General features: G+C 46.6%; 59 protein-coding genes (2 of these 59 only partly in view). 28 read left to right on the plus strand and 31 right to left on the minus strand.

What is annotated here, in order from left to right; all coding sequences use genetic code 11:
• Window positions 1-705, plus strand: the 3' portion of a protein-coding gene (locus J2W69_RS12620) for a hypothetical protein (protein ID WP_310279027.1). The gene continues 201 nt to the left of window position 1, outside the view; only the last 705 of its 906 coding nucleotides appear in the window; the start codon falls outside the window, past its left edge; it ends in the stop codon at window positions 703-705.
• Between the two features lie 70 nt (window positions 706-775).
• Complete coding sequence (locus J2W69_RS12625; protein ID WP_310279030.1) at window positions 776-1,288, plus strand: hypothetical protein; 513 nt, start codon at window positions 776-778, stop codon at window positions 1,286-1,288.
• Between the two features lie 715 nt (window positions 1,289-2,003).
• Here J2W69_RS12625 and J2W69_RS12630 read toward each other — a convergent pair.
• The 3 genes from J2W69_RS12630 to J2W69_RS12640 all read right to left on the minus strand — a co-directional run bounded on the left by J2W69_RS12630 (window position 2,004) and on the right by J2W69_RS12640 (window position 5,389).
• Window positions 2,004-2,387 carry a hypothetical protein gene (locus J2W69_RS12630; protein WP_310279034.1) on the minus strand — a complete coding sequence of 128 codons (384 nt, stop codon included), beginning with the start codon at window positions 2,385-2,387 and terminating at the stop codon, window positions 2,004-2,006.
• A gap of 692 nt (window positions 2,388-3,079) precedes the next feature.
• A complete protein-coding gene (locus J2W69_RS12635; RefSeq protein WP_310279037.1) occupies window positions 3,080-3,994 on the minus strand; it encodes a nucleotide-binding protein in 915 nt (304 codons plus the stop codon).
• Between the two features lie 105 nt (window positions 3,995-4,099).
• Window positions 4,100-5,389 (minus strand): SH3 domain-containing protein, encoded by a 1,290-nt coding sequence (locus J2W69_RS12640; RefSeq protein ID WP_310279040.1) that lies wholly within the window; start codon window positions 5,387-5,389, stop codon window positions 4,100-4,102.
• A gap of 395 nt (window positions 5,390-5,784) precedes the next feature.
• Here J2W69_RS12640 and folE point away from each other — a divergent pair, with 395 nt between their 5' ends.
• The gene (gene folE / locus J2W69_RS12645) at window positions 5,785-6,429 is read left to right on the plus strand and encodes a GTP cyclohydrolase I FolE (RefSeq protein ID WP_310279043.1); all 645 of its coding nucleotides are present in this window, start codon (window positions 5,785-5,787) and stop codon (window positions 6,427-6,429) included.
• Between the two features lie 18 nt (window positions 6,430-6,447).
• A complete protein-coding gene (gene gloA2, locus J2W69_RS12650) occupies window positions 6,448-6,897 on the plus strand; it encodes an SMU1112c/YaeR family gloxylase I-like metalloprotein (protein WP_405047886.1) in 450 nt (149 codons plus the stop codon).
• Here the strand turns inward: gloA2 and J2W69_RS12655 are convergent.
• Window positions 6,833-7,972, minus strand: a complete 1,140-nt coding sequence (locus J2W69_RS12655) for an alkaline phosphatase family protein (protein WP_310279046.1) — start codon at window positions 7,970-7,972, stop codon at window positions 6,833-6,835. The genes gloA2 and J2W69_RS12655 overlap by 65 nt on opposite strands.
• Window positions 7,973-8,185: 213 nt before the next feature.
• Between J2W69_RS12655 and J2W69_RS12660 the strand changes: the two genes are divergently transcribed.
• Window positions 8,186-9,577 (plus strand): alanine/glycine:cation symporter family protein, encoded by a 1,392-nt coding sequence (locus J2W69_RS12660; protein WP_310279049.1) that lies wholly within the window; start codon window positions 8,186-8,188, stop codon window positions 9,575-9,577.
• A 77-nt stretch (window positions 9,578-9,654) separates the two neighbouring features.
• Here the strand turns inward: J2W69_RS12660 and J2W69_RS12665 are convergent, their stop codons facing one another.
• The 5 genes from J2W69_RS12665 to J2W69_RS12685 form a co-directional block, all read right to left on the minus strand.
• On the minus strand, window positions 9,655-10,077 hold the full coding sequence (locus tag J2W69_RS12665; protein WP_008897995.1) for a DUF3010 family protein: 423 nt from the start codon (window positions 10,075-10,077) through the stop codon (window positions 9,655-9,657).
• A gap of 559 nt (window positions 10,078-10,636) precedes the next feature.
• Entirely contained in the window at window positions 10,637-10,768 is a 132-nt protein-coding gene (locus J2W69_RS12670) for a hypothetical protein (RefSeq protein WP_008897994.1), read from the minus strand.
• A gap of 73 nt (window positions 10,769-10,841) precedes the next feature.
• Window positions 10,842-11,372, minus strand: coding sequence for a tetratricopeptide repeat protein (locus J2W69_RS12675; RefSeq protein ID WP_310279052.1), 531 nt, complete (start codon window positions 11,370-11,372; stop codon window positions 10,842-10,844).
• 163 nt (window positions 11,373-11,535) lie between these two features.
• Window positions 11,536-12,420 carry a LysR family transcriptional regulator gene (locus J2W69_RS12680; RefSeq protein ID WP_310279055.1) on the minus strand — a complete coding sequence of 295 codons (885 nt, stop codon included), beginning with the start codon at window positions 12,418-12,420 and terminating at the stop codon, window positions 11,536-11,538.
• A 451-nt stretch (window positions 12,421-12,871) separates the two neighbouring features.
• Complete coding sequence (locus J2W69_RS12685) at window positions 12,872-13,495, minus strand: class II aldolase/adducin family protein (RefSeq protein WP_310279058.1); 624 nt, start codon at window positions 13,493-13,495, stop codon at window positions 12,872-12,874.
• A gap of 106 nt (window positions 13,496-13,601) precedes the next feature.
• On the opposite strand from J2W69_RS12685, the gene J2W69_RS12690 reads away from it, so the two are divergent.
• From J2W69_RS12690 to J2W69_RS12715, 6 genes are all read left to right on the plus strand, one after another.
• Window positions 13,602-14,759: a methionine aminotransferase gene (locus J2W69_RS12690; protein ID WP_310279061.1), complete on the plus strand. Its 1,158-nt coding sequence runs from the start codon at window positions 13,602-13,604 to the stop codon at window positions 14,757-14,759.
• Window positions 14,735-15,517 carry an amidohydrolase gene (locus tag J2W69_RS12695; protein ID WP_310279063.1) on the plus strand — a complete coding sequence of 261 codons (783 nt, stop codon included), beginning with the start codon at window positions 14,735-14,737 and terminating at the stop codon, window positions 15,515-15,517. The genes J2W69_RS12690 and J2W69_RS12695 overlap by 25 nt, the downstream gene beginning before the upstream one ends.
• Before the next feature lie 9 nt (window positions 15,518-15,526).
• Window positions 15,527-16,708, plus strand: coding sequence for an MFS transporter (locus J2W69_RS12700; protein ID WP_310279067.1), 1,182 nt, complete (start codon window positions 15,527-15,529; stop codon window positions 16,706-16,708).
• Window positions 16,709-16,808: 100 nt separating this feature from the next.
• On the plus strand, window positions 16,809-17,231 hold the full coding sequence (locus tag J2W69_RS12705) for a cytidine deaminase (protein ID WP_310279070.1): 423 nt from the start codon (window positions 16,809-16,811) through the stop codon (window positions 17,229-17,231).
• A gap of 14 nt (window positions 17,232-17,245) precedes the next feature.
• Window positions 17,246-18,562: a thymidine phosphorylase gene (gene deoA, locus J2W69_RS12710; protein WP_310279073.1), complete on the plus strand. Its 1,317-nt coding sequence runs from the start codon at window positions 17,246-17,248 to the stop codon at window positions 18,560-18,562.
• Window positions 18,563-18,688: 126 nt separating this feature from the next.
• Entirely contained in the window at window positions 18,689-19,570 is an 882-nt protein-coding gene (locus J2W69_RS12715) for a TIGR02285 family protein (RefSeq protein ID WP_310279077.1), read from the plus strand.
• On the opposite strand, the gene J2W69_RS12720 is transcribed toward J2W69_RS12715, so the two are convergent.
• The 3 genes from J2W69_RS12720 to trxA all read right to left on the minus strand — a co-directional run bounded on the left by J2W69_RS12720 (window position 19,567) and on the right by trxA (window position 22,701).
• Complete coding sequence (locus J2W69_RS12720; protein ID WP_310279080.1) at window positions 19,567-20,862, minus strand: NAD(P)/FAD-dependent oxidoreductase; 1,296 nt, start codon at window positions 20,860-20,862, stop codon at window positions 19,567-19,569. The two genes, J2W69_RS12715 and J2W69_RS12720, sit on opposite strands and share 4 nt — an antisense overlap.
• Window positions 20,863-20,912: 50 nt before the next feature.
• Window positions 20,913-22,181: a transcription termination factor Rho gene (gene rho, locus J2W69_RS12725; RefSeq protein ID WP_008897983.1), complete on the minus strand. Its 1,269-nt coding sequence runs from the start codon at window positions 22,179-22,181 to the stop codon at window positions 20,913-20,915.
• Window positions 22,182-22,374: 193 nt separating this feature from the next.
• Window positions 22,375-22,701, minus strand: a complete 327-nt coding sequence (trxA, locus tag J2W69_RS12730; protein WP_008897982.1) for a thioredoxin TrxA — start codon at window positions 22,699-22,701, stop codon at window positions 22,375-22,377.
• Between the two features lie 98 nt (window positions 22,702-22,799).
• Here trxA and rhlB point away from each other — a divergent pair, with 98 nt between their 5' ends.
• Both rhlB and gppA read left to right on the plus strand, forming a co-directional pair.
• Entirely contained in the window at window positions 22,800-24,071 is a 1,272-nt protein-coding gene (rhlB, locus tag J2W69_RS12735) for an ATP-dependent RNA helicase RhlB (RefSeq protein WP_310279086.1), read from the plus strand.
• Window positions 24,037-25,581 carry a guanosine-5'-triphosphate,3'-diphosphate diphosphatase gene (gppA, locus tag J2W69_RS12740; RefSeq protein ID WP_310279089.1) on the plus strand — a complete coding sequence of 515 codons (1,545 nt, stop codon included), beginning with the start codon at window positions 24,037-24,039 and terminating at the stop codon, window positions 25,579-25,581. The genes rhlB and gppA overlap by 35 nt, the downstream gene beginning before the upstream one ends.
• A 33-nt stretch (window positions 25,582-25,614) precedes the next feature.
• Here the strand turns inward: gppA and hemB are convergent, their stop codons facing one another.
• The 12 genes from hemB to J2W69_RS12800 all read right to left on the minus strand — a co-directional run bounded on the left by hemB (window position 25,615) and on the right by J2W69_RS12800 (window position 35,277).
• Entirely contained in the window at window positions 25,615-26,619 is a 1,005-nt protein-coding gene (gene hemB, locus J2W69_RS12745; protein WP_310279092.1) for a porphobilinogen synthase, read from the minus strand.
• A complete protein-coding gene (locus tag J2W69_RS12750; RefSeq protein ID WP_310279095.1) occupies window positions 26,606-27,376 on the minus strand; it encodes a GGDEF domain-containing protein in 771 nt (256 codons plus the stop codon). Before J2W69_RS12750 ends, hemB begins: the two co-directional genes overlap by 14 nt.
• The gene (locus tag J2W69_RS12755) at window positions 27,373-28,161 is read right to left on the minus strand and encodes a TatD family hydrolase (protein WP_310279098.1); all 789 of its coding nucleotides are present in this window, start codon (window positions 28,159-28,161) and stop codon (window positions 27,373-27,375) included. Before J2W69_RS12755 ends, J2W69_RS12750 begins: the two co-directional genes overlap by 4 nt.
• A 5-nt stretch (window positions 28,162-28,166) precedes the next feature.
• Window positions 28,167-28,658: a hypothetical protein gene (locus J2W69_RS12760; RefSeq protein ID WP_310279101.1), complete on the minus strand. Its 492-nt coding sequence runs from the start codon at window positions 28,656-28,658 to the stop codon at window positions 28,167-28,169.
• A gap of 21 nt (window positions 28,659-28,679) precedes the next feature.
• Complete coding sequence (gene tatC / locus J2W69_RS12765; RefSeq protein ID WP_310279104.1) at window positions 28,680-29,417, minus strand: twin-arginine translocase subunit TatC; 738 nt, start codon at window positions 29,415-29,417, stop codon at window positions 28,680-28,682.
• Window positions 29,395-29,787 carry a Sec-independent protein translocase protein TatB gene (gene tatB / locus J2W69_RS12770; RefSeq protein ID WP_310279106.1) on the minus strand — a complete coding sequence of 131 codons (393 nt, stop codon included), beginning with the start codon at window positions 29,785-29,787 and terminating at the stop codon, window positions 29,395-29,397. Before tatB ends, tatC begins: the two co-directional genes overlap by 23 nt.
• Window positions 29,788-30,042: a twin-arginine translocase TatA/TatE family subunit gene (gene tatA, locus J2W69_RS20645; RefSeq protein WP_405047887.1), complete on the minus strand. Its 255-nt coding sequence runs from the start codon at window positions 30,040-30,042 to the stop codon at window positions 29,788-29,790.
• Window positions 30,043-30,090: 48 nt separating this feature from the next.
• Entirely contained in the window at window positions 30,091-31,713 is a 1,623-nt protein-coding gene (ubiB, locus tag J2W69_RS12780; protein ID WP_310279108.1) for a ubiquinone biosynthesis regulatory protein kinase UbiB, read from the minus strand.
• A 2-nt stretch (window positions 31,714-31,715) separates the two neighbouring features.
• Complete coding sequence (locus J2W69_RS12785; protein WP_310279111.1) at window positions 31,716-32,321, minus strand: ubiquinone biosynthesis accessory factor UbiJ; 606 nt, start codon at window positions 32,319-32,321, stop codon at window positions 31,716-31,718.
• Window positions 32,321-33,076, minus strand: a complete 756-nt coding sequence (gene ubiE, locus J2W69_RS12790; protein ID WP_053423343.1) for a bifunctional demethylmenaquinone methyltransferase/2-methoxy-6-polyprenyl-1,4-benzoquinol methylase UbiE — start codon at window positions 33,074-33,076, stop codon at window positions 32,321-32,323. Before ubiE ends, J2W69_RS12785 begins: the two co-directional genes overlap by 1 nt.
• A gap of 103 nt (window positions 33,077-33,179) precedes the next feature.
• Window positions 33,180-34,253, minus strand: coding sequence for a DNA alkylation repair protein (locus J2W69_RS12795; protein ID WP_310279116.1), 1,074 nt, complete (start codon window positions 34,251-34,253; stop codon window positions 33,180-33,182).
• 1 nt (window position 34,254) lies between these two features.
• Window positions 34,255-35,277, minus strand: coding sequence for a GGDEF domain-containing protein (locus tag J2W69_RS12800; protein ID WP_310279118.1), 1,023 nt, complete (start codon window positions 35,275-35,277; stop codon window positions 34,255-34,257).
• 323 nt (window positions 35,278-35,600) lie between these two features.
• Between J2W69_RS12800 and J2W69_RS12805 the strand changes: the two genes are divergently transcribed.
• Window positions 35,601-37,325 carry a DUF885 domain-containing protein gene (locus tag J2W69_RS12805; RefSeq protein ID WP_310279121.1) on the plus strand — a complete coding sequence of 575 codons (1,725 nt, stop codon included), beginning with the start codon at window positions 35,601-35,603 and terminating at the stop codon, window positions 37,323-37,325.
• A gap of 119 nt (window positions 37,326-37,444) precedes the next feature.
• On the plus strand, window positions 37,445-37,945 hold the full coding sequence (locus J2W69_RS12810) for a hypothetical protein (RefSeq protein ID WP_008897966.1): 501 nt from the start codon (window positions 37,445-37,447) through the stop codon (window positions 37,943-37,945).
• Between the two features lie 26 nt (window positions 37,946-37,971).
• Here J2W69_RS12810 and J2W69_RS12815 read toward each other — a convergent pair whose 3' ends face one another.
• Both J2W69_RS12815 and J2W69_RS12820 read right to left on the minus strand, forming a co-directional pair.
• Window positions 37,972-38,202: a hypothetical protein gene (locus J2W69_RS12815; protein WP_310279125.1), complete on the minus strand. Its 231-nt coding sequence runs from the start codon at window positions 38,200-38,202 to the stop codon at window positions 37,972-37,974.
• Window positions 38,203-38,679: an EVE domain-containing protein gene (locus J2W69_RS12820; protein ID WP_310279127.1), complete on the minus strand. Its 477-nt coding sequence runs from the start codon at window positions 38,677-38,679 to the stop codon at window positions 38,203-38,205.
• A gap of 154 nt (window positions 38,680-38,833) precedes the next feature.
• On the opposite strand from J2W69_RS12820, the gene J2W69_RS12825 reads away from it, so the two are divergent.
• Both J2W69_RS12825 and tesB read left to right on the plus strand, forming a co-directional pair.
• Entirely contained in the window at window positions 38,834-39,130 is a 297-nt protein-coding gene (locus J2W69_RS12825) for a hypothetical protein (RefSeq protein ID WP_310279129.1), read from the plus strand.
• A gap of 87 nt (window positions 39,131-39,217) precedes the next feature.
• On the plus strand, window positions 39,218-40,087 hold the full coding sequence (gene tesB, locus J2W69_RS12830) for an acyl-CoA thioesterase II (RefSeq protein ID WP_310279130.1): 870 nt from the start codon (window positions 39,218-39,220) through the stop codon (window positions 40,085-40,087).
• A 66-nt stretch (window positions 40,088-40,153) separates the two neighbouring features.
• Here the strand turns inward: tesB and plsB are convergent, their stop codons facing one another.
• A complete protein-coding gene (gene plsB / locus J2W69_RS12835) occupies window positions 40,154-42,592 on the minus strand; it encodes a glycerol-3-phosphate 1-O-acyltransferase PlsB (protein WP_310279132.1) in 2,439 nt (812 codons plus the stop codon).
• A 131-nt stretch (window positions 42,593-42,723) separates the two neighbouring features.
• On the opposite strand from plsB, the gene lexA reads away from it, so the two are divergent.
• From lexA to J2W69_RS12860, 5 genes are all read left to right on the plus strand, one after another.
• Window positions 42,724-43,353, plus strand: coding sequence for a transcriptional repressor LexA (gene lexA / locus J2W69_RS12840; RefSeq protein ID WP_310279134.1), 630 nt, complete (start codon window positions 42,724-42,726; stop codon window positions 43,351-43,353).
• A 273-nt stretch (window positions 43,354-43,626) separates the two neighbouring features.
• Window positions 43,627-44,760, plus strand: coding sequence for a cytochrome c oxidase subunit II (gene coxB, locus J2W69_RS12845; protein WP_310279136.1), 1,134 nt, complete (start codon window positions 43,627-43,629; stop codon window positions 44,758-44,760).
• A gap of 9 nt (window positions 44,761-44,769) precedes the next feature.
• On the plus strand, window positions 44,770-46,362 hold the full coding sequence (gene ctaD / locus J2W69_RS12850; RefSeq protein ID WP_233079576.1) for a cytochrome c oxidase subunit I: 1,593 nt from the start codon (window positions 44,770-44,772) through the stop codon (window positions 46,360-46,362).
• A gap of 8 nt (window positions 46,363-46,370) precedes the next feature.
• Window positions 46,371-46,934 carry a cytochrome c oxidase assembly protein gene (locus J2W69_RS12855; RefSeq protein WP_310279139.1) on the plus strand — a complete coding sequence of 188 codons (564 nt, stop codon included), beginning with the start codon at window positions 46,371-46,373 and terminating at the stop codon, window positions 46,932-46,934.
• Window positions 46,927-47,808: a cytochrome c oxidase subunit 3 gene (locus tag J2W69_RS12860; RefSeq protein ID WP_310279141.1), complete on the plus strand. Its 882-nt coding sequence runs from the start codon at window positions 46,927-46,929 to the stop codon at window positions 47,806-47,808. Before J2W69_RS12855 ends, J2W69_RS12860 begins: the two co-directional genes overlap by 8 nt.
• Window positions 47,809-47,848: 40 nt before the next feature.
• Here the strand turns inward: J2W69_RS12860 and J2W69_RS12865 are convergent, their stop codons facing one another.
• Entirely contained in the window at window positions 47,849-48,058 is a 210-nt protein-coding gene (locus J2W69_RS12865) for a DUF2909 domain-containing protein (protein WP_310279143.1), read from the minus strand.
• Between the two features lie 26 nt (window positions 48,059-48,084).
• Here J2W69_RS12865 and J2W69_RS12870 point away from each other — a divergent pair, with 26 nt between their 5' ends.
• Genes J2W69_RS12870 through J2W69_RS12890 form a run of 5 tightly spaced genes read left to right on the plus strand, consistent with a single transcriptional unit; the run spans window position 48,085 to window position 51,825 of the window.
• Window positions 48,085-48,795, plus strand: coding sequence for an SURF1 family protein (locus J2W69_RS12870; RefSeq protein ID WP_310279144.1), 711 nt, complete (start codon window positions 48,085-48,087; stop codon window positions 48,793-48,795).
• On the plus strand, window positions 48,796-49,293 hold the full coding sequence (locus J2W69_RS12875) for a hypothetical protein (RefSeq protein ID WP_310279146.1): 498 nt from the start codon (window positions 48,796-48,798) through the stop codon (window positions 49,291-49,293). It abuts the gene before it with no gap.
• The gene (locus J2W69_RS12880; protein ID WP_310279148.1) at window positions 49,293-50,273 is read left to right on the plus strand and encodes a COX15/CtaA family protein; all 981 of its coding nucleotides are present in this window, start codon (window positions 49,293-49,295) and stop codon (window positions 50,271-50,273) included. Before J2W69_RS12875 ends, J2W69_RS12880 begins: the two co-directional genes overlap by 1 nt.
• Window positions 50,266-51,171 (plus strand): heme o synthase, encoded by a 906-nt coding sequence (gene cyoE / locus J2W69_RS12885; protein ID WP_310279149.1) that lies wholly within the window; start codon window positions 50,266-50,268, stop codon window positions 51,169-51,171. The genes J2W69_RS12880 and cyoE overlap by 8 nt, the downstream gene beginning before the upstream one ends.
• 15 nt (window positions 51,172-51,186) lie before the next feature.
• Entirely contained in the window at window positions 51,187-51,825 is a 639-nt protein-coding gene (locus J2W69_RS12890) for an SCO family protein (protein WP_310279151.1), read from the plus strand.
• Window positions 51,826-51,902: 77 nt separating this feature from the next.
• Here the strand turns inward: J2W69_RS12890 and J2W69_RS12895 are convergent, their stop codons facing one another.
• The gene (locus J2W69_RS12895) at window positions 51,903-52,910 is read right to left on the minus strand and encodes a polysaccharide deacetylase family protein (protein ID WP_310279153.1); all 1,008 of its coding nucleotides are present in this window, start codon (window positions 52,908-52,910) and stop codon (window positions 51,903-51,905) included.
• A 68-nt stretch (window positions 52,911-52,978) separates the two neighbouring features.
• Window positions 52,979-53,557 carry a Fe-S biogenesis protein NfuA gene (nfuA, locus tag J2W69_RS12900; protein WP_008897947.1) on the minus strand — a complete coding sequence of 193 codons (579 nt, stop codon included), beginning with the start codon at window positions 53,555-53,557 and terminating at the stop codon, window positions 52,979-52,981.
• A gap of 126 nt (window positions 53,558-53,683) precedes the next feature.
• On the opposite strand from nfuA, the gene J2W69_RS12905 reads away from it, so the two are divergent.
• A complete protein-coding gene (locus tag J2W69_RS12905; protein WP_310279155.1) occupies window positions 53,684-56,245 on the plus strand; it encodes a M14 family zinc carboxypeptidase in 2,562 nt (853 codons plus the stop codon).
• On the opposite strand, the gene J2W69_RS12910 is transcribed toward J2W69_RS12905, so the two are convergent.
• Window positions 56,242-56,278 carry the final stretch of a ComF family protein gene (locus J2W69_RS12910; RefSeq protein ID WP_310279156.1) on the minus strand. The gene runs 665 nt beyond the window's last position, so only the last 37 of its 702 coding nucleotides appear in the window; its start codon lies beyond the right edge, outside the window; the stop codon is at window positions 56,242-56,244. The genes J2W69_RS12905 and J2W69_RS12910 overlap by 4 nt on opposite strands.

Here is a 56,278-nt window from a genome sequence, read left to right on the forward strand (position 1 = left end):
TTCTGTGTCAGCGAATCTCAATCACAGCGCACTGGTACAGCCCGGGCTGAAACCAATGTGATGCAAACCACTTGTGGTGTCGAAATGGCCCAAATTGAAAGCTCGTTAGCCAAAGCTGGTTTTGGTGTGATCAGCTGGAAAGTGCTGCAAAACGAAATGACAGTCTCTACCTCCCATCTGGACGCCGCCAAAAAACTCAGAGCAGATGCTATGTTTCAGATTAACTCATTGGAGCGGGGTGTGACTCAGGCCGGCCAGGACGCACGCTGGGACAGACGTTTTTATGACACCTCCAATGGTGGCAAAACTCCAACAGCAGTAAGTAGCTACATGGCTAATTTACTCGATACGTATGCCAAACAAAATGAACAAGCCATGATGGCTGGCATTGAAGTATTAAGTGCCAGCATCAATGCCAGCGTAACACTGGTGGAGAATGGCCGCGCCATTTGGTTCTACGAGTGGAATAATGTGCAATCGCAGGAAGACGCTGATCAAATAGTCGCTAACACTTATGTCTACTGTGTTGACGGCTATTGCCAGCCTTATGTGCCGCAGGAATACGCCACTTACAATGATCAACTGGTACAAGGCACCAGTGATGCAGTGTCGATCGGCGCCAAAGCAGCAGACCGCCGCCGTGCAGTGCACGATAAGCTGATGAAGCAAGTAGTGACAGATATGGTGGGGCGTTTTACTTTGTAGTTTTGTTATTGCTTACCGCTGAATCAAACAAGGCCGCTTTTTAGCGGCTTTGTTATTAAAGGACTGAAATATGGATAGTGTAGAGCTGAGAAAAGATGTTTATGCTCATTTTGGAGCAGCTATGTATTATGCGCAGTGCCTTGAGCAGTCAATTATTATTGCGATTATGTTTATTGACCACTTCCCAAAAGCCATAAAAAAATACACTTCACAGAACTTATGGGAGAACGACTTTGATCGCTTTATGGACAACATATCTTCCAAAACAATGGGCAGGCTGATCAATAGTCTGAAAGCCGTTGATTTTCCAATTGATAAAGTCGAGGTCCAACTAAAAGACGCATTAGATAAACGAAACTTTCTGGCTCATCATTACTTTTTTGAACGAGCAATTGAAATCACCACTGATGCGGGTTGCATCAAGATGGTTGACGAATTGATTGATATACAGACATTTTTTTCGTCTCTAGAAACAGAGATTAATCAGGTTACGGATGCAATATCTCTTAAGTATGGTTTTACAAAAGAAGTTCAAGACTCGATGATGAAGGAAATGATGGGTGAGTATCGCCAAACTCGGTGAGTTCTTTTTGTAACAGCTTTGTTTTTGGCAGTGTTCAGTAATTGGACTAGGGTTTCTGTTTTCCAGCCCAAAGCGTTTCGCCGCTGGCGAGATACTTTGCTTTTGCTTCGCCAAAAGAAAGTATCCAAAGAAAAGGCGACCCCAGGTCGCAGCGAAATCCCGGCCCAAAATCGTGCGTCCAAGGCGGCTGGGTAACTCGCTCGTCGCTACCGCTCCTCACTCAGACACTCCCAGCCTTAAAACCTTGGCCACCCAATTTTGTCCGGCTCGCGCCCCAATGGGGATTTGGTGCCAGTAGTTGGTGTGGTCTTTCGTATAATTGGTCGTAAAGAGCATGGAGCTGCATTAACGCGAAACTAAACGGCGCGACTTAGATCGTCCTTGCTTGAGCTCCTTGTTAAATGCTTTATTACCACAAACAGAATTAGTGGCACCCACGCAATCGCTGCTTTGAATAAGGCTGCAACCATATAGTTAGTTTTATCAATGTATGCCCAACCTAGTTCAGTACCCCAAGGATAAGTAGCCAATTCGGATGTAGACGCGAAAAGACCAACATAGATACCATCCACGCCAATCAGGACTGCGGACACTATTGCTATGAATAGTAGCAGCCAAAAGACAGCTGTTTTCAAGGTTCAAACTCCGTAAGTCAGACACGCCGCAAGCAATGGCGCACTTTAGCGCGCCCAGCCCGCTGGACGATTTTTCTTTTTTACTTGGCATATTTATCAAGATATTGGGTTGCCGTTTCCTTTGCTTGGTTTAGCTCTGCCTCAGACATCACTTTTGCTAGCCGAGCTACCCCCTCTTTTGCGAACTCCGTATCAGTACCTGCTTGCGCAATTACTACTTTATACCAAGCGTATGAATCAACTTTGTTTTGTACTGAGTCAGTGCTGGATTCTAGTAAATATGCGTACTCAACTTGAGCAGTGTAAAAGCCTAGCTTTGCACTCTGCTCTAGATATTTTTGAGCTGATTCAAAATCACCTTTCGATGCCGCTTCCACACCTTTGTGGCGAAGTTCAACTGCCTCGCTTGCTAAAGTGCCAGCAGAGAATACAAGTGCGAGGATTGTTGCCAGAATGAGTCTCATGGTTTCTCCTGAAATTTAACGCTTACCAGAAGGCTTCGCGCCCGCAAGCCGGACATTTCTTTACCTTCCTACCTGATTTTTACTCACAACAAGCTAGCGCCAATGTACTTGTTGTTCAATGTTTTTTTCTGAAGCGCGCATTAATGACTAATGTAGAATTTTGAATTCAAAGCGTTTCGCCGCTGGCGAGATACTTTCTTTTGCTTCGCCAAAAGACAAGTATCCAAAGTTAGAAAGTGCAGGAAGCACTTTCTAACAGCCGAAGGCTGGCCCACAGGGTGAATTGCATGGATGCAATTCATAAAAGGCGACCCCAGGTCGCAGCGACAACGCTTGCGTTGAACAGCTTTAGCTGGCCCCGAAGGGGTACGAACGAAGTGAGTATAAAGCCCGGCCCAAAATCGTGCGTCCAAGGCGGCTGGGTAACTCGCTCGTCGCTACCGCTCCTCACTCAGACAGTCCCAGCCTTAAAACCTTGGCCACCCAATTTTTTCTGGGTTCATTCGGGCTTTCGGTAAGCCAACAGTTTGGCTTGCCGCCGAATGGACGTACTGAGCTCAGCGAAGTACCGGAACCGCGCCCCAATGGGGGATTGGTGCCAATAGTTGGGATATCTTTCGTATTATTGGTCGCCGCGAGCAAACTTAACACTGCAATCCGTAGCCAACTTTTAGCGTAGCACAAAGCTAGATTTATACATGGTATCCAGCACCGCGCATTTCCACTTTTAGCTGTTCCTGCCAATGCCCTTCTGAATCCATACCCACATACACAACACCACTAATATCATTTGGTGTTTCAACAGCCCCTTTAACAATTGCGGTCACTCTGGGGCGACCGATTTTTCCAATAAGGTAACCGTGTTCGAATACCACATTTTGGCGTGCTCTATACTGGCCGATTAAATCACCAGATTTTTGCCCTATATCGCAAGGGGTGTACAGAACAATACCAAAGCCAACATTCGAGTAATGCTCGATTTTTTCAATTATGGTCATCCCTGAGCTTGCTTGCATATGAAGAATGATCGGCTCTAAGCCTAGATTGGATATGAAATTAGCAACATCTAGCTTTGCAATCTCATCATGCCCATGGACTATAAAAACCTGAGAGTTATTAAAAGTTCCCCCTGTTGCTTGAGTCGGGGGTATTACAGGAGGCTCTGGAACTCGGAGTTTTTGTGAGGCTTCAATCTGTTTGCTGTTCAAATATCCATAGCGAAGCAGAATATCAAATATGGGTTCATCTTTTACGGCCCAATGTGTTCGGGACAGTTCCCAACGCCCAAGGTCAATATCTAACCGCATTGTCTCAATTGCACCAACAGGTAATGGAGGAAGAATTGGATCAAACTCAAAGTCGATAACCACAGAATCGCTACGTACTCTGATGTTTGTTATGTAGCCAATCCTTGACTCAGTTGTTTCGTTTTCGGTTACAAATAATGAAGGGAAGCTTTTTAGCTCATTGATAGCGTTTTCGTCGAAAAACTTATAGCGCTCACTAATTTCATCTGCGGTGTACTCTACAACTGCTCGGCTTCTGTCACATTCATAAGGAGATGAATTCCAAGTATCTGGGCTATAGGAAATAAATAAGTTAAACAATTTTTTTCTCCATTAACACTTGCTCACTTATAAATTTAACGGCGCGATATGTGACGATTTTGAAGCGCAGCGAAAAACTTTATCAGTAGTCTGTTGGTTAGATATTTACTTGAATTTAGCAAGGTACCTTGAAAATACCCAGCCCGTGATCCTAACTTCAGAGTCAGGGTCATTCCATTCAACTAAAGTCCAGCTCTTTTGCCGGTCAATTACGATTACTGCATAGCCGAAGTATAAATACCCAATGGTTTCTGATTTCTGAGATGATGAATATCTGACATTGAGCACATCAGCTGAGACATATCTAAAGTCTTTTAGTACAGCTCTATCACCTACGGATGACCCTAATGTCGACTCAATCTTTTTTGACAGTGCTCGTTTATCCTCATTTAGGTATGATTTAACGTGATGATCTACAAAAGGATTAATGACAGAAACGATAACTGCGACGATCAATGGGTATATAAACCACATTAATAGCTTTTGGGTTACAGGGTCTTTTTGTGATCTTATTTCTTCGATAAGGTTATTTAGAGATTCTTCTAAAGTATCTGATGGTTCTAGCGAGGATTCCTGGATGACTTGATAAGAAAGGTCTTGTAACTCCGAAACCGCCATTCGTTTCGATGCTAAGGAAACTACTCCGTCCTGCTCAAATGACAGATCATTGCCAATTTCCAACGCCATATCTTTCAGAAATTTAAGGGCGCTAATGTTCGCATAAGAGGTTGAAAACTCTTTGAATGGATTTTGGATAGCCGCAATCGACGCACGAAATTCTTTAAGCGGATCAGTCATTGACGCCATAAATGCTCGGTGTTCATTCAGCGGAGCGCCGAAGGATGCCATCAACTCGCGATACTCTTTCAATGGGGCGGTCATCGCCGCAATCATTTCACGATGTTCTTTTAGCGGGTCGCCGAAGGATGTCATCAACTCGCGATACTCTTTCAATGGGTCGGTCATCGCCGCAATCATTTCACGATGTTCCTGTAGTGGATCGCCGAAGGATGCCATCAACTCGCGATGCTCTTTCAATGGGTCGGTCATCGCCGCAATCATTTCACGATGTTCCTGTAGTGGATCGCCGAGGGATGCCATCAACTCGCGATGCTCTTTCAATGGGTCGGTCATCGCCGCAATCATTTCACGATGTTCCTGTAGCGGATCGCCGAAGGATGCCATCAACTCGCGATGCTCTTTCAATGGGTCGATCATCGCCGCAATCATTTCACGATGTTCCTGTAGCGGATCGCCGAAGGATGCCATCAACTCGCGATGCTCTTTCAATGGGTCGGTCATCGCCGGGATCATTTCACGATATTCCTTCTGGAGGTCTGATGTCGTCCTTAATGTTTCGTGAATACCTTTCAATAAATCGTTGTCTTTGCTCATTCATTTACTCTTGAGCAAGCGATGCTTGCGGAACACGAGATACATAAAAATTTAGTAGGAGATAGACTCTCGGAAATCGAACGTTTTTTTACCTACTTTCCTGATACCAAACTAGCGGTAATGTACCTGTTCTTCAATGTTTTTCTTCAAAACGGGCTAAACAGCTTCCAACTAATTTTATGCTAGCAATACGCTAGTTGTTCTTAAATTGATTCAACAACAATAACTGAAGATTGAGCCCACGATTATTCAAGGTTTCATACGACTAATGCAGTGCTTTACAGAGTTTGACGATGGTAAATCAGCCCGCCTTAACAACTTATTCACCAAACTAAACCAATACTCTGTGGTCTGCGTATACTATGGACTATTGATAACAAGCGGCGAGAGCTTTTATGTTAACTGAATCTGCTTTAGTGGTACGCAGCGCTCTGGAAGCTGCTGGGTTGGAAACTCCTATGCTGGATAATGGTCTGTCGAGTGATCAGAAAAAACAGCGTTTAACTGAATTAATGACGCAAGTGGTGTATACCCTTGGGCTGGATTTAACTGACGACAGTCTGGCGGAGACTCCTGCCCGTATTGCCAAAATGTATGTGGATGAAGTGTTTTCCGGTTTGGATTACAGCACTTTTCCGAAGATTTCGATGATCGACAATAAAATGCGTGCTGAAGAAATGGTCAAGGTGCAAAACATTAGTTTTACCAGTACCTGTGAGCACCATTTTGTCACTATAGATGGCACCGCTACTGTGGCTTACATACCTGGCCAGAAGATTATTGGTTTGTCGAAGCTGAACCGTATAGTGCGGTTTTTTGCGCAGCGGCCGCAGGTGCAGGAGCGTTTGACTCAGCAAATTCAGGTTTCGTTGCAAGCTTTGTTGGGTGTGAAGGATGTGGCGGTTAGTATTGATGCTGTGCATTATTGCGTGAAATCCCGTGGCGTTATGGATACCAGTTCCAGTACTAAAACCATGGCCTTAGGCGGTGTGTTTAAAACCGACGCCGCAACTCGCTCTGAGTTTTTATCGAAGTTTTAAACTGGTTCTGAAGCTCCTGTGCTGGCACACTGGCAGGCCGTATTGTTGTCTGAGACTAAAACCATGTTGGCCGGTATTCATCATGTGGCGCTGATTTGCAGTGATTATCAGCGCTCTAAACACTTCTACACTGAAATTCTGGGCTTAAAAGTTCTGGCTGAACATTACAGAGCTGAGCGTTTGTCTTACAAACTGGACTTGCAGTTGCCTGATGGTTGCCAGCTGGAGTTGTTTTCCTTTCCTAATCCGCCGCCTCGCCCCAGCACACCTGAAGCTCAGGGTTTACGTCATCTGGCCTTTCAGGTGCTGGACGTCGCTCAGGTGGTCACCCATTTAGAGCAGCATGACATTGCTGTAGAGCCAGTGCGGATAGACCCTTACACAGAGCGGGCTTATACCTTTTTTAAAGACCCTGACGATCTTCCACTTGAACTCTATCAGATACTGCCAGCTGAATTGCGGCGCTAAAATCAAAGGCCGGTGCAGCTTTAGGTTGCGCTGCCAGATAATCAAAGCCCAGAGCTGCCGCTATAGTTGCGGCCATCTGGCCTTGTTGCCAGTTTTGTGTTGTACGGATTAACCCTGCGGCCGGAATGCCTGGCCCTATAGCCGCCAGCCACACCTGTTCTGAACCGGCAATTTGAGGTTTTGGCCCTTTGTAACCCGGTACAGCAGCAGCTTTACCATGAGAACGCCACTGTGCTGCTTCGCCACGGCCATGATCAGTGCTGATCAATAAAGTGGTTTGGTCACGGTAATAAGGGTCGTTTTGTAGTTCCTGCCATAAGTCGGCAATAAACTGATCGCTGCGGTGAATAGCTGCCAGATACTGATCGTATTGGCCTAAATGGGCAAAATCGTCGGCTTCACCTAAGGCGATATACAGCAATTTAGGTTTGTGTAAGCGCAAATGCTCCAGTGCAAACTCCTGAGTAAAAACATCCAGCCGCACAGTTGCAAAAGGGCTTGGCGTTTTGGCCTGAAGCTGATTCAGATACTGTTGTTTTTCGCTCAATTTGCCTTGTTCTGGCATAAAACCGGCATTGACCGTCAGGCCTGAACGCTCTGTATTCAAAATATAAGGGAACAGTTCCCATGAGCCAAAAGCCGCCACTTTATGCTGTAGTTGTGGCTGTTGGTTTAGCCATTCCAGTACTGTGACATTGGGGTTGGCTATTTTGTGGTTGCTGCGAATAGCGGGGTCGGCAAAACCGGCCAGTAATTCCTGATAACCAGGGTAAGAAATTTGATACGAGTTGCTGACATTGATGCTTGAACCCTGAGTACGGTCACCTACACTAATGCCTTGTTGCTTGACTGTGTTATGCAAAAAAGGCATTAACAGCTCAGCTTTGCCGGGAGTAAAAGCACGGATCAGCTCCGGTGTTTTGACCCACTCTGGCTGCTGATAAAGTGCCGGGTCTGCTCCGGCAAAAACTTCCTGCCAGCGCATACCATCTATACTCACCAGTACTACTTTAGGTTCTGCTTTTACACTAAGAGGTAACAGGACCAACAAGCCGATAAGCCAGTTTAACTTCATCAGAATGCCCCCAACAGCTGTGGATTGGGGCAGATCCTGCCAGCGCAACATGACAATAAAGCGTTAAAGCCATGGCAATTCGGTGACAGGATGGTTGGCGAGGTTAAAAAAGCTTGCACTGGTTCTGATCTGCGCTGAAGATGGTCCTCTATAAAAATAGCCGTCTGGAAGTGTATCAGGCGGTAATAAATCCAGATCCCAAGGTGCGTGTGTATGTCCGATTTTAGTTTTCAGCAGGCTTTTGAATGGCTGAGTTCTGCCATAGCCTCTGTGGTGTTTTATGCCATTCCTGTTAATGGTGCTGCTTTGCCTGTCACAGTGTTGTGGCTGGTGCTGGGTGCTGTGGTTTTTACCTGTTATTTAGGTTTTATCAATATCCGTGGTTTTCGCCATGCTATTCGTGTGTTGCGGGGGGATTACGCCGATAAAACCGCCAAAGGTGAGATTACGCAGTTTCAGGCCTTGTCTGCGGCTTTATCCGGTACTGTAGGCACTGGCAATATTGCTGGTGTGGCTGTGGCCATAGCTTTGGGTGGGCCAGGCGCTACCTTCTGGATGATAGTGGCTGGCTTTTTGGGCATGACCACCAAATTTGTCGAATGTACGCTGGCGGTGAAGTACCGGGTCTATAACGCCGATGGCAGTACCTCGGGCGGCCCTATGTATTACATCAAAGCGGCTTTGGATAAATATGGCCTGCCAAGGCTGGGCAGTTTTTTAGCGGCCTTTTTTGCTATTGCCTGTGTCTTTGGCTCTGCCGGTTTTGTCCATGTCAATCAGGGTTTTTCTCAGGTCAAATTAGTGACAGGCTTCGACAATGCCTGGGTGTTTGGTCTGGTGTATTCGTTTTTAGTAGGGCTGGTGATAGTAGGTGGCATTAAAAGCATTGCCAAAGTAACCAGTAAATTAGTGCCTTTGATGTGCGCTATTTATTTGTCGGCCGCTTTTGTATTTTTGGCGCTGCATTTTGACGCTATTCCTGCTGCAGTCTGGACCATATTACACAGTGCTTTTGCACCCGAAGCTGCTTATGGTGGTGTGATAGGTGTGATTATTCAGGGCTTTCGCCGCGCTGCTTATTCCAATGAAGCAGGTATAGGTTCATCCCCTATAGCGCATTCGGCGGCCCGTACTAAAGATCCTGTGTCTGAAGGTTTTGTCGGCTTGCTGGAACCTTTTATCGACACTGTGGTGATTTGTACTATATCGGCGCTGGTGATAGTGGTCAGTGGTGTCTATTTGCAGCCAGGCCTGGATGGGGTGCAAATGACCTCTGCTGCCTTTGGCTCTGTGTTTGACTGGTTCCCGCTGGTGCTGATGGTGGCGCTGTTATTATTTGGCTATTCCACTGTGGTGAGTTGGTCTTTTTATGGCTTAAAGTCCTGGACTTACCTCTTTGGTCACAGCGATTTTACCCAGCGTAGTTTTAAACTGTTGTTTTGTTCAGTAGTAGCTATTGGTGCTGTGCCTAATATGCTGGCCGTGTTTGATTTTATCGACTCAATGATTTTTTTAATGGCAGTGCCCAATATTCTGGCCTTGTATTTATTACTGCCGGAAGTGAAGCAGGATTTAAAAGCCTACCTTTTAAAGCATAAGGGTTAAAACATAAGGGCTAAAGCACAAAGCTCAAAAACAAAAAAGGCAGCAAGAGATTGCTGCCTTTCGTCTTTTAAAACAGATCATTTAGCCAGATAAGCGTAAGCCGTGATAAAAGCAGTTTCCTGAAAACCTTTTAAACCCGTTTCTTTAAAGACAATAGGTACAGGGTGGCGCGCCAGTTGCTCTTTAATAAAAGAGCTGGTCAGTATTTCGGTGTTCACATCAGGTAACAACTGCAGCGCTGCTTCCATTTTAAAGCCTATAGCACCACCGGCAAACTTGCCTTTTTGTGGCCGTTCACGGATCACAAAAGTGTCGATTTTGTAGTCTTCTGCCAGCTTGGCAAAAACAAACTGAAATTTTTTCATCTGCTCGCTGTCCTGATCTTTTAACAGCGGCAAACGCACAGTGCGGCAATCCGGAATATCAAACAGACCGCTATCTACAGCCAATAAACACAAAATGGCTTCACTGCCTTTCATTTCAACACCACAAACGCGCATAGGGATTTCTCTGACTAACTCAAGTTGGGCATATTATGACAGCTTAATAAGGAAAAACTATAGCCAAATGTTTGGCGCTGAAACCATACTTTGTTTCAACAACAAATGTAGGGGCGCGGGCTTGTCCCCGCCCGTATGAATATACCCTAAGTAATTGCTGTTGCAGCCAGGCGGCAAGGGATTGAGACCCCAGGAGCATAGTTGTCCTATGTGCAATTGGATGGAAGCGAGGGTGCGCAGATCATGCCAAATGGATATTCTCAAAATTACTGGGGCGAAAGCACGCAGTCAACAAAGCTGCGGCTGCAAGTACGAGCAATACATACCCTAAGTAATTGCTGTTGCAGCTAGGCGACAAGGGATTGAGACCCTAGGAGCATAGTTGTCCTATGTGACTGGGGCGAAAGCACGCAGTCAACAACGCTGCGGCTGCAAGTACGACGGGTATAATAAAAAAGCAGACAAACCTGACAGGGGGGGCGGTTTGTCTGCTCACAGTGATTTCAGACAGCAACTGCAATTCAGGCCGGGGAGCCACGTGAATTGCAATCACAGTCTTTTACTGCTGAAAATCTTCGTTTTCGATATCCCACTGGCTTACCGAAAGCTGTCGGTAAAAAGACCAGTGCTGCAACAACCAATTTAACCAATGTTCATAAACATCGTGATCTTGCGGTATATGGAATGACATAACAGTCTCCTTCTAAACCCGGGCGCTTAAGTGAATGGCGCCCAGTCTAGTGTCTTAAGATGACAGTAGCTTTTCAGTCTGTCACTTTTAAGGTTGACGCTGTGTACACAGGGCTGACGGCTTTAATTTTTTCATTTAAAAGCGCCAGGTTGTGCTGGTTGATCTCGCTTTGCTCCAATGTGGTGGCTTGTTGAAAATCAGCTAAAGCTGCAACAGGATCCTGACCCATCAAACGGGCCACACCACGGTTAGTGTGAGCAAAAGATCGCATTTCGCGTTTGTAGCTGCTGTCTGTACCTTCGGCGCGACGGGCGGCATAAATGGCTGAACTGCATGCCTGCTCTGCCTGTTTAAACTCCGCCATATGAGTGTATGCCACACATAAGCTCATATGTTTGCTGAACGCATCAGCCTGCTTTTCTGTAGCGGCTGCTGCTTCTGCAACACCTTCCTGATACAGACCAGCTTTAATTTTGCTAACGCCCGGGGTGTCTTCAATTAACACCATTTTGAAACCGCCGGTGGTTGCTGTGGCGACAAAAGAACTTGAGGCCAACAGCATCACTGCTAATTTTTTGCCAAAGCTAAAGGATGTCGCTTTCATAATTCAATCTCCAGTAATTTCATTTTAAAGTGCAGGTTGTTCACTGCACTGTGCTTACTTTAGAAAGTTACTGGCGAACTGACAAAGGATATAAATCCACCTGACAGGTGAGCAAAATTCATCTGTCCGTCTGATGACTGGTTGAATGGAAGCTGACTGTTGATCAGCCAGTGCGCTGAAAACTTTGTAAAATCCAATCCACCAGCAACTGGATTTGCGGTTTATTTGGATCAGTTTCGTGTTGCACCAGATAATATTTATCGCGGCTTTCCAGTTCTTCACTGAACAAACGCTTTAAGCTGCCGCTGGCAAACCAGGAATGACTGATAGGCCATGGCACCAGTGCTATACCTAATCCTTGCTGAGCTGCCCTGGCTACGCTGAACATGCTGTCGAGCTGGATCACCTGTTTAGGGGTAAATACTTCCATTTCCAGTTGTTCTGCCCATTGATGCCAGGACCAGGGTCTGGCCTGGTGCACCAGACAAGGCACTTTGGTTAAAGCCTCAAAACCCAAACCACTGAGTTGCTGATACAAAGCCGGGTTACAGGCCGGGACATAGCTTATAGGAAATAACTCATAGGCTATTTTGTCGCTGGGTTTGCTGCTGGCTAATAAAATTTGCAGATCGGTATGTTTAGCCGGATCCTGCCGCGATTTAATGGTTTCAACTTTCAGGTTGATATCCGGATGTTGTTCTGACCAGCCGACTAAACGTGGTACAAACAGCTCACTGGCAAAAAACTCCGGCATCGAAATGCTGATTTCAGTCGGGTTTTTCTGCTGGCTAAAAGTACGTAAGGTTTGTTCCAGCTCCCGCATCAAAGGCAACAGCGCCTGATAAAAGGCTTTACCTTGCGCTGTCAGCTCTACAGAGCGGGTCTGGCGCAAAAACAAGTCCAGCCCAAGCTCAGATTCCAGTTGTTTAATTTGATGACTGACCGCAGAAGGGGTCAGATACAGCTGGCGGGCGGTTTCTTTAAAACTTAAACAGTCGGCGGCGACACAAAAACAGCGCAGGCCGCGCATCGAGCTATGGATGGCCATAGGGATTCACAATTGTTACCAAAGACGCAGAACTTAAGCAAAAATGGAACCACAAGTGCATGCCTTTGATTGTCATTAAGTTTTTTACCCTGAAGCACAGGGGCTGACCCTGTCGCGGTCAGTGATGCACCAAAATGAAGCAATGTGGCCAGTGCAGCTATATACCCAAGTAACTTCAAGATGCAGAATTCAGCGGGAGATAAAAGCGCTTTAGGCAAGGCAGCTGTTGAAAGCTTTAGTGGTTCTAAAGCGACAACAGTTAACGCGGCATAAAGCGCTTTTAGCCCCGCCCGAAGGGAGTCGCTGAGCGATTGCACTGCGGTGTTAGCCTGTCTCACAAGGTAGCCGACATTGCTTCGCCAGGCTGCCTTGCATTGCAAGCGCCCAGCGGCTCTGAAACTCGCTTCTTGAGGTCACTTGGGTATATATTGCTGGCAGCTTGTGGTGGTGATTAGTTCAACAAAGCGCTCGCTTTAATGCGTTCCAGTTCGCAGGCAATTAAAAATTGCCAGGTCTCCAGATGTCGCTTGGCGCTGTCAATACAGTCTCCCCAGACATAGAGGCCATGGCCCCGGATCAAAAAGGCATAAGCTAAGGTTTCGCGCTCAAAGCGTTGGTGCAATTCCTGCAAAGTCAGTTCTGTACTTTGTGGATCCAAAATGGCCAGAGGGCAACAACTGCGTTGTGCTGCAGTGGCCGCAACCAGCTGTTGCAATTCGTAGCCCACAAACAGATGTTGGTCGGCTTTGATTAAACGGGAAAACACAGTAGCCTGCAGACCATGGATTTGCAGTACCACTTTATGCTGAGGCTTTAGCTGATACAAAAACTGATGTATAGCTGTTGCGGTATCCTGTTCCTTTGGCTTTGCCCAATCGTATGCAACCAAATCAGCAGGGCTTAACTCGTTTTTATCTTTGCCTGCAGCAGTAAAAAGCGCGCTATGCTCAGAGGTACGGACAGAAAAAAGTCCGCTGCCTGCGGGCAGCCATTGGCGCTGTGCTATCCAGCGGCCTAAAGTACAAAGCTGGATCGCATAAGGGTTTAACTGTTGTGTGTGGAGAGGTTGATTCATCTTGATGTTTAGACGTCTATACATGAAACTGTCTGGATGATAGCACTCGTTCCCTAATCAGGCCAGTCAGTTTTGTACTGTTTTTGCGCTGTTGTGAGATTAACTTATGAAGTTACAAAGTAAATTACCCGCCTTAGGTACCACTATTTTCAGCCAAATGTCGCAGCTGGCAGCAGAGCATCAGGCTATTAATTTATCTCAGGGTTTTCCTGATTTTCCATCCAATCCACGGCTGATTGAATTATTGGCAGAGTCGGCGCGCCAGGGCCTGAATCAGTATGCGCCTATGCCGGGCGTGCTGGCGCTGCGACAGCAAATCGCAGCTTTGGTACAAGGCTGTTATCAACGTGAAGTCTGTGCCGATCAGCAAGTGACAGTGACCAGTGGTGCCACAGAAGCTTTGTTTGTCGCTATTCAGGCCCTGGTTAGAGCAGGAGACGAAGTCATAGTTTTTGATCCTGCTTATGACAGTTACCAGCCTGCAGTAGAGCTGGCCGGCGGTTTTACTGTGCATGTGCCTTTGTTACCGCCTTTGTATCAGGTGGACTGGGCTCAGCTGGAAAAACAAATCAGTAAAAAAACACGGCTGATCATAGTTAACAGCCCGCATAACCCAACAGGGGCGGTGTTCAGTCATCAGGACTGGTTAGCGTTGCAGGCTCTGGTATTAAAACACCGTTTGTATTGCATCAGCGACGAAGTGTATGAGCATCTGGTATTTGATGGTCAGCCGCAACACAGTGCCAATCAGTACCCTGAACTGGCTGATCGCACAGTGATCGTCTCGTCTTTTGGTAAAACCTTTCATGTCACTGGCTGGAAGCTGGGGTATGCCGTTGCACCTGTGGAGCTGACTACTGAATTTCGTAAAATTCATCAGTACGTCACTTTCTCCAGCTTTACTCCGGCTCAGCATGCGATTGCCCAATTACTGATTGAACAGCCGGAAGAAGTGAAAGGGCTGGCCGCTTTTTATCAACAAAAACGTGATCAGTTCAGTGGTGCTTTGGCTGATTCAGCCTGGAGTTTATTGCCTTGCCGTGGCAGTTATTTTCAATTGGCGGATTACAGTGCATTCAGCGATTTGGATGATGTGGCTTTTTGTCACTGGTTAACCCGCGAGCATAAAGTGGCTGCTATTCCGTTGTCGGTGTTTTACCGACAACCACCCAGTCAGCGTATCATTCGCTTTTGTTTTGCCAAAGAACCTCAGACTTTAACTTTGGCGACGGAGATTTTATGTCAGTTATCCAGATTGCGTTAATTCAGTCCGAACTGGTGTGGCAGAACAGCGCTGCAAACCAAAAGTACTTTGAGCAGCAGATCCAAAAGCATAAAGATGTGCAGCTTTTTATCCTGCCAGAGATGTTTAATTCAGGTTTTAGCATGGATTCAACTCGTATTGCTGAAACTATGGAAGGGCTTACAGTAGAATGGATGCTGCAGCAGGCTAAGTTATCAGTTGCTGCTATTTGTGGTTCTGTGGCTATTGCTGCAGAAGGTCAGATTTTTAACAGATTTTTGTTTGTTAGCCCTGATGGCGCAGTGCAGTTTTACGATAAACGCCATTTGTTTCGGATGGGGGGCGAGCAGCAACATTATCAGGCGGGGTCTGAGCGGGTCATTGTCTCTTACCTGGGATTCCGGTTTTGTTTGCAGGTTTGTTATGACTTACGTTTTCCGGTTTTTGTCCGTAATCAGCAGGATTACGATGTGCTGATTTATGTGGCGAACTGGCCGGAGCCACGACGCCAGGTCTGGCGCACTTTATTGCAAGCCCGGGCTATTGAAAATCAGGCTTATGTGCTGGGGTGTAACCGTATTGGTTCCGATGACAACGGTTTAAGTTACAGCGGTGACAGCATGGTGGTGGATTATTTAGGTCAAATTCAGGCTGAGTTGCCCATCAGCCAGAGTGGTGTAGTAGTTACCCAACTGGATTTGAACGCTTTGCAGCAATTTAAACAGAAATTTCCGGCTTATCTGGACGCAGACCCTTTTGTATTGACGCCTTCATTTTAGGGAGAACCCATGTATCAGCGGCAAGTGACGGTACTGGTGTATTTAAGTTTTATGCTATTGGGTTTACTCAGTATTTTATGGGGTATTTTGTTGCCCGATATGATGGAACAACTGCAGATGTCACCTGCTGCCAGTGGTTTATTTTTTGCCTGTTTGTCGATGGGGTCTATTACCGGCGCCTTTTTAGGCGGCAAATATGTGCAAAAATTTGAATTTGTGCCTTTGTTTGCCGTGTTGTTATTGGCGCTGGTGGTGCTGATCATGGGTGCATCCCTGGTGCAATTCTGGCCTTTGTTATTGGTTTTTGTCTTTGCTTTGGGTTTAACCTGTTCCGGCTTGTTTACTATAGGCCATACCCTGATCGCCCGGCTTTATGTGGCAAAACGCGCCCGCATGATGGGTTTTATGGATTTTATGTTCAGCCTGGGTACCTTAGCTGCACCTCTATATGTGGTGGTGTTGTATTGGGGCATTGAAGACTGGCGCTGGCCGCTGCGTTTATTAGCCCTGATGCTGGCAGGCACAGCAGCTTATGCCTGGTATCTGGGCCGAACTCATCAAAGCCCTGCTCATATGACCTATACCAAAGGTAGTTTGTCTTACCGTCAGGTGATGAAAAAACCGGTGTTTTTTGCTTTAGCTTTAATGATGTTTGGTTATGGTGCAGTGGAATGGGGTCATGGCAACTGGTTTGTCACTTACGCCAGCCAGGGTTTAGCCTTGAGCACCGAACAGTCGCGCTTAATTTTTGCCTTTTTTACCGGTGGTATGGTACTGAGCCGGTTAAGTTTTTCATTATTTTTACGTTGGTTCAGCAGCGCTCAGCTACTGATGATACTGGTGATTTGTGCTTTTTGTGGTGCTGTGTTGGTCAAAATGACGGCTGAACCTGCTTTATTGCAATTAGGTAACTTTGCTTTGGGTTTTGGTTTAGGGGCTATATTTCCGCTGATGTTAACTGCAGCTATGGATCTGGATAGTGACAATGGTCCTGTATTGTCTGGTCTTGCCAATATTGGCGGCGCCATTGGTTATCAGGCGGCAGCTTTAGGCACGGGTTTAGCGGCCCAGCAAGTGGGCATAGCCACAGCCTATTGGCTGATCCCTATACTGGCGGTCTGGCTGTTAGGCACTGTCAGTTATTTCAGCTATTTGTTGCATAAAAAACATACGCAGGCTGTGAAAGTTTAACTTTTTTGCTGCATTTGTTGTTTTTATAACCGGCTTGCTCTTGATTCTGAACGGCTTTAGGCGCATAACCTAAGGCCGTAGACCAGCAAAAATTTAAACTATGACAACAGGTATTCAATGGGCTGAATTAGCCCGCGCTGCTCAGGCAGCATCCGAACAGGCCTATGCGCCTTACAGTAAATTTCCGGTGGGTGTCGCAGTACAGGCCAGCAGTGGCAAAATCTACACAGGCTGCAATGTAGAAAATGCTTCTTATGGTGGCACTATTTGTGCCGAACGTAACGCTATAGCTGCGGCTATTGTGGCCGGTGAGCGTCAGTTTATTGGCCTGATGGTTTACACACCACAAGATCAGCTCACTCCGCCTTGTGGCATTTGTCGTCAGGTGATCGCTGAGTTTTTTACACCAGACAGCCCGGTACGCAGCTGCAATCATTTAGAACAACAGCAGGAATGGACGCTGGAGCAATTATTACCCAGCGCTTTTACCCCGTTGTTTCTGGCCAATAGCAAAAAAATCTGACTCTGGAGTGCATAGTGTTATTACCTCAGGAAATTATTAAACAAAAACGTAATGGTGGCGCTTTAACAGAAGCAGCTATAGAGCAATTTGTCCGTGGTTTAACGGATCAAAGTTTCAGTGAAGGCCAGACCGCTGCCTTGGCTATGGCGATTTATCTGAACGGCATGAGCACAGCAGAAACTGTGGCTTTAACCCTTGCTATGCAGCATTCGGGTGCTGTGATGGACTGGGCAGAGATGCTGGATGGCCCAGTTGTGGATAAACACAGTACAGGCGGAGTGGGTGACAAAGTCAGTTTAATGCTGGCGCCTATGATTGCAGCCTGTGGTGCCTATGTGCCTATGATTGCGGGTCGTGGCTTAGGTCATACCGGCGGCACTATCGACAAGCTGGAAGCTATTCCGGGTTATCAGTGCCAGCAACCGCTGGATAAAATTCAGCAGTTGGTGAAGCAACAAGGTTGCGTCATTGTGTCGCAAAGTGGTGAGTTGGCGCCGGCTGACCGCCGTTTGTATTTAATCCGAGATGTAACAGCTTCTGTTGAGTCTATACCGCTGATCACCGCTTCTATTTTGTCGAAAAAACTGGCTGCTGGCCTGCAAGCGCTGACGATGGATGTGAAAATTGGCTCTGGCGCCATTATGAAAAATGTCGCCGATGCTTCAGCTTTGGCAAAAAGCATAGTGAACACGGCCAAAGGCGCTGGTGTGCCGACTCAGGCTTTGCTCACAGATATGAACCAAACCCTGGGCGCAACAGCTGGCAACGCGCTGGAAATACTGGAAACGCTGGATTATTTGACCGGCAAATACCGTGAATCCCGTTTGCATCAGGTGACTTTAGAGCTGGGCGCCAGCATGTTGCAGTTAGGCGGCTTGTTTAAAGATAAAGCCAGCGCTATAGCTGCGCTGGAGCAGAGCTTAACTTCAGGCAAAGCTGCGGAAATTTTCAGCAAAATGGTGGCGGCTCAGGGCGGACCAGCAGACTTACTGGAAAAACCGGAGCTGTATCTGGCCAAAGCCAAAGTAGTGCTGGATATCACGTCACCTGTTGCTGGTTATCTGAATAAAGCCGATACCACTGCTATTGGTATGGCTGTGGTGCGTTTAGGCGGTGGCCGTGCTCACCCGGATCAGGTGATCAATATGGCTGTGGGTTTCAGCGACGTCAAAGCGTTGGGCGCAAAAGTGGCCGCAGGCGATCTGTTGGCACGGGTTCATGCCGATACAACCGAAGCCGCAGAACATGCCAAAGCTGAATACCTGGCGGCCTTAACTATTGAAACAACAGCAGCGACTATTGATCCAATCATTCATTTAGTGATTGATTAATCATCAGAGTTTCTGTTTATAAAAAAGCCACTTGATGTGGCTTTTTTGCTCTTCAGCGTGCGACGAGCGGTCTTGTTGCTGAACAAAGCATTTGTTAAGGTACTGGCTTCTTTGCAGGGAGGCTGGATGAAGACGTTAAGTGGTTGTATCGTATTGATGTTATGGGCATTCTTTGCCTCTGCTCAACCTTCAATGGTCTGGTACACCAGCCATTGGCCACCTTATCGTATCAGTGAAGGACCTTATGCCGGACAAGGTTCTTTTGATTTGATGCTGAGTCAATTGATTAAAGCGCTGCCGCAATACCAGCATCAGATCAATCAAATCCATCAGGCCCGTATCGTTAAAGTATCGGCGACTACCAGCGAAAATCACTGCACCTTTGGCTTACGTTATACGCCAGAGCGGGAGCGGCGTACTTATTTTTCTCAGCCTGCAGGCATGTTGCCTAATCTGGCGATCAATACTCTGCCCAATCACAGCAAGCTTAAAAGGCTGAACTCAGTTCAGGCTGTACAGATGGAAACACTGGTGAAAGATGCGGATCTGTTGGGCCTGATTGAAAATGACAGAGCTTATCCTGCCGTGATTGCTGAGCAAATTAATAAAGAAGGCAGTAATCTGGGCAGCAGTTCCATGACCACCATGAATCCAGCTCAGTTATTAGCTGCAAAAAGAGTTGATTATGTGGTGGATTATCCAAACCGTTTACGTTTTTTCAGTATAGAAGCAGGGCTGGACCTTCAACTTGAATTCAAACCTATAACTGAAATTCCGGGCTTTTCTTACACCTATGTCAGTTGTTCAAAATCGGCCACAGGCAAAGGCTGGATCAAAGATATTGATCAGGCGCTGAGCGAATTAAAACAAAAAACCGAATACAAAAATGCCATGTACCGTTGGTTTTCGGAGCAGGAACAGCAGCTGTTGGAACCTCACTATGACGGATTTCAGCAAAACAGGCATTTTGTACCTGAGCAAGCTGAAACCCGTTTTAGTGAATTTTAATGTAGTTTCAGCCGTGGTCTGATGATTTTGTTAATTTTACCTATCACCGAAATCACTATAGTACGGAACCAGCCGTGCAAAGCCACCTGGTGCATACGATAGAGCGAGATATAAGCCAGCCGGGCAATACGGCCTTCTATCATCATGGCGCCACCGACCAGATTTCCCATCAGGTTTCCCACAGTGCCAAAACGGCTCAACGAAATCAGTGAACCGTGATCTCTGTAGTGGTAAGCCGATTGCGCTTTACCGCTTAAGGCTGCGGTTAAATTTTTGGCGACATGACTGGCCATCTGATGTGCCGATTGAGCCCTTGGTGGCACCCATTTGTTATCAGGTAGCGGACAGCCGGCACAGTCCCCTATCACATAAATCTGGCTGTCTACGCTGCTTTGGAGTGTCGGCAATACCATCAGCTGATTAATACGGTTGGTCTCTAAACCATCTAAGTCTTTTAAGAAATCCGGTGCTTTAATACCAGCGGCCCAAACCATCAGTTCAGCTGGTAAATGTTCGTCACCCAGTTGCAAACCATCTTCATCTGCTGCTGTGACTTTGGTATTGACCCGAACATCTACACCCAGTTTGAGTAATTCTTTGTGCGCTGCTGCGGCTATACGTTCTGGCAGGGCGGGTAAAATACGAGGGCCGGCTTCAATCACTGAGATTTTTAAGCGGTCACGTTTCATATCGTTAAAGCCGTACAAATTCAACTCAGCAGCGGCATGATGCAACTCTGCTGCCAGTTCAACACCAGTAGCGCCTGCGCCAACTATGGCGATATTCAGGTTTTCTTTTGGATGCAAAGGCGAGTTCAGTTTTAAATAGGCCTCAAGCAAGCGGCGGTGGAAACGGTTGGCCTGAGCAGGGCTGTCGAGGAAAATACAATGTTCCTGCACTCCCGGTGTATTAAAGTGATTAGAGATACTGCCAATAGCCAGCACCAGATAATCGTAATGAATACGGCGCTCTTCCAGCACAACTTCGCCCGCTTCGTCCAGCACAGGGGCTAAAGTGACCTGACGCTGTGTTCTGTCTAATCCGGTAAAAGTGCCCAGCTGAAAGTCAAAACCATGAGCTCTGGCATGAGCACGGTAAGTCACCTGATCAATATCCACATCCAGCGTGCCGGTAGCGACTTCGTGTAATAAAGGTTTCCAGATATGGGTGGAGTTTCTGTCGATAAGGGTAATAGTCGCTTTGCCCTTGCGGCCAAATTTATTACCAAGGCGGGTTGCCAGTTCCAGTCCACCGGCACCACCACCAATGACTACGATCTGCGGGCTTGTCATCTGCTGTTTCTCACATAAAAAAACCGGCAACGAGGCCGGTTTTCTGGGGATTAACTATTTTTTTGCCGTTTCATCGAATCAAAAAACTCGTCGTTGGTTTTGGTCATCGACAGTTTATCGATCAGGAACTCCATGCAATCTGTTTCATCCATAGGATGCAGAATTTTGCGCAGGATCCACATTTTTTGTAACTCTTCCGGTGACGCCAGCAGTTCTTCACGACGGGTGCCTGAACGGTTAAATTCAATGGCTGGGAAAATACGACGTTCTGCAATTTTACGGGACAGGTGTAATTCCATATTACCTGTACCTTTAAATTCTTCGTAAATCACTTCGTCCATCTTCGAACCGGTATCGACCAAAGCAGTAGCGATAATAGTTAAGCTGCCGCCTTCTTCGACGTTACGGGCTGCACCAAAAAAGCGTTTTGGTTTGTGTAAAGCGTTGGCATCCACACCACCTGTTAATACCTTGCCTGAGCTTGGGATCACAGTGTTGTATGCACGGGCTAAACGAGTGATGGAGTCGAGTAAAATGATTACGTCTTTTTTGTGTTCAACTAAACGTTTGGCTTTCTCGATCACCATCTCAGCAACCTGAACATGACGGCTGGCTGGTTCGTCGAAGGTAGAAGCTACTACTTCACCTTTGACCAGACGCTGCATCTCGGTGACTTCTTCCGGACGTTCGTCAATCAGCAATACCATCAGCACACATTCAGGGTGATTGGCTGCAATAGACTGGGCAATGTTTTGCAACAGTATAGTTTTACCCGCTTTTGGCGGTGCCACAATCAAGCCACGTTGACCACGGCCAATAGGCGAAGCCAAATCTAATACGCGTGCTGTGATGTCTTCTTTACTGCCGTTACCACGTTCCATCCGTAAACGGGAATTGGCATGTAAAGGCGTTAAGTTTTCAAACAGAATTTTGTTACGTGCCTGCTCAGGGCGACCGAAGTTCACTTCGTTCACTTTTAGCAAAGCAAAATAACGTTCGCCTTCTTTTGGCGGGCGAATTAAGCCAGAAATGGTGTCACCAGTACGCAGGTTAAAGCGTCTGATTTGGCTTGGTGAGACGTAAATGTCGTCCGGACCAGCCAAATAGGAACTGTCTGAAGAACGCAGGAAACCGAAGCCATCGGTCAGGATTTCAACAACGCCATCACCAAAAATCTCTTCGCCATTTTTGGCGTGTGATTTTAAGATAGCAAAAATGATGTCTTGCTTACGTAAGCGGGCCATGTTTTCCAGGCCCATAGACTCGGCTAAATCAACCAGCTCGTTAATAGGCTTCAGTTTTAGTTCGGTTAAATGCATATGATGGGTTCTTGTTGGTCAAACAGAATTAAATTGCTAGCCGCTGATTAAAAGGAAGTTTGCTTAGGTTTAGTCAACGGAAAAGCGTGGTTACAGGGATTTGTTGCTGCGTTACACATTAGCAGGATAATTTTCAGTCGTCCAGCCGTAAAAAAAGAAATGGCGCATTTTTTATGCGCCATTTTTTAATCAATTAGATATTGCTGTCTAAAAACTCTTTTAACTGAGTTTTGGACAGAGCACCTACTTTCGTCGCTGCAACCTGACCGTTTTTAAATAACAGTAAAGTTGGGATACCACGAATACCAAATTTTGGTGGTGTGCCAGGGTTATGGTCAATATTGACCTTAGCCACTGTGACCTTACCTGCGTATTCTTGTGCTACTTCGTTGAGGATAGGTGCAATCATTTTGCACGGACCACACCACTCAGCCCAAAAATCGACCAGAACAGGCTCAGCAGCTTTTAACACGTCGGTTTCGAAGCTGTCGTCTGACACCTGCAGAATATGTTCACTCATTTCATTCTCCAATTGCTTTGGGCGTAACTATAAAAAAGTATTGTCAATTTTATCCGGACTGTTTCTTATTGCAAGCGTAACGGTTATGCTAAGCGCGTATGAATAAAACACACTTAACTCAGCATAAATTTGCCGATTTCGCATTGGCTCCACAGGTTCTTGCCGCTTTGGCCGCGCAAGGTTATGACCATTGTACCCCAATCCAGGCTCAATGTTTGCCTCTTGCGTTAGCTGGCAAAGATATTGCGGGCCAGGCCCAAACCGGTACAGGTAAAACGCTCGCCTTTCTGACGGCAACTTTCCATCATTTGTTAACTCACGAGCCTAAAGTCAAAGGGCAACCTCGTGCCATCATTATGGCTCCTACGCGCGAACTGGCGGTTCAGATCCATCACGACGCTCAGGCTTTAGCTAAAACTTCAGGTTTTAAACTTGCTTTGATTTATGGGGGCGAGGGTTATGATTCTCAACGCCAATTATTGGAACAAGGCCCGGATATTTTAATTGGCACCACAGGTCGCCTGATTGATTACTTAAAACAAGGCCTGTACGACCTGTCACAAATTCAGGTTGTGGTGCTGGATGAAGCCGATCGCATGTTCGATTTGGGCTTTATTAAAGATATTCGTTTTATGTTCCGTCGTATGCCGCCTGTGACTGAACGTTTGAGTTTATTGTTCTCTGCCACTTTGTCTTACAAGGTGCAGGAACTGGCGTTTGAACAGATGAACCAGCCCGTGCATATTCACGTGGCGCCTGAACAAATGACCGGCTCACGTATTTCCGAAGAATTATTTTACCCATCAGACGAACACAAAATGAAACTGTTGTTGACGCTGATGGAAGAAGAATGGCCGGATAAAGCCATTGTTTTTGCCAATACCAAACACTGTTGTGAAGATATCCACGCCTGGCTGGAAGCTGATGGCCATCGTGTTGGTTTGCTCACAGGTGATGTGATCCAGAAAAAACGTTTACGTATTCTGGAAGATTTCACCAGCGGTAAACTGGATATTCTGGTTGCGACAGACGTTGCTGCCCGTGGTTTGCATATTCCTATGGTCAGTCATGTCTTTAACTACGACTTACCGGACGATTGTGAAGACTATGTGCACCGTATTGGCCGTACTGGCCGCGCCGGTGAAAGTGGTAAAGCTATTAGTTTTGCCTGCGAGCGTTATGCACTGAATCTGACGGCTATCGAAGACTACATCCGTCATATGATCCCAGTGACTCAATACGATACCTCTGCCTTGCTGGAAGATTTGACCGTGCCAAAACCACGGGTCAGACGTCGTCCTGGTCAAGCTCGCAGTGGTGGACGACCGAATCAGAATGGGCCAAGAAACCCACGTAGCCGCCCGCGCTAAGTCTATGGACGGCGCAGCAAAACCGACACAGCATAATGATATTTATGCTGTGATTGATCTTGGCTCCAATAGCTTCCACATGTTGATGGTGAAAGTGGTTGGAGGCAGCGTCCAGGTGATAGGCCGGGTCAAACGTAAAGTGCGTCTGGCCGCCGGTTTAAATGATAGTTTAGTCTTAAGCAAACAAGCCATGACCCGCGGTTGGGAATGCCTGGCTTTGTTTGCTGAACGTCTGCAAGATATCCCCTCTGCCAATATCCGTATCGTTGGTACTGCCACTTTGCGTCTGGCCCGCAACGTCAAAACTTTTTTAACCGAAGCTGAAGCTATTTTAGGCCAGCCTATTGAAGTGATCTCAGGCGAAGATGAAGCCCGGATTATTTATCAGGGTGTGGCTCATACCTCCAATTGTGATTCAAACCGTCTGGTGATCGACATAGGTGGGGCTTCAACTGAAGTTGTGGTTGGACAGGGCTTTCAGCCGATTTTGTTATCCAGCCTGCATATGGGCTGCGTGACTTTTCTTGAGCGTTATTTTGAAAATAACGAATTAAGTGAAGCTAACTTTAATGCTGCTATTGCCGCAGCGGAACATGAAATCCGCACTATCAGCGAGCAGTATCTGGCTCAGGGTTGGCAAACTGCTGTTGGGGCTTCCGGCACAGTGCAGGCAATGCAGGAAATTTTAGTAGGTCAGGGCAAAGATGAGGTGATCACTTTGCCGCGACTGGAAGCCATTATGCAGCAGGCTTTGGCCTGTGGTCATATGGACCAGCTGAATTTGCCGGGTTTAGCTCAGGAACGTAAGCAAGTCTTCCCTTCCGGAGTCGCCATTTTAATAGCATTATTCCGGGTGCTGAATATCAGTGGCATGACTTTATCCGGCGGTGCTTTGCGTGAAGGCGTGTTGTATAGCATGTTACCTCAGTTGCAGCATCAGGATGTGCGTGCCCGCACTATGCAAAGCATGATGGTGCGTTATTACATCGACCAGCAACATGCAGAGCGGGTGGCCGACATGGCTGCTACCTTGGCTGACCAGCTGCATCTGCAGTGGAATTTGTCTAATTTTGAAGGCTTAGCCATGTTGCGCTCAGGCGCTTTATTGCATGAACTGGGCTTATTGATCGAATACAAAAACCATCATCATCATGGCGCTTATGTGATCAGTCACGCCGAACTGCCGGGTTTTACCCGTGCCCAGCAACAACTGCTGATGGCCCTGGTGTATAACCACAGAGCGGATATTCACAAAGAAATTCTGTCAAAACAAACCATGACCTCAGTTTTGCTGGCGGTACGGTTAACCCGTTTATTGCGCTTGTCGGTTATTTTGTCGATGCGGCGCCGTCATGAAGTATTACCTGAAGTACAGATCACGGCTCAGGCTGAAGCTTTGACTTTAACTTTGCCGGCAGGCTGGTTGGATCATCATCCGTTGATGCGCGCTGAGCTGGAACAGGAAGTGTTGTATCAACAGCAGGCAGGCTGGCAGCTGACTATTGAATAAAGGGTCAGAGTTTTGGCCCTGACCCTGTTGGTGTTATTGCTGTAACCAAATAGCCGCTTTTTTCGCAAAATACGTCAGAATGCCATCTGCACCCGCACGTTTAAACGCCAATAACGACTCCATCACTATGGCTTCTTCAGCCAGCCAGCCGTTTTGAATAGCCGCCATATGCATGGCATATTCGCCGCTGACCTGATAAGCAAAAGTAGGTACACCAAATTCGTCTTTAACCCGACGCACTATGTCCAGATAAGGCATACCTGGTTTTACCATCACCATATCGGCGCCTTCTTCCAGATCCAGAGCTACTTCACGTAAAGCTTCGTCACTGTTGGCCGGGTCCATCTGGTACGACTTTTTATTGCCGCCTTTTAAATTAGCGGCGGAGCCTACTGCATCGCGGAAAGGGCCGTAATAAGCTGAAGCGTATTTGGCTGAGTAGGCCATGATTTTAGTATTTACATAACCTTCAGCTTCCAGAGCTGAACGGATAGCGCCAATACGGCCATCCATCATGTCAGACGGTGCTACTATGTCGGCACCTGCTTCGGCATGGGACAAGGCCTGCTTCACCAGAATATCTGTGGTCACGTCGTTCAGTACATAACCTTCGTCATCAATAATGCCATCCTGACCATGAGTGGTAAAAGGGTCTAAGGCGACATCTGTGATCACACCCAGTTCCGGCAGATGCTGTTTTAACATTCGTACAGCACGCTGTGCCAGAGCTTCAGGGTTATAAGCTTCTTCTGCCAGCAGCGATTTTTTTTCAGCCGCAGTAACAGGAAACAGGGCGATAGCAGGAATGCCTAAGGCGACCAGTTCTTTTGCTTCTTCCAGCAATAAATCCAAAGATAAACGTTCAATGCCCGGCATCGAAGGAATGACCTGGCGTTGATTTTCACCTTCAACAATAAAGATTGGATAAATCAAATCATCGACAGTGACCCGGTTTTCTGCCATTAAACGGCGGCTGAAATCGGACTGGCGCATACGGCGTAACCGGCTGGCAGGGAAATATTCGTTAAACTGGCTCATCTGGAGTTTCCTGTTCTGAGATCACTGACTGACTCAAGGCAGAGCATACCACCTTGTTTCGACCTTCATTTTTTGCCTGATAAAGTGCGGTATCTGCCGCTTGAATATAATCAGCACTGCTGCTGTTAATTTCAGCCACTGCAGCGTAACAGCCAATACTGACGGTGACAGACAGTTCCAGATTTTCGTATAGAATGCGCTGATCCGCCAGACAAAGCCGTACTTGTTCTGCCAGTACCCTGGCACCTTCGTTATCGGTATTGGGTAAAATAATGGCAAACTCTTCACCGCCATAGCGGCACAAATGATCGGTGCTACGTTTGAGTTCCTGCTGCAGGCAGTTGGCGACTTCTTTAATAACTAAATCACCCACCAAATGGCCGTGGTTGTCATTGAAGGCTTTAAAATGATCAATGTCGATCATCAGTAAGCCCAAAGTGCTGCGTTCACGGCGGCTGCGTTTAATTTCGGCACTGAGCTTTTGATCAAAAAAGGCTCTGTTGCGTACACCAGTTAAGGCATCGCGTGTATTTTGCTGTTCCAGCTGTTTATTTTTATCCGCCAGCTCTGTCAGGGTGATCTGCAGCTCAAGAGTGCGCTGCTGAATACTGTCTTCCAGTTGATCGGCAACATTCAGCTGCCATTTTTTCTGCTGCAGGTAAAACATCAACCAGGCCAGCAAAGCCGTTATCATAGCTCCAACCGCAACACCTAAAAGCAAAGTGGACCATTGTTGTAGTATCGAATCAATAGTCATGGCATAAAGTCCTGCGGCAAGTTAAATAACAAACAGCTGTTCTGCCAGCTAAGTTGTCTGATGCTTTGGATGGATTGACCTGTCAACTGTGCCGCGTAACGCGCTATTTCGGGCAGATACATCGGTTCGTTGCGTCTGCTTTTGGGTTTTGGTTGTAAAGTTCGGGGTAACAGATAAGGAGCATCAGTTTCGATCAGCAACCTGTCCAATGGCAAATACTTCAGTGCATCAAGCAGTTGATCGTGGCGTCGTTCGTCACATAACCAGCCGGTAATGCCGATGTATAATCCAAGATCAAGATACGCTTGCATTTGTTGCCTGTTACCGGTGAAGCAATGAGCAACCCCTTTTTGAACCTTCTGGTTTTTTAACATAGCCAGTTGAGTGTCGAACGCATCCCTTTCGTGCAAATACACAGCTTTATCAGCATTTTTTGCCAGCTCCAATTGATGGCAGAATACTTCAATCTGCGTCTGCCGTGGCGAAAAGTCTCTGTTAAAGTCCAGCCCACATTCGCCAACAGCGACCACCTTATCTTGCTGCAGCCAATACTGCAGCTGCTGTAACCAATCATCGGATACCTCAATTGCCAGATGCGGGTGAACACCAGCGGTGCAAAACATCTTTGCTTGTCTGACGCATTCTGCTTGATTTTGCCGGGTTTCAGCAAGATCACTGCTGATAAGCAACATGGCGTCAACTCCAGCCAGTGTTGCTCTGTCAATGACCGCTTGTCTGTCAGCATCAAACTGATGACTGAACAGATTTACTCCGGCGTCAAACACCTGAATCAGTCCTGTAACCGCGAAACCTTTGTTTGTCGCTCTGTTCCAATTTTGGAAAGCAGGAAAGAGTTCAAAGTACCTCTGTTGATCACTATGTTGTCACCCTCGCGGATGATAAAACCATCGCTGGAAATCTGACGCCACTTTTGACCATTGTCCAAAGTTATAGTCCAGAGGCCAGTTTTGGATTGCTGAATAGCCGTAACCTGCGCTGTCATGCTACTAGCCGCAGTTTTTGCGATTCCTTTATGTTCGACGCCAAACCGCTCTGATGACAAGGTTTGTACCTGTTCTGTTGATGTTGATCGCGGTTCTATCGCTGCAGTTCCACTGCTAACGGAATGGCTGAAAGTAGCGGAACCAATTTTGTCATAACAAACCAAGCGTTTCAGGTCATTTTGTATTGCCCGGCACTGGGTTAACTGGTTTGATACTTCGGAGGCAAAAGCTGCTGAACTAACCAGACCCACCGCAACTAATGTAACTAAACTTCTCATGCTGATTTTTCCTTATATGACCTAAGTTTGGTCTGATTCAACAGGCACATAAAAACGGCTGAGCCATATGCCCAACTCATACAATAAACACATAGGTACAGCCAGCAATACCTGTGAAAGTACGTCAGGTGGTGTCAGCAGCATACCTATAATAAAAGCAAATACGACAAAATAAGGCCGTTTTTCAGTTAATTGTTGGCGGGTCACTGCACCTGTCCATACCAATAACAATACGGCGACCGGAATTTCAAAAGATAAACCAAAAGCGAAAAAAAGTTTTAACACAAAATCCAGATAACTGCTGATATCAGTAGCTATCGTGACCCCTTCAGGGGCAACGCTGGTGAAAAAGCCAAAGACGATAGGAAAGACGATGTAATACGCAAAGGCGATACCGCAGTAAAACAGTACTGTGCTGGAGATAATCAGCGGTGCGACCAGATGTTTTTCTTTTTTGTACAAGGCAGGAGCTACAAACAACCAGATTTGCCACAACATATAAGGTACTGTCAGGCAAAGTGCGACTATAAAAGTTAATTTAAAAGGCGCAAAAAATGGGGCGGCCACATCAGTCGCTATCATGGATGCACCAGCGGGCAATACCGCCATTAAAGGTGATGCCATCAGGTGGTAAATATCGGCGGCAAAATAAGCCAGACTGATAAACACCAGCAGCACAGCTATGACTGTGTTTAACAGGCGGCGGCGTAACTCAATCAGGTGCCCTAACAGGCTGTTAGGATTTGTGGTTTTTGTCATCTGTGACTACTGGATCCGCTGTAACCGAAGGAAGGGGAGGCACAGCTTCCGCTGCTGATGTTTGTGGCTCTGTTGTGCCGCTGCTTTTTGCATAAGGGTTGGTCACATCTGCAGCTGCCTGGCGCAATTCGCTCATTGCCTGCATCTCTTCAGTGGTCAGGTTTAACAAGCCTTTTTCTTCAGCCTGTTTTAACTTGTCGTGTAACTCTTGCACCCGCAGTTCATCATTTAATTCAGCCTGCATTTGCTGACCAAATTGTTTGACGCTGCGAACAAAACCGCTGACGCTGCGAATAGCGCCAGGTAATCGCTCCGGGCCTAACACCAGCAGAGCAACCACAGCGATGATGACTAATTCCCAAAAACTCATTTAGCGTTGTTCAGGTGTTTTTGTTGTTTCAGTGCTGGCCGGTGTTGCTTCTTTGGCGTCCGCTTTTAATTGCTGCTGAGCAACAGGAGTGACAGGCTCAGCAGTTTCTTCCGGATCTTTGACTGAATTGCGGAAACCTTTAATAGCAGAGCCCAAATCTGAGCCTATGCCACGTAAACGTTTAGTGCCAAACAGCAGGACAATAATCACCAGGATGATCAATAACTGCCAAATACTAATGCCGCCAAAACCCATGTTATTCTCCTTCGGTTTTTAAACTGTTTAAACGAACCTATTGATCCGTTAGTTTATTTTCAGGGCAAAGCCCAAAGCGACCAGTGCAAGTCCCGCCGCTGTTATAGACCAGCCTGATGTCAGTAATAAGACAGCTGCTAACAAACTGCAGCCTGCCAGCACTGCGTTTGCGAGTTTTTTAGTCTGGTTTTGTTGTTGTGTCTGCACTTGCTGCAGTACAACTAACAAGTTGGCCTGTTGTCGTGGGCCTTGTTGCAAATAATGATGCAATAGTCCCGGCATTTCCGGCATTTTTTCTGCCCAAAAAGGTAAATTTGCTTTAATTTCGCGCCATAAGGCGGCTGGTCCCATTTGCTGTTGGACCCAGTTTTCCAGAAAAGGTTTGGCGGTTTGCCATAAATCCAATTGCGGGTACAACTGACGTCCCAAGCCTTCAATATACAGCAGGGTTTTTTGCAACAATACCAGTTGCGGTTGAACCTGCATATTAAAACGACGGGCTGTGTTAAACAGATTAAACAACACCTGACCAAAAGAGATGTCCTGCAGCGGCTTTTGGAAAATAGGCTCACAGACAGTGCGTATTGCACTTTCAAATTCTTCGACACTGGTATCGGCTGGCACCCAGCCTGAATCCACGTGCAGTTGTGCCACTCTTAAGTAATCGCGGTTAAAAAAAGCGACAAAGTTTTCGGCCAGATAACGTTTATCTTCTTTATTTAAGGTGCCCACTATGCCGCAGTCTATGCCAATGTATTTAGGATTTTCCGGCGTTTCAAAAGACACAAATATATTGCCAGGGTGCATATCGGCATGGAAAAAGCTGTCGCGAAATACCTGAGTGAAAAATACTTCTACGCCACGCTTAGCCAGTAATTCCAGATTAGTACCCTGAGCACGTAACGCTGCCAAATCCGACACAGGGATACCGTAAATCCGCTCCATGACCATCACACTGGGTCTGCTGTGGTCGGCGTAGACATAAGGCACGTAAAGTGAATCTGAACCTTCAAAATTACGCTTTAACTGAATAGCATTCGCCGCTTCGCGTTGTAAATCCAGTTCATCAAGAATAGTTTTGCGATACTCCGCTACTACTTCTTTAGTGCGTAACCTCTTGCCGTCAGGCAGGTAACGGGCCACTAAAGCAGCCAGGGCGTCCATCAGCTCTAAATCAGCCAGAATTTGTGGTCTGATGTCAGGGCGTATCACTTTAATCACCACATCGGCCAGGCTGCCATCTGCTTGTTTGAGCTGTGCAGTATGCACCTGAGCAATAGAGGCTGATGCCAGTGGGTTTTCGTCAAACTCTTCAAATAAGTCGTCAATCTGTTGTAAACCCAGCTGCTGAATAATCAGCTGTCTGGCCTGATCGCCAGGAAAGGCTTCGACCTTGTCTTGTAGTTTGGCTAACTCATCGACCCATTGGCCGGGGAATAAATCACGACGGGTGGACAACATCTGGCCAAATTTAACCCAGACAGGCCCCAGTTGCTGCAAGGCTAAACGTAAACGTTCACCTTCGGTTTTGTCAGGGTGTTGGTTTTTTAGCCAGAACGCAGAACTGCGGGCGGCCCGGAAATACCAGGGTTGCCATTGCTCTGGGATCAATTGATCCAGTCCGTACTGCAGCAAAGTTTTTAATATGTGGTAAAAACGGCGCAGACCCAAAATTACTCCTGCCTGAAGGCGTTGTGGCGACTTAATTGCTCCAGTCTGGCTTGCAGCTGACTGACGTCACGGCTGAACTGGTTCATTTCTGCTTGTGTTGGGCTTAATGCCAGTTCGTCCTGCGCCAATTCAACACTGGCTTGTTCCAGTTGCTGCAACTGTGTCTGGATATAAAGCTGTACTTGCTTAATGGCAGTCGCCACTTTATGAGCCAAAGCATCGCCCAGCCAAGCTGATAGATGTTGCTCCCAATCCGGATCCAGTTGCTGCAGCAGGCTGCTAAATTGTTGAGCGACCTGAAGATCGCCGTCAATCTGCAGTTTGTCCTGTTTAATTAAACGGGTCAGCTGGCTTGGATCATTCAGTTTTTGCAGGGTCGCCAGATCGGTGGCAATCACACAATCTACTTTTTCATTATGCTGATTCAGCAATAAAGTATCAGCTGTGGCTGACAGCACAAAACGCCATGGCAATTCCTGTAACTGCAAAGCCAGTTGTTTCCCCTGCACTTTTTGCAATAAAGCGGGCGATGCCGGATCCATAGCCACAACCTTGTGCAACACTTTTTCCAAAGTAGCGCAGATCAGTTGTGGCACTAAACTTAACATCAGAATTTATAGCCTTTATGTAAAGCCACTATACCACCTGTCAGATTGTGATAGCTGACATGTTCAAAACCTGCGGTTTCCATCATCTGTTTCAGTGTATCCTGATCAGGGTGCATACGAATCGATTCGGCCAGGTACTGGTAACTTTCTTTATCGTTCGCTACTAAGCCGCCTATAGCCGGCAGTAACTTAAAAGAATACAGATCGTAGACTTTGCTCAGCCACTCGTATTCAGGTTTGGAAAACTCCAGCACTAATAAACGACCACCAGGTTTCAGTACTCTGAACATAGAACGCAGTGCTGCGTCTTTGTCGGTCACATTACGTAAACCAAAACCTATGCTGATGATATCAAAGCTGTTGTCGGCAAAAGGCAAGGCTTCGGCGTTGGCTTGTACGTAATCTATATTGTTGACTAAACCTAAATCGCGCAATTTATCGCGGCCAACATTGAGCATAGATTCGTTAATATCGGCCAGAATCACTTTGCCTGTAGGGCCTACTCTTTTGGAGAACAAGGCCGTGATATCACCAGTACCACCTGCTAAATCCAATACCTGATGACCAGGGCGCACGCCGCTGCAGTCGATAGTGAACCTTTTCCACAAGCGGTGAATACCCATAGACATCACATCGTTCATCAGGTCGTATTTGGCCGCAACAGAATGAAATACGTTAGCCACAAGCGAAACTTTTTCAGTCTGCTTTACGGTTTTAAAGCCAAAATGAGTGCTATCAGGTTGCTGGTCAGTCATAAAAAAGCCTTTGGCTGTTCGTGGTGAACTAAAGTGGCGCTAGTGTAAAAGATTCGGCGGCTTACGCCAACTTATCCTGTCGTTTTATGCTGTTCCTGATGTTTTAGATCAACTCAAAAAAACTTTCAGCATAACAATGGCCGTTGAGCATAATTTGCAGATGGTGCTGACCCGGATAATGTTTGCGGGTGGTTAAATCAATAAATGACTGGCGGCGTTCAAAACTCAGGTTTTGGCCTGACCATGTTTTATTACTCAGCTGGAACACCTTGTAATTTAACTGGCCGGATTTTTTCCGGTAACCAATTTTGTATTCCAGCCTTAAGCGGGCTTCAGGCTCAGCAGGGCCGGATAAGGTGATACGAAAATGCAGCGGCTGCTGCGCTGATACTTTGGCATTGTGCATTTCCAACTGAACCTGTAACGGCAATTGCTGCAAACCAAACAAGGCTAAGGCTCCCGGATGCGCCTGTTTTAATAAACCCCGTAACCCATGTTTAATAATCCAGTCGGTAACAGAGTGCTGACCAAACCAACGCTGCGCCAGCGCCACCACCAGTTCCGGATGATCTTTACTGATATCATTTAAATGGTTAGCCACACTGCGCTGCACATAAGGTTCAGTGTCTGTTTTAAGCTGCTCTAAAATGGGCAATAAAGGGGTTGGGTCTTTTTTATAAGCTTTCAGTGCCATACCCCAGGGCAAACGGGGTCTTGTACCTTCGCTGGCCAGACGGCGTAAATGCAAATTGTCAGAATGGGCCCATGTTTGCATTTGAGTCAGGGTCAGCTCAGGGTAACGCTGTAAAAAAGGCCGGACGGCAAATTCAGCTGTGGAGAAACAGGTAAAATGGGCCAAGGCGCGAAACGAGATCTCCGGGTCTTCCAGGCCATAAACTTCAACATAGTCTGAAAAAACAAAAGCCGGCACCCCGGAAAAGTGACTGCTGACCGGCATCAGGACGGCAATGGCAGCGGGGTAGGCTAAATTCAGGCTGTGGTGTAAAGAGTGGCTGATCTGACGCACTCTGGCTTTGAGTTCCAGTTGCTGCCAATCAGGGCCTTGAGTCAGCTGCTGAAACTCTGCCTGATTAAAGGTGGAAGAATGCTGTTGGCATAAGCTCGCCAGCTGTTGCAAAAATGCCTGACTGAATAGTTCTTTGAGTAAAGTGGCCATATCAGGTGGCCAGCATTAACTCAGTAGCGACCTGATTGCGACCACGTACTTTGGCTTCCTGTAGCACTTTGCTGCTGCGGGATAAAAACTGATGCCAGTTTTCTGCAGAGTTATAGATGCTGACACCTAAAGAAATAGTGACTTTAGGTAAGGTTGTTTTACTTTTGGCTGAAACAAAACGCAGTTTTTCTACCCCTTTACGCACTTGTTCAGCGATTTCACCTGCGGTGCGTAAATCAACGTCGGGCAATAAAATCAGGAATTCTTCGCCACCGGAACGCACAGGCAAGCCGCTTTCCTGCACATAACTGGCAATTTTGCGGGCTACCTTGCTTAAAATCACATCACCGACACCAAAGCCATAATCCTGATTAAACTGAGAAAAATGATCTAAATTCACGGCTATAGCCGCAATACGACGGCCGGGGTTTTCGGTCAGCCATAAATCCAGATGTTCCTGCATCGCCAGCCTGTTGTATAAACCTGTTAAAGGGTCCAGTTGGCGCTCCTTTTTCAGATGCTCCAGTTCAGAGCGTAATGCATGACATTGCTCATTGGAAAAGTCGAGCTGGTCTTTCAGCTTCTGCTGGCTGGCTTTAATAGCGTAAGTGGCGCTGATCACTTTATTGACGCTTTCACGGCTGCGGTTAGCATTGTTGGGGTCAAAACCTAACAGCGCCTGGTCCAGCACATCTAAATAATGCTGCACAGCTTCACTGGCGATATCTGTAGTGCCGGATAACTTGCCCAACATAGTGGTGACTTGTTGACTTAGCTCTTCCTGACGTTGATGTTGCGGGCTTAACCACTGGCTGTAAAGTTCAGCCAGAACAAAGTCGTCAAAACTACTCTGAACCGCCAGCTTCTGTTCTATGGCCTGACATAATCCGGCATTTTGACCATTGATATACTCATAGATCACTGTGTAATTGACCGGATGGGCTGCTAAACGATGCCGCTGCAAAAAAGCTGCGGTCAGCGCTGCCTTTTCACTTGCCTGCTCGATTGAGTCCTGATATTTCATGCCAACAACAACTCCACTAAATACTACTGCTAATTCAGCCTTCAAAGCGCAATGTTACGCGAAACTTACCTTGAGGCAAACAGACTGATATGGCTAAGCTGACATATCTATTAGAAAAAGTCTGCATCTCCTGCTTTATTAATGACTTATTTTTTAACTTTTTTTTCTTATTGTGTAAAAAAACGCAGATTGCCGTCTAAAAAACAGCTTTTTTAACCCTTCCAGTTGCTTTATTGCGGCCAGTCTCCAAAAAGTACCGCTCGTTGCACTGGCTGTCAGAGCTGAACAGAGTAGAATCAAAGAAAAAGATCGGGGAAGATAACATGCGTCAGAAGTTTGTGTTTTTTTGTATTGCCTTGTTGATCGCAGGCTGCAGCAGTTCGTCGGTGAAACCAACAGATTTTGATCAATTCGCCAATCAGTTATGGCAAGCCGAAAAAGACTTAGATAACCGCAGTAAAACCAGTTTGCCTGATCTGTCGGCTGAAACTCTCTCTGCAGCCCATCAACAAAGACAACAGTGGCTGAACAGGCTGGAACAGGTGGATGTTGCCACTTTGACTGAACAGCAACAAATTAACCACGCCATTTTGCATTACATTCTCACAGACGCTATTTCAGAGTATCAGTATGGCGCCCACCTGATCCCTTTAACTGCAGAATCGGGTTTTCACAGCAATCTGGCTTTTATGGTGTCTGGCACTGAATTCAAAACGTCACAGGATTATCAGGATTATCTGACCAAGTTAAAAACCATTCCAGCTTATATGCAACAACAAACTGACTGGATGAAACAAGGTTTAGCAAAGGGTATGACACAACCGAAAGCTGTACTGGCTGGTTTTGACGAAGGTATTCTGGCTTTTGTCAGTAAAACACCGGAGCAAAATGTGTTTTACCGGCCTTTTACCCAAAAACCTGAATTTGTAGATGCTGGCAGTTGGACTGCTATGCAGACAGAAGCAAAACAGATAGTAGAACAGCAACTGAATCCGGCTTATCAGCAGTTTTATCAGTTTATGGTGCAGCAGTATTTACCGGGAGCACGCGACAGCATTGCTGCCAGCGAATGGCCGCAAGGCCGTGAGTATTATCAAAACCGGCTGGAGCACTACACCACATTAAAACTGACGCCGGAACAAGTTCATCAGACAGGTCTGGATGAAGTAGCCCGTATCCGTGCAGAAATGCAAGGCATCATCAATCAGGTAGGTTTTAAAGGCAGTTTTGCTGACTTTATTCAGTTTTTACGCACTGATCCTCAGTTTTATGCCAAAACACCAACTGATTTGCTAAAAGAAGCCGCTTTTATTGCAAAAAAAGTAGATGCCGAATCACCTAAGTATTTCAAAACCTTACCCCGCACCCCTTTTGGTGTAGTGCCTGTGCCTGCAGAGATCGCACCTAAGTACACAACAGGCCGCTATGCAGGTACCAGTCGTGATGACAGGGCGGGTTTTTATTGGGTGAACACTTATGCTTTAGACCGCCGTCCTTTGTATGAAATGGAAGCTTTAACTTTGCACGAAGCTGTGCCTGGCCACCATTTACAAATTGCGTTAGCCCGTGAACAAGCCTCTTTACCTGAGTATCGCCGTAATTTTTATACCTCAGCTTTTGGTGAGGGCTGGGGTTTGTATGCTGAATACCTGGGTATTGAAATGGGCTTTTATCAGGACCCCTACAGTAACTTTGGCCGCCTGACGTATGAAATGTGGCGTGCTGCCCGTTTAGTGGTGGATACAGGTATGCATACCATGGGTTGGAGTCGGCAGCAGGCTATTGATTTCCTTGCCAGCAATACGGCTTTGTCTATGCATAACGTCACCACAGAAATTGATCGTTATATCAGCTGGCCTGCTCAGGCTTTGTCTTACAAGCTGGGTGAACTGACCATCAAAAAGTTACGTAAAGAAGCAGAGCAGCAATTAGGCAATAGCTTTGATGTGCGTGAGTTCCACGAAGTGGTATTGCGTAATGGCAGTGTGCCTTTGGCTATTTTAGAGCAACAAGTGGCCCACTATATTCAGCAGAAAAAACGGCCGTAGAACTTTCTGATCCGGGGCTTATGTTTTGTCGTGATTCTGTCATAGGATTCCGCCCCCGGCTCTGTTAAAGTGCCGCAGTTTTTGGCTGCGCTTTTGCAGTAAAAGGGAGTGAAATTCAGATGTGGATGTTGTTAATGCTGATCGCAGTGGCGCCTATTGTGTTTTTGGCGATGAAGCTGGATCAACTGAGCAAAATGCAAAACAGATTAAAAGTGCAACTTCATTTTGCTGAGCAACAATCTGTGCAATTAGAGCATCTGGCATTTTGGCTGGCCGAAGAGCAAAGTCAGCAGTTGTTGGCTAAAGTGCATCAGGCAGGCCGCGCTCATACCAAGGCTCCTGTCTGGTACCTGCACACTGAGTTGTTGTGCAAAGCTATTCCGGTATTGTGTAAAGAGCAGGCGAATCACAGTACTTTGCCACGTCAGGCCGTCGCCAAATTTCTGAAACAACAGAATCAGCTGAGTTTTAATGAGATGGAAAACTTTATCCGCCATCATCCGGTGCTGACTGAATTCTGGCAAAGCAATACCCTGACGTCTTACCTGAAAATGTGTCAACGCGCTGTGGAGATGTTGCAGGATTACCAGCCTGTGCATTCTGATCGTCTGGCTGGCTGATCGGTGTTCCGTTTTGAAGACAGGGCTTAATCGCGCAGGAAAACTTCAGGTGCTGTGTTAATTTGGCCGTCTTCATCAATAGAGGCCATTTTAGGTCCGGCTTTGAGTACTGCCACTTTTTGTTCTTCCTGCTGCCGAACAAAAGACAATTCATAACCAAAACGTTGCAGCTCAGAAACAGAAAACTTCTGAGCCATGCTAAGCATTTCCCAAAAGTAGTTTAAGTCCCGTGGTTCACGTCGCCTTTCCTGTTTCATCTAAGCTGCCCCCTGATTTTTACTCATTGTGAGTATATGTTGCCATTCTGCAGAGCTGACAGGCATCACAGACAATCTGTTGCCCTTTTTCACCAGTGCTAATTGCTCTAGCTTAGTTGACTGTTTGAGTTTGTCGAGTGACAAAAGTTGGGGAAATTTTTCGACAAATTGCAGATCCACAGCAACCCATGGCGCCTTAGTACCGCTGGATTTCGCATCAAAATAAGGGCTTAGTGAGTTAAACTGGCTTGGATCGGGGTAACTGCTTTGCACCACTTTCGCCAGACCCGCTATGCCAATATCTTTGCAGCTGGAATGATAAATAAACACCAGATCGCCGGTTTTCACCTGATCCCGTAAAAAGTTACGGGCCTGATAGTTGCGTACCCCTTCCCAGATAATGGCTTTGTCCGGTGCTTTGGCAAAATCATCAATACTGCATTCTTCAGGCTCAGTTTTAAATAACCAGTAGTTCATTTTTATCAATTCGTTACTCCAGTAACATAATGTTACATGTCTTTACTTCTTTTGTTCAAAATTACATTCTTACTATTAACTCATTCATTGAATTTCACTTTGATGAATAGTAATGTACAAGATGTACAATCTTTAGACAATGAATGGAGGCGTGATGAAAAACTTGATATGGACCCTTGCTGCTGCAGTTGTGTTGACCGCTTGTGCGAGCACATCAAAGCAGGAAGTGGTCCAAAAAGACGACGAAGTAATAAAGGCAAAAGAAGCTCAGGTCGCCAGAGTAGACTCTGATGGTAAGGTGTGTGAACATAATCGCTCCACAGGTTCCATGTTGAAAAACAAACGTTGCCGTACCAAAGCGCAAATTGAAGCGGAACGTGAAGAAGCGCGCGATACGATGAACAGAATTCAGTCTAATGTCACAGGCTTGGGTGAAATGCATCGGCAATAGGAAAAACTACTCATGTTAAATGACGCAACTTTGCTTGAATGGCAAAGTTGCGTCACAATGTTCTCTTGTTTATGACGGGAGAGATTTATGAGTCAAGTGCTGTCCGACTTATTAGCGCTTTTAAAACTGGAAACCATAGAACAAGGTTTGTACAGAGGTCAAAGTCAGGATCTGGGTTTTAAAGCTGTGTTTGGTGGTCAGGTGATGGGGCAGGCGTTGTCTGCGTCCAAAGAAACGGTAGAAGCTGATCGTAAAGTGCATTCGTTCCACTCTTATTTTTTGCGTCCAGGTGATGCCAGTAAACCTATAGTCTACGAGGTAGAAAATATTCGTGATGGCAAAAGCTTCAGCACCAGAAGAGTCAGCGCTATTCAGTTTGGTAAACCTATTTTTTATATGACGGCGTCTTTTCAGGCCGAAGAACAAGGTTTTGAACATCAGGAGCTGATGCCCAGTGTGCCAGCGCCTGAAGAGCTGGCATCTGATTTAGAGTTCTACCGCGAGCACGCCCATTTAATTCCTGAATCATTGCGCAGCAAGTTTATCTGCGAAAAACCTATTGAAATGCGGCCTGTGGCTTTTCACAACCCTTTTAACCCACAGATCAGTCAGGCGAAACGTTATGTCTGGTTTAAAGCCAATGGCGTAATGCCGGATGATTTACGGGTGCATAAGTACCTGTTGGCTTATGCTTCAGACTTTAACTTCCTGCCAACAGCTTTGCAGCCCCATGGTAAATCTTTTATGGCGCCTAATATGCAGGTTGCCACTATAGATCACGCCATGTGGTTCCATCACGATTTCCGTTTTGACGACTGGTTGTTGTATGCAGTAGACAGCCCAAGTGCCTCAGGGGCCCGGGGTTTGGTGCGGGGGCAATTCTTTAACAGAGACGGCATGCTGGTTGCGTCTACCATACAAGAAGGTGTGATCCGCAGCTACGACAAAGCTCGCTGATTTCTCAGCAGCTGAATAAAAAAACCACCTTCTGGTGGTTTTTTTGTCGGTGCAAACGTTATTTTATCAGTCTTTCTTTTTCACTATGCTGAGCACTGTTTGCAGTACGTCCGCTCTTAATAAGCCGTTCACTGTTTGCTGCAAAGGCAACAAAATGGCTGTGGCCTCCAGCTCGTTTTGTTCATTGCTATGACAATAACCTGCTTCGCGCAAAGCATTAATTAAGGTCGCAAACAGCTGCTTATCATGGTATTCAGGCGAGCTGATGCCATGTAAAGTACTTAAACGTTGCGCCAGTTCATGGCTTTGCTGTTCTAACTCAGCGCGCGTCAAAGGGCTGTGTAATTGCAGCAAGTTCAGCACCACCGCATAACGTTGCAGCACGTCTTGCGCATTAAACGCCAGCAGTTCCAGCATAAAATGCCCGACCTGCTGAACCGATGCTGCCTGTAAAGACTGGCCTTTAGTTTCCACTAACTGATGCTGCTGCAATTGTGCCAACACTTGTTCTATGTAGGCGTTAAATTGATCCAGTTGCAAAAATAATTCGTGTTGCAGTAAAGGTTGTAGCAACTGACAGATATTGATCAGCTGCACTTTGCTTAACTCTGAATGCTGCAATAAAGCCGTCGCCAGAATGGCGGGCAGCATAAATAAATGGCAGACATTGTTGCGATAGTAGCTTAATAAAATCGCATTTTCCGGCGTCAACTGGATGATCTGACCAAAGCTGTCTTGCGACACTTCTACCTTTTTCAGCCGAATCGCATGGTCAATCCACTGGCTGACGGAACCTTCAGGCAGAGTCACACCACTGTGATAAGGCGCATAGTGTTGTAAATTGCGGTAAAACTCCAGTTGAGTGGTCAGCTCCTGCCGTGTCAAAGAATGCTGTCGGGTGGCCAGTAAACAAGTGGCAATCAGGTTGATGCTGTTCAGCGCCGCCGCCTGGTTAATACGCTGCATAATCACAGTGGAGAGCGTGGCTACCGTAGGATTCAACCAAACAGGTTTTTGTGTATCTGCAGTTTCTGCCGCAGCGCGCCAGTCAGGTACTTGCTGAGTTAAAAAGCTGTTTAACGAAATAGGCTGACCAAAGTTAACGTAACCATAACCATAGTCCCGCAGTTTCCGCACTGCGCTGAAAACACCGCCTATAGATTCCTTTTTCTTGCTGGAGCCTTTGAGTTCAGTCAGGTAAGTATTCACTTCCATCACATGCTCATAGCCCAGATAAACCGGCACCAGACTGATGGGTCTGTCTATACCTCGCAACAAGGCCTGCACTGTCATCGCCAGCATGCCGGTTTTAGGCTGTAATAAACGGCCAGTGCGGCTGCGACCGCCTTCGGAGTAATACTTGACCGGGTAGCCTTTACTGAACAGCTTGCTTAGGTATTCACGAAAGACAGCAGAGTACAGCTTATCGCCACTGAAACTGCGGCGGATAAAAAAGGCTCCACCACGGCGAAAGAAGGTACCTACAGGCCAGAAGTTCAGGTTAATACCAGCAGCTATATGAGGCGGCGCCAGGCCCTGATGATAAATCACATAACTTAACAGCAGATAATCCATATGACTGCGGTGGCAAGGCACATACACAATTTCATGGCCTTTTTGCACCAGATCTGTCAGCACCTGACCATTGTTGATTTTTAAACCCGAATACAGCTTTTTCCATAACCAGCCGAGGAAACGGTCACCTACTCTTAAGGTCGACTCGCGGTAATCTGCTGCTATTTCTTCCAGCAGTTTTAGCGCTTCAGCGCGGGCTTCTTTGATGCTGATCTTTTTGCTTTTGGCTTCGTCTTCTATGGCTTTTTTTAAGACATCTGAAGCGAGCAGGGAGTTAAACAAAGCCGCTCTGTTAGGCAGCTTTGGACCTGTAGCGGCCAGACGTTGGCGGTAAAAGTGAAACCGCGCCACTCTTAATAATTTGTGGGCTGTCTCTTCGTTGACGGTGGAGTTTTCTATGATTTGGCGCACAGAAACCGCTTTACTGAACCGCACTAAGGTATGACGGCCTGAGATCAATACGATAAACAACTTGGCCAGCCAACTCGGCGATTCAGACTCGCCGAGCATGGACTTCACACTATTTTCTTTGCCTGGAGCCCGGCCCCAAAGTACAGAAACTGGCAGTAGTTGGGCGGAAAAGTGTGGATCCTGCAAGTGAGCCTGTAGCAAAGCCAAACCCTGCTGTAAGGCGTCGGTTGAAGCACGACTTCCCCAAAGCACTCTCGGCTGTTCAAGAAAAATGATACGGGACAGGCTTTGATTGCCAATGAGCACTGGTTCCATAGGATCAGGCAACCCCAGCTTATGGCAGATACGGGCCAAAGTGGCTAAGTCGCTGGCGGACGCTGTTCTGCTGATGTAGAACACGGGCTGTTTGGGGTCGAGCGCCAGATTTTCTGCTACAGGTTCTGGCACTATTTTGCATCTGACCAAAGGTTTGAGTGGCCAGTACAGCACTTTGGCTAACCATGTCATTGGTTTTAACATATCAAATCCGTACTTATAAACAGCCGCCAGAATAGCATGGAAGATCTGAGCAGCAAAATTGAGTCTACGACTTGGCAGACTACAAAAGGCTGTATATACTCACAGTATCCACTGTATAGGTATTCAGCATTATGCGTCCATTAACACCAAGACAAGCCGAAATTCTGCAACTGCTTAAAGATTATCAGGCGGCCTCAGGTATGCCGCCAACCCGTGCTGAAATTGCGACTCAGCTGGGGTTTAAGTCAGCCAATGCTGCTGAAGAGCATTTAAAAGCGCTGGCAAAAAAAGGTTTTATCGAAATGATGCCAGGTACCTCCCGCGGTATTCGTCTGGTTGAAGATGATGCAGCCAATGATGTTGAAGAAGAAGAGCCAGGTTTGCCTCTGATTGGCAAAGTAGCTGCTGGTCAGCCTATTCTGGCGGCAGAGCATATTCAGCAGCGCTATCAGCTCGATGCCAGTTTATTTAAACCCAATGCTGACTTTTTATTAAAAGTGCAGGGCATGAGCATGAAAGACATCGGCATTCTGGATGGTGACTTATTGGCCGTGCATAAAACAACGGAAGCCCGCCAAGGCCAGATTGTGGTTGCGCGGGTGGAAGATGAAGTCACAGTCAAACGTTTTCGCCGTGAAGGTCAGATGGTTTACCTGCATCCGGAAAACGGTGATTTTGATGTGATTAAAGTCGACTTAAGTCAGCAGCATTTTGCGATTGAAGGCCTTGCTGTTGGGGTGATCCGTACCAGCAGCTGGTAAAAAATCTACCCTTCTCAATAGTTTGCTAATATGAAGCACTGGTACGACCATTGGGTTTTATTGGTGCTTTTTCGTTTTCCGGGTTTACTTCTGTCTGTTCCTTGACTACTTGTTATATGCAACTGATAACAAAACAAAAAAATCAGTGCACCGATTTATGCAAGTTAAGTCGGGACAATAATAATAATGGCAATTGTGGGAAAAGACGCTGCAGTAGGTACCATGTGTCTTTGATCTGCAATTTGCTTTGTGCAAAGACAGAGGAGAAGTCACGTGGCGAGAACCAGTTATCTGTGTTGGTCGCTGCTAACCTTTTTGCTTGCGTTTTCAACGCAGTCTGCAGAAATGCCTTTGAACATGACTCAAGGGGTTACAGAAATCAGTCAGCAGGTCTACGACCTGCATATGAAGATTTTTTACATTTGCTGTGCAATAGGGATAGCGGTATTTGGGGTGATGTTTTGGTCCATCATTCATCATCGTAAATCAAAGGGCGTTGAACCAGCCCAATTCCATGAGAGCACCAAAGTAGAGCTGCTTTGGACAGCTTTTCCTGTACTTATTCTGATTTTAATGGCAATTCCCGCCACCCAAACTCTGATAGCGATGGAAGATACCTCGGAAGCTGATATCACTGTGTTAATCACAGGATCTCAGTGGAAGTGGCATTACAAATACATGGACCATAAAGTGGAGTATTTCTCTTTATTGGCCACGCCCCGTCAGCAAATCGACAATAAACTCAGTAAAGGTGAAAACTACTTGTTAGAGGTAGACCGGCCTTTAGTGATCCCCACAGGTAAAAAAGTCCGCTTTTTAGTGACCTCAGATGACGTGATCCATTCCTGGTGGGTGCCAGCTTTTGCAGTGAAAAAAGATGCGAATCCTGGTTTCATCAATGAGGCATGGACTCGTGTTGATCACCCCGGCATTTACCGTGGCCAGTGTGCTGAGCTTTGTGGTAAAGACCATGGTTTTATGCCTGTGGTGGTGATTGCCAAAGAGCAGGCTGATTTTGATCAGTGGATAGCTCAGGAAGCAGCAACTCAGGCGGCAGCCAAAGAGGCTGAATTAAAACTGCTGGCGATGAATATGAGCAAAGAAGAGCTGATGACCTTAGGCGAAAAAGTCTACATGGGTTATTGCGCTGCTTGCCATCAGCCCAATGGCATGGGTATTCCAGGTGTGTTCCCTGCGCTGAAAGGCAGCAAAATGGCACTGGAAGATTTACCTGCTCATATAGACATAGTGCTCAATGGTAAAACAGGCACGTCAATGCAGGCTTTTGATAAACAACTGACATTAAGCGAAATTGCGGCAGTGGTGACTTACGAGCGCAACGCCTGGGACAATAATACGGGTGATCTGGTGCAAGCTGCAGATATCGCCAAAGCACAGTCGAAATAGGGGGCGCAGATGAGTACTGTTACTACAGATCCGCATGCTCATGCTGAGCACGAGCATCATGGGCCGGCCAAAGGGTTAAAACGCTGGCTCTACACCACCAACCACAAAGACATTGGTACTTTGTATTTGCTGTTTTCACTGCTGATGTTTTTTATCGGTGGCGCTATGGCTATGGTGATCCGGGCCGAATTGTTTCAGCCTGGATTGCAAATTGTCGAGCCGAACTTCTTTAATCAAATGACCACAGTACATGGTCTGATTATGGTGTTTGGCGCTGTAATGCCTGCCTTTACTGGCTTGGCTAACTGGTTGATCCCTATGATGATAGGGGCGCCGGATATGGCATTGCCACGGATGAACAACTGGAGTTTCTGGATCCTGCCTTTTGCGTTTAGCATCTTGTTAGCCTCACTCTTTATGGAAGGTGGCGGACCAAGTTTTGGCTGGACTTTTTATGCACCACTCTCCACCACCTACAGTAATGACAGCACTGCACTTTTTGTGTTCTCAGTTCATATTATGGGCATATCGTCCATTATGGGCGCTATTAACGTCATAGTGACTATCATGAACCTGCGTGCACCTGGCATGACCTATATGAAAATGCCGTTGTTTGTCTGGACCTGGTTTATCACAGCTTACCTGCTGATTGCCGTTATGCCTGTACTGGCTGGTGTTGTCACTATGGTGCTGACCGACAAGTACTTTGGTACCAGTTTCTTTGATGCAGCAGGGGGCGGCGATCCTGTGTTGTTCCAGCATATCTTCTGGTTTTTTGGTCACCCGGAAGTTTACATTATGATATTGCCGGCTTTTGGCATTATCTCCAGCATAGTACCCACCTTCTCACGCAAACCGCTGTTTGGTTATGCCTCTATGGTGTATGCAACCTCCAGTATTGCGCTGCTGTCCTTTTTGGTCTGGGCGCACCATATGTTTACCACCGGTATGCCCGTCGCCGCAGAACTGTTTTTTATGTACTGCACTATGTTGATAGCGGTGCCGACCGGGGTAAAAGTATTTAACTGGGTGGCGACCATGTGGCGAGGGGCCATGACCTTTGAAGTGCCAATGATGTTTTCTTTGGCCTTTATTGTGCTCTTTACCATAGGTGGCTTCTCTGGCTTGATGCTCGCTATTACGCCGGCCGATTTCCAATACCATGACACCTACTTTGTTGTCGCGCATTTCCACTATGTACTGGTGACAGGTGCCATCTTCTCCATTATGGCTGCTGCTTACTACTGGCTGCCGAAGTGGACGGGCCATATGTACGACGAAACCTTAGGCCAGTGGCATTTCTGGTGTTCGCTGATTTCTGTCAATGTGCTGTTTTTCCCTATGCATTTTGTCGGCTTAGCTGGTATGCCAAGACGGATCCCGGATTACGCCCTGCAATTTGCTGACTTTAATGCTTTGATAAGCATAGGTGGTTTTGCCTTTGGTTTATCCCAGTTGTTGTTTGTCTGGCTGGTGGTGAAATGTATTAAAGGCGGTGAAAAAGCTACAGATCAGGTATGGGAAGGGGCTGAAGGGCTGGAATGGACTATTGCTTCTCCTGCGCCTTATCACAGCTTTACCACCCCACCTGAAATTAAGTAGGAGGACCTATGGCACTGAAGCATCAACCTATTGTTATTAAACTTTGCCTGCTGACCGCAGCCATGTTTGGCTTTGGTTATGCCTTGGTGCCTTTGTACGATGTATTTTGTGATTTAACAGGCCTGAATGGTAAAACCTCCACCATGGCGGCGACAGCTGAAGCCGCTATACCGGATAAAGATCGTCAGGTGCTGATTGAATTTATTGCCCGTCCGAATAACAACATGCCATGGGTGTTTGAGCCTGTGGTGCATAAAATGCGGGTCCATCCGGGCGAAATTCATCGTATAGATTATCTGGCCCATAATATTACAGGGCGTTCCATGACAGCGCAGGCTGTGCCTTCGGTCTCGCCAGGCCAGGCTGCCTTGTATTTTAATAAAATGGAATGTTTCTGTTTTACCCAACAACATTTGACGGCAGGTCAGCAGTTATTAATGCCGTTGCAATTTTATGTCGATCCCGCATTACCGGAACAATTCAGCACTATCACTTTGTCCTACACCTTGTATGAAGTGGATGCTGTAGCCCCGGTCACTGCAGAGACAGCAACAGGGGACAACAATGAGTGACAAATATGAACATTATTATGTGCCAGAGCAAAGTCCCTGGCCGATAGTGGGGGCTGTGGCTCTTTTTATGATTGCTTTTGGTGCTGGCAATTATGTGAACGAAGTCACCAAAGACCAGCCAGGTTATGGCGGTTATTTATTGCTGGCTGGCATCGCTACCTTAATTTTTATGTTAGTGGGCTGGTTTCGTAATGTGATTGATGAGTCGATGAACGGCTTATACAGCAAACAAATGGACAGATCCTTCCGGCAATGTATGAGCTGGTTTATCTTTTCCGAAGTGATGTTTTTTGCCGCCTTTTTTGGCGCTTTGTTTTATGCCCGTATTATTGCTATTCCATGGCTGGATGGCGCAGGTAATAACGCCAGTACAGCTGCAGTGTTATGGCCGGCATTTGAAGCAGCCTGGCCTTTACTGAAGACGCCAGGAGGCACTGAAACTCAGGCCATGCCATGGCAGGGTTTACCTTTATACAACACTATCATCTTATTAATTTCTTCTGTCACTTTGCATTTTGCTCATACAGGTTTAGAGCAAAACAAAAGAGGTCAGCTGAAACTGATGTTAGGCCTTACTATCCTGTTGGGCGCAGGTTTTCTGTATCTACAGGTGATTGAGTACATCCACGCTTATCAGGATTTGGGTTTAAAGCTGGACTCAGGCATTTATGGCAATACCTTCTTTTTGCTAACGGGTTTCCATGGTTTGCATGTGACTTTAGGGGCAGTGTTTTTACTGGTGATGTTCCTGAGAATTGTGCTGAAGAATCATTTTACCGCGCATAAACATTTTGCCTTTCAGGCGGCAGCCTGGTATTGGCACTTTGTCGATGTAGTCTGGTTATGTTTGTTTATTTTTGTGTACGTGCTTTAAATAGATGGCGGGCCGGATCTAATGGCCCGCTTTATTGCCTCTAATAAGGTCTGTTGTGGGGCGTAATCAAACCAAATTGCAAGGCAAGGATCACAGCTATTAACACAACGGCCGACCACATGACGCGGCGACCTAAAAATGTAGACATACTGGGCTGATTTTCATCATTTTTCAGCATCAGATATAAAGCACGAAATAAATTAAAAACAATAAAGAGCAGTAGTGCAATGAGTAAAAGTTTAATCCACATAAAACCTCACGAAGGCTGGTTGTAAGATGCAAGCTCAGCCGTTTGCCCATTTATCCCGACACTGGCTGCTGGCTTTGTGTACTCTGGCTGCTTTTGTCTTATTGATCAAGTTAAGTTACTGGCAATGGCAACGAGCCGAATATAAACAAACTCAGTTGGATCAATTGCATAGCGCGCAGCAGCAAGGCCCGGTTCGTTGGACTGACTTGCCCTCTACGCCAATTGAACAACTGGATGGGCTGGAACTTCAAGGCAAAGCGGTTTGGTTAAAACCTGCAGTCTGGTTGTTAGACAATCAACTGATCCAGGGCAAACCGGGTTATGACGTAGTGATCCCTGTGCTGGTATCCAATCAGGGGCCAGCTTTATTGGTGAATTTAGGTTGGGTTGAAGCGCCCATGAGTCGCGATCAGTTGCCTGAACTGGATATTCCCACCGAATTTGAGATGGCCGGATTGTTACGTACCGAATTAAAAGGTTTCAGGCTGGGTCTGAATCTGGAAGAAACCGGTCTTTGGCCACAACGTATGCAACAAGTCGAACCCGCTGAATTGTCCAAAGTATTAGGCCAGGAGCTGTATCCTGCTTTGCTTTATCAATACAAATCCCCTTATCTGTATCACTACAAAGCGGTAGTGATGCCACCGGAAAAACACCGGGCTTATGCATTGCAATGGTTATTGCTGGCTATAGCAGTTGTAGTGGTGGCCTGGTTTATGTCGAAAAAGGAGCTTTAAATGGCCAAGAAGAAGTTTTTAGTGCTGTTTTTGTTGTGTTCTTTATTGCCTTTGGCTTTTGCTCAGGCATTTTTATCTTTGGGCTGGTTTGGCAGCGCCACCACCAACAAAGGCCAGTGGCTGAAGGAAGAAATTATACTGTTACCGGCAGCCAGCGGCGATGTGCACTGGCGACTGGTGTATGTCACCAATGAATCAGAGTGCACAACGCTTTGCCAAAACGCACACTATGGCATGCAGCAAGTTTATACTGCTCTTGGCCGTAAGCAGCAGCATCTGGATTTATGGCAAACAGGAGGTAACAAACCTCAAGTGCTGCAGTGGCAGCCTCTGCCTGCCGGGGTAGATAGCCTGCAGCAACAACTGGTGCTGGTAGACATGCACGGTCTGGCATTAATGACTTATCCGGTGGCGGAAGATAAAACTCAGATGGTGCAAACAGGCAAGGCTATTCTGACCGATTTAAATAAGCTGCTGAAATACGACAGGGGGCTGTAATGAAAGCCCTGAAACATCTTGTCACCAGCTCCATAGTATTGACCATGCTGGTTATTCTTCTGGGTGCTTATACCCGCCTGACCGATGCAGGTCTAGGTTGCCCTGACTGGCCAGGTTGTTACGGTTTTTTAAAGGTACCACAGCAAGCTCATCATATAGAGCAAGCTCAGGCTTTGTACCCGGACAGACCGCTGGAAAGTCATAAAGCCTGGAATGAAATGATCCACCGCTATTTTGCCGGTACTTTGGGCTTACTTATTCTGGCGATTTTCCTGTTCAGTCTGAAGCACAAACGCGTGGTGTTGCCGTCCTTATTGTTGACTTTGGTGGTTTTTCAGGCAGCCTTAGGCATGTGGACCGTCACTTTAGCTTTGCATCCAGTGATAGTAATGGGGCACTTGTTGGGTGGTTTTACGCTGCTTTCCTTATTGGCTTTGTACTGGTGGCAATTACACCCAGCTCCGGTCACAGTGGTGAAACAAAGCCTGAAGCTGTTGTTTTGGCCCGTATTGCTGGTGCTGGCAGCGCAAATTGCGTTGGGCGGCTGGACTGCAGCTAATTATGCCGCCTTGTCCTGTATTCAGTTACCTGTCTGTGAGCCAGGCTGGACTAATCAGCTTAATTTTGATGAAGCCTTTTCTTTACATCTGGGTTATGACAACTACGAATACGGCGTGATGAGCCAAAGTGCACGCGCTACAGTGCATGTGATGCACCGCATAGGGGCTGTGATTACTTTGGTGGTGGTGGCTGCTTATGCCATAGCTTTATGGCGTAGCAGTTCAGGTGTGCTGAAAAAATTAGCTTTCGCTGTACTGGCACTTTTGCTGCTGCAATTTAGTTTGGGGCTTGCCAATGTAGTACTGCATTTGCCTTTGGGTAATGCGGTGGCACATAACTTTGTGGCGGCCAATTTAGTCATGTGTCTGGTGGTCATTGGGTATCAACTGCACAGAAACAAGGAGTCTGCTTATGCTTAAAGTTCTGTCGTTACCCCAACACTACAGCCAGCAATGGCGCGATTATTACCAACTGACCAAACCTAAAGTGGTGGCGCTTTTAGTGCTGACAGCCTGGGTAGGTATGATGCTGGCACAGCCCGGTTTACCTAAGTTAGGCCTGATGATAGCGGCAACTATAGGTATAGGCTTATTGTCGGCCGCAGCTGCAGCCATGAATCATATAGTGGATCAGCGTATTGACGCACAAATGGCCCGCACCTACAACAGACCCGTTGCCCGTGGCCGTTTATCCACAACTCAGGCAATCAAGTTTTCACTGTTGTTGGCTGGTGTTGGTTTTCTGCTGTTGTTTATTGCAGTGAATCCACTGACAGCCTGGTTGACCCTCGCCAGCTTGTTTGGTTATGCGGTGGTCTACACCATGTTTTTAAAAAGAGCGACGCCGCAGAATATTGTAATTGGAGGTTTAGCTGGCGCTATGCCGCCGCTGCTGGGCTGGACAGCTATGACGGCTGAAGTGCATGCTCATGCGCTTCTATTAGTGATGATTATCTTCACCTGGACCCCACCGCATTTCTGGGCATTGGCTATACATCGTCGGGATGATTATGCCAAAGTAAATATGCCGATGTTGCCTGTGACCCACGGCATTGAGTTCACCAAAAGTGCTATTTTCCTTTATACCCTGGTGCTGTTTCTGGTGTGTTTATTGCCTTATTTAGTGGGTATGACAGGAGCAGTTTATCTGCTGGGCAGTACAGTGCTGAATTTAGGTTTTATCTGGTACGCCTGGCAACTGAAGTTTAACGCCAAACCTGAAACTGCTATGGCCACTTTTAAATTTTCGATTTGGCATCTGATGGTGTTATTTTTGGTATTGTTGCTGGACCATTATTGGTTTATATCAGCGCTTTAACAGCAAGAGGGTTGTATGCAGAAGTGGTTATGGGGTCTGGTAGCGGTAATCGCATTGGCGGCGGGTGTGTGGTTATCTGCCAGTTTTAAATCCACTACAGCAGAGCCTGTGGCTGCTTTGGTCTACCCAAGCCCAAGAGCTTTAACTGACTTTAATTTGCTGGATGAGCAAAATCAGCCAGTGGGTTTAAAGGATTTGCAGGGGCATTGGACGCTGATTTTTGTCGGCTACACCCATTGCCCTGATATTTGCCCTATGACTATGGCGAAGTTAGCTGGTATGTATCAGGATTTAGTTAAGCTGACACCGGAACCACTGGAAATCTGGTTTGTGTCTGTTGACCCAAAACGAGATACACCAGAGCAACTAGCCCAGTACATTAGCTACTTTAATCAGGCCCCCATCAAAGCCAGAACAGCCGAACACAAAGACTTATTTCCTTTTATCCGCCAACTGGGATTGATGTACGCCATTAATGAAGGTACAGAAGATCGTTATACCGTCGATCACAGTGCCAGCTTAGCGCTGCTCAATCCACAAGGCGCAGTAGTGGCTATGTTTAAACCAGAAATGAAAGCAGGTGCAGTGCCGCTAATCAATAACCAGCAGTTTTTAGCGGATTATCCTTTGGTGATCGCAGCGACGGCTGAATAACAATTGATGCAGTGCCCTTTGGGCGACTGCATCCTACCTTTGTAGGTTGTAATCGCCGAAGGCATTACAACGTTGTGTTAATCCATCACCCAAGGCTGGGAGTACCAGTAGAAATAGCCCTTTTTACTTAACGAAGGCGCTGTGCAGTTATAGCGTTTATGGCTGGTTTTTAGCTTTTGGCCCGCTTTAGCACTAAAGGTATCCGGTTTTAGCCAGGTGACTTTGATCGGTTCGCCATTGCTAAAACAATTCAACTGGCTGGGTTTAAAATCTGAGCTGTCGATTTGTAGCGTCAGAGTGGGTGGATTAGGGCCTTTCACCGGGTCTGCTGCTATATAGGTTTTTACCGGCAAAGCCAGGGTTTTTAACTTAGGTATAAAGTGTTTTAACGCTGCATACTGACTGGAGGACGGATAACGCGGCAGGCGGGTCATCAGACTGTTTAAGCCCACAGCGCCGGATTGCTGGCCTATGCCAATAAAGCCCAGGTCTTTGACCATCTGCTCCAGCTCAACACTAAAGTCGCCATATGGGTAAGCCAGCCACTTATGTTTGATGCCCAGCTGTTGTTCTAACTGAGTTTGCGCCAGCAAAATATCGGTTTTCACCCGTTTCAGCCACTCTGCTTTGCTTTCGCCTTTATTGGGCTTCGCCAGATGGGCATGGTAAGAGCTGTGGTTGGCGATGATGACTCCATCATCATGCAGTTGTTTGATCTGCGGCCAACTTAATACAGGGCCTTCTTTGCGGTCTATTAAAGCCGGGCTTAAAAACACTGTATAAGGAAAATCAAACTCCTGCAGAATAGGGTGAGCCTGATGGTAAATATTGTCAAAACCATCATCAAAAGTGATCACTACGGCATTGTCGGCCGGCTCTTTGCCGTTTTGAAGTTGCTCTAACAAGGTATCAAGCCCAATCACCTGATACTTGTGGTCTTTTAAATACTGCAAATGAACACGGAATTCTTCAGGCGTTACGCTGGTGGAGCGGGGAGTCTGAGTGCTGACATGGTGGTACTGCAAAATAACAGCGGCGAAGCTTGGAAAGCTCAGTAAAACCAACAAACAGGCCAGAAATCTCATCTGTGAACTCCTTTTGAATACAATAAAGGCCACATCAAGTGGCCTCTTTAGCTTGTCTATAGCATACATCAGTAATAAGAATGCTCACCACGCTGGTGATCAGTCACATCACGTACCGCTGTTAATTCACCGGCAAAACGTTGCAGCAGTTCTTTTTCAATGCCTTCTTTTAAGGTTAAATCAACCTGGGAACAGCCATTACAACCACCACCAAATTGCAGTACTGCAACACCATCCTCTGTCAGTTCAACTACGGAAACACGACCACCATGGTTCGCCAACTGAGGATTAATTTCTGCATCTATCACGTATTGCACTTTTTCCTTCAGTGAAGCGTCGTCGTTCACCTTACGCACTTTGGCGTTTGGCGCTTTTAACGTCAGCTGAGAACCCATTTGATCGGTGACAAAATCAATTTCGGCGTCCACTAAAAAAGGTTTGCTCTCAGCATCAACGATTGCCATAAAACCTTCAAATGGCAGCTCTAAATCTGTGCTTTCTACCGCATCGGCAGGGCAGTAAGACACACCACATTCCGCAGAAACAGTGCCCGGGTTGACCACAAATACGCGGATATGAGTACCGGCGGCCTGTTTTTCCAGCAGTTTACGAAAATGGCTCTGCGCCTGTTCTGAAATGGTGATCATGTGGTAGTACCTGACTAAATTACTAGGTTAATGGCTATGATACTCTGACTTCCTGTACCTTGCCAGCCCCGCTTGTCGGGCCTGACTTTTTATTGCTAAGGTAGCAGCCAGAAAGGGAGACAAACAATGTACAAAATAACAACTATCATCAGTGCTTTAGTATTGGGGTTGTGCAGCCAGTTCTCAATGGCAGCACCACAAAGCCCACAACAATTTTTTGGTTATCCTGTGGGCGAGTGGCATTTGCGCCATGATCAAATTCAAATGTATTTCCAGCAACTGGCCGCAACTTCAGATAAAGCCCAGCTTGAAGTGATAGGTTATACCCATGAACAGAGACCTGTATTGCAGCTTATTGTTTCTTCCGCTGAAAACTTAAAAAAGCTGGAACAAATCCGCGTACAACATCTGGCGCAGTTGTCTGTGGGCACTGAACTGACAGACGAACTGCCTCTGGTGATTTGGTTAGGTTATGGCGTACATGGCAATGAATCCAGCGGCCCTAACGCTTCAGTGCAGGTTGCCCATCATTTACTCACCAGTACAGATGCCGAAGTACAGGACTGGCTGAAGAATACAGTGATTCTGATCCAACCCAGCTTAAATCCGGATGGTTTAGATCGTTTTGCCAATTGGTCCAATATGCACAAAGGCAAAGCGCCTGTGGCTGACTCACAAAGCCGCGAACATATAGAACCCTGGCCAAATGGCCGTCCTAACCATTATTGGTTTGACTTAAACCGGGACTGGTTACCGCTGGAGCATCCTGAAAGTCAGGCCCGTATCAGCCAGTTTTATAAATGGCGTCCTGCTGTAGTGGGTGATTTCCATGAGATGGGGCCTAACACCACCTTTTTTTTCCAACCCGGCATTCCGACCCGTACTTATCCTTTAACACCAAAAGCCAATCAGCAACTGACCGCTAAAATTGCCGATTACCATGCTGCAGCTTTGGATAAAAAAGGCCGTCTGTATTACACCGAAGAAAGTTTTGATGATTTTTATGTAGGTAAAGGCTCTACTTACCCTGACGTCAATGCCAGTGTGGGTATTTTATTTGAACAGGCCAGTAGTCGCGGTCACCTGCAGGACAGTATCAATGGTCCTTTATCTTTTAGTAAAACCATTGAAAACCAATATATTGTGTCGCTATCGACCTTGCGGGGTTCAGTAGCACAAAAGAAAGCACTGCAAAGCTATCAGAAAGCTTTTGTGCAGGAGTCACAACGTTTGGCTGCGGAAGACTCTGTAGCGGGTTATGTGATTGCAGAGGCTGAAGATAAAACCAGATTAGCCGGCTTATTAAACTTATTAAAACAGCATCAGATCAAAGCCTATCCAATCAATGATCGCTGGCAACATAAAGGCCAGACTTATCAAAAAGGTCAGGCTTATTATATTCCGTTGCAACAGAGCCAGTATTTGTTATTAAAAGCGGCGTTCAGTACCCAGACCAACTTCCAGGACAACACTTTTTATGACGTTTCAGCCTGGACTTTGCCTTATGCTTTTAATATTGAATTCAGTACCGTAGCGCGTAAACCAGCAGGAGTGGCTAACGAGCCATGGCTGCCTCAATCCGAATCAGCGCTGATGCCATCTGCTGGCGCTTATGCCTATGCTTTTGACTGGACCGATCAAAAAGCACCTTTGTTAACTCAGGCGCTGTTAGAACAAGGTGTGGTCGTACGTGCCGCCAGTAAAGCCTTTTTCGCCAAAACCGCTGATGGTGAGCAGGCTTTTAGTGCCGGAGCTATTGTTATTGCTGCCGGCTTGCAACAACACAACAACTGGTTTGAACGGCTTGGCAAAGCGCAGCAGCAGGTAGGTTTAAGCATCACAGCTTTAACTTCTGGTTTGACGACTAAGGGGCAGGATTTAGGCAGCAATGGTTTTGTGCCTGTCACTAAGCCGAACGTATTGTTGGTGGCCGGTCCTGATGTGAATTCCACCGAAGCGGGTGAAGTCTGGTTTAATCTGGAAAAACTGGCGGGCATTTCCCCCAGTTTGATTGAGCCTCAACGTTTAGGTCGGGTCGATTTATCCCGTTACACTCACATTATTCTGCCGGACGGCAGCTACAACAGCCTGCAGCAAAAAGAGCAACAGCAGCTCAATCAGTGGGCGAAAAAAGGCGGTGTATTGTGGGGGCATAGAGGGGGCGCCGCATTCCTGGTGCGAGCAGGTTTGCTCAAAGCAAAAGCCTGGACTTCGGCTGATATGGCGATGCTGATTTCAGATCAGCAATTAAGTTATGCCGATAAAGAAAGTCTGGCCGGTCAGCGCCGTATTGCCGGTGCTATCTACCAGACCGAACTGGATTTAAGCCATCCCTTAACTTTTGGTATCAACCGCAAAGACTTAGCTGTGTTTAAAAATGGCACTTTTTTACTGGCCCCCAGTGGAGAGCCCTTTATCAACGTGGCGTTGTATACAGATAAACCTCAATTAGCAGGTTATACAGCGCCTGAATACGTCAGTCGTATTGCAGATGGTGCAGCTTTAATGGCACATAATCACGGGGATGGCAGGGTGATTGCTATGACAGATAATCCGGTGTTTCGTGGTTATTTTGTTGGTTCCAGTCGCTTGTTAGTGAATGCTTTGTTTTTTGGCAAAATGTTCAGTGCCGAGTCGTCCGATGGCGAAGGTGAAGACGCAACTAACGACGAAGAAGAAGCCCATTAAAACGCCCTGGTAATAGCCAGAGTCCAGACACTG

Origin of the sequence: Rheinheimera soli (genome assembly GCF_031457405.1) — a bacterium.
GTDB classification, from domain to species: Bacteria; Pseudomonadota; Gammaproteobacteria; order Enterobacterales; family Alteromonadaceae; genus Pararheinheimera; species Pararheinheimera soli_A.

What these genes read in the sequence shown, in the direction of transcription:
- J2W69_RS12805 (WP_310279121.1), top strand. Translation starts at nt 35,601, where the DNA reads ATGCGTCAGAAGTTTGTGTTTTTTTGTATTGCCTTGTTGATCGCAGGC.
- J2W69_RS12700 (WP_310279067.1), top strand. Translation starts at nt 15,527, where the DNA reads ATGTATCAGCGGCAAGTGACGGTACTGGTGTATTTAAGTTTTATGCTA.
- J2W69_RS12895 (WP_310279153.1), bottom strand. Translation starts at nt 52,910, where the DNA reads ATGAGATTTCTGGCCTGTTTGTTGGTTTTACTGAGCTTTCCAAGCTTC.
- J2W69_RS12870 (WP_310279144.1), top strand. Translation starts at nt 48,085, where the DNA reads ATGCAAGCTCAGCCGTTTGCCCATTTATCCCGACACTGGCTGCTGGCT.
- J2W69_RS12760 (WP_310279101.1), bottom strand. Translation starts at nt 28,658, where the DNA reads ATGAGAAGTTTAGTTACATTAGTTGCGGTGGGTCTGGTTAGTTCAGCA.
- folE (WP_310279043.1), top strand. Translation starts at nt 5,785, where the DNA reads ATGTTAACTGAATCTGCTTTAGTGGTACGCAGCGCTCTGGAAGCTGCT.
- J2W69_RS12655 (WP_310279046.1), bottom strand. Translation starts at nt 7,972, where the DNA reads ATGAAGTTAAACTGGCTTATCGGCTTGTTGGTCCTGTTACCTCTTAGT.
- J2W69_RS12625 (WP_310279030.1), top strand. Translation starts at nt 776, where the DNA reads ATGGATAGTGTAGAGCTGAGAAAAGATGTTTATGCTCATTTTGGAGCA.
- tatC (WP_310279104.1), bottom strand. Translation starts at nt 29,417, where the DNA reads ATGACAAAAACCACAAATCCTAACAGCCTGTTAGGGCACCTGATTGAG.
- J2W69_RS12785 (WP_310279111.1), bottom strand. Translation starts at nt 32,321, where the DNA reads ATGTTAAGTTTAGTGCCACAACTGATCTGCGCTACTTTGGAAAAAGTG.
- J2W69_RS12820 (WP_310279127.1), bottom strand. Translation starts at nt 38,679, where the DNA reads ATGAACTACTGGTTATTTAAAACTGAGCCTGAAGAATGCAGTATTGAT.
- plsB (WP_310279132.1), bottom strand. Translation starts at nt 42,592, where the DNA reads ATGTTAAAACCAATGACATGGTTAGCCAAAGTGCTGTACTGGCCACTC.
- J2W69_RS12890 (WP_310279151.1), top strand. Translation starts at nt 51,187, where the DNA reads ATGCAGAAGTGGTTATGGGGTCTGGTAGCGGTAATCGCATTGGCGGCG.
- gppA (WP_310279089.1), top strand. Translation starts at nt 24,037, where the DNA reads ATGGGCCAAGAAACCCACGTAGCCGCCCGCGCTAAGTCTATGGACGGC.
- tesB (WP_310279130.1), top strand. Translation starts at nt 39,218, where the DNA reads ATGAGTCAAGTGCTGTCCGACTTATTAGCGCTTTTAAAACTGGAAACC.
- J2W69_RS12750 (WP_310279095.1), bottom strand. Translation starts at nt 27,376, where the DNA reads ATGACTATTGATTCGATACTACAACAATGGTCCACTTTGCTTTTAGGT.
- J2W69_RS12630 (WP_310279034.1), bottom strand. Translation starts at nt 2,387, where the DNA reads ATGAGACTCATTCTGGCAACAATCCTCGCACTTGTATTCTCTGCTGGC.
- lexA (WP_310279134.1), top strand. Translation starts at nt 42,724, where the DNA reads ATGCGTCCATTAACACCAAGACAAGCCGAAATTCTGCAACTGCTTAAA.
- J2W69_RS12690 (WP_310279061.1), top strand. Translation starts at nt 13,602, where the DNA reads ATGAAGTTACAAAGTAAATTACCCGCCTTAGGTACCACTATTTTCAGC.
- J2W69_RS12670 (WP_008897994.1), bottom strand. Translation starts at nt 10,768, where the DNA reads ATGTCATTCCATATACCGCAAGATCACGATGTTTATGAACATTGGTTA.
- J2W69_RS12640 (WP_310279040.1), bottom strand. Translation starts at nt 5,389, where the DNA reads ATGAGCAAAGACAACGATTTATTGAAAGGTATTCACGAAACATTAAGG.
- J2W69_RS12695 (WP_310279063.1), top strand. Translation starts at nt 14,735, where the DNA reads ATGTCAGTTATCCAGATTGCGTTAATTCAGTCCGAACTGGTGTGGCAG.
- J2W69_RS12800 (WP_310279118.1), bottom strand. Translation starts at nt 35,277, where the DNA reads ATGAAATATCAGGACTCAATCGAGCAGGCAAGTGAAAAGGCAGCGCTG.
- rho (WP_008897983.1), bottom strand. Translation starts at nt 22,181, where the DNA reads ATGCATTTAACCGAACTAAAACTGAAGCCTATTAACGAGCTGGTTGAT.
- trxA (WP_008897982.1), bottom strand. Translation starts at nt 22,701, where the DNA reads ATGAGTGAACATATTCTGCAGGTGTCAGACGACAGCTTCGAAACCGAC.
- J2W69_RS12795 (WP_310279116.1), bottom strand. Translation starts at nt 34,253, where the DNA reads ATGGCCACTTTACTCAAAGAACTATTCAGTCAGGCATTTTTGCAACAG.
- J2W69_RS12815 (WP_310279125.1), bottom strand. Translation starts at nt 38,202, where the DNA reads ATGAAACAGGAAAGGCGACGTGAACCACGGGACTTAAACTACTTTTGG.
- J2W69_RS12715 (WP_310279077.1), top strand. Translation starts at nt 18,689, where the DNA reads ATGAAGACGTTAAGTGGTTGTATCGTATTGATGTTATGGGCATTCTTT.
- J2W69_RS12825 (WP_310279129.1), top strand. Translation starts at nt 38,834, where the DNA reads ATGAAAAACTTGATATGGACCCTTGCTGCTGCAGTTGTGTTGACCGCT.
- J2W69_RS12665 (WP_008897995.1), bottom strand. Translation starts at nt 10,077, where the DNA reads ATGCGCGTTTGTGGTGTTGAAATGAAAGGCAGTGAAGCCATTTTGTGT.
- J2W69_RS12705 (WP_310279070.1), top strand. Translation starts at nt 16,809, where the DNA reads ATGACAACAGGTATTCAATGGGCTGAATTAGCCCGCGCTGCTCAGGCA.
- J2W69_RS12660 (WP_310279049.1), top strand. Translation starts at nt 8,186, where the DNA reads ATGTCCGATTTTAGTTTTCAGCAGGCTTTTGAATGGCTGAGTTCTGCC.
- J2W69_RS12685 (WP_310279058.1), bottom strand. Translation starts at nt 13,495, where the DNA reads ATGAATCAACCTCTCCACACACAACAGTTAAACCCTTATGCGATCCAG.
- J2W69_RS12680 (WP_310279055.1), bottom strand. Translation starts at nt 12,420, where the DNA reads ATGGCCATCCATAGCTCGATGCGCGGCCTGCGCTGTTTTTGTGTCGCC.
- J2W69_RS12880 (WP_310279148.1), top strand. Translation starts at nt 49,293, where the DNA reads ATGAAAGCCCTGAAACATCTTGTCACCAGCTCCATAGTATTGACCATG.
- J2W69_RS12855 (WP_310279139.1), top strand. Translation starts at nt 46,371, where the DNA reads ATGGCACTGAAGCATCAACCTATTGTTATTAAACTTTGCCTGCTGACC.
- rhlB (WP_310279086.1), top strand. Translation starts at nt 22,800, where the DNA reads ATGAATAAAACACACTTAACTCAGCATAAATTTGCCGATTTCGCATTG.
- tatA (WP_405047887.1), bottom strand. Translation starts at nt 30,042, where the DNA reads ATGGGTTTTGGCGGCATTAGTATTTGGCAGTTATTGATCATCCTGGTG.
- cyoE (WP_310279149.1), top strand. Translation starts at nt 50,266, where the DNA reads ATGCTTAAAGTTCTGTCGTTACCCCAACACTACAGCCAGCAATGGCGC.
- J2W69_RS12905 (WP_310279155.1), top strand. Translation starts at nt 53,684, where the DNA reads ATGTACAAAATAACAACTATCATCAGTGCTTTAGTATTGGGGTTGTGC.
- hemB (WP_310279092.1), bottom strand. Translation starts at nt 26,619, where the DNA reads ATGAGCCAGTTTAACGAATATTTCCCTGCCAGCCGGTTACGCCGTATG.
- J2W69_RS12720 (WP_310279080.1), bottom strand. Translation starts at nt 20,862, where the DNA reads ATGACAAGCCCGCAGATCGTAGTCATTGGTGGTGGTGCCGGTGGACTG.
- ctaD (WP_233079576.1), top strand. Translation starts at nt 44,770, where the DNA reads ATGAGTACTGTTACTACAGATCCGCATGCTCATGCTGAGCACGAGCAT.
- J2W69_RS12865 (WP_310279143.1), bottom strand. Translation starts at nt 48,058, where the DNA reads ATGTGGATTAAACTTTTACTCATTGCACTACTGCTCTTTATTGTTTTT.
- J2W69_RS12810 (WP_008897966.1), top strand. Translation starts at nt 37,445, where the DNA reads ATGTGGATGTTGTTAATGCTGATCGCAGTGGCGCCTATTGTGTTTTTG.
- J2W69_RS12875 (WP_310279146.1), top strand. Translation starts at nt 48,796, where the DNA reads ATGGCCAAGAAGAAGTTTTTAGTGCTGTTTTTGTTGTGTTCTTTATTG.
- nfuA (WP_008897947.1), bottom strand. Translation starts at nt 53,557, where the DNA reads ATGATCACCATTTCAGAACAGGCGCAGAGCCATTTTCGTAAACTGCTG.
- J2W69_RS12860 (WP_310279141.1), top strand. Translation starts at nt 46,927, where the DNA reads ATGAGTGACAAATATGAACATTATTATGTGCCAGAGCAAAGTCCCTGG.
- ubiE (WP_053423343.1), bottom strand. Translation starts at nt 33,076, where the DNA reads ATGACTGACCAGCAACCTGATAGCACTCATTTTGGCTTTAAAACCGTA.
- tatB (WP_310279106.1), bottom strand. Translation starts at nt 29,787, where the DNA reads ATGAGTTTTTGGGAATTAGTCATCATCGCTGTGGTTGCTCTGCTGGTG.
- J2W69_RS12675 (WP_310279052.1), bottom strand. Translation starts at nt 11,372, where the DNA reads ATGAAAGCGACATCCTTTAGCTTTGGCAAAAAATTAGCAGTGATGCTG.